Source organism: Brucella pseudogrignonensis (assembly GCF_032190615.1).
Classification (GTDB): domain Bacteria; phylum Pseudomonadota; class Alphaproteobacteria; order Rhizobiales; family Rhizobiaceae; genus Brucella; species Brucella pseudogrignonensis_B.
Window position 1 is genome coordinate 984,165 of the sequence record NZ_JAVLAT010000001.1, and the last position, 57,671, is coordinate 1,041,835.

Here is a 57,671-nt window from a genome sequence, read left to right on the forward strand (position 1 = left end):
CCAAACACCCGCCCCCTATGGCGCAGGCAAAGGAGGCGATGAGGGAAATATGTCGACGGCAATTTTCTCCCGGGGGTAATCGGGGAAGCAGGCGACGGGGGAAATGGAGGAGGATCAAATGGCGGCGACGGCGGATTACGCGGACGACTAATCAACGAATCCGGGCCACTTGATGATAACGTGATCGGCGGCGAAGGCCTTTCAGGAACAATCAATGCAATAAGTGATAGAGCAACCAGCGGAGGAGGTGGTGGAGGCGGTACGGGAATTATTATCGGCGATGAAGACAGCGGGGACTATTTAGAGGTCGATATCAATACAACCATTAAAGGAGGAAACGGAGGAAACGGAGGCAATGCTGCCCTCGCACTTGGAGCAGGCGGAAGTGGGGGCAATGGTGGAGCAGGTGTCTATATCTATAAATCGCTGGTAATAAACAACGGCACCATAATTGGCGGCAATGGCGGCAGCGGCGGCAACAGCGTCGGTGAAACCGCCATCGTAGGCAAAGGCGGCGATGGCGGCGTTGGCGTATTAATAGGCAAAGATTCGCAGCTAATTAACAACAAATACATAAAAGGCGGAATGGGCGGACTTCAAGGCATATCTACCGATGATTCATCGCATCCCTCCATCAATAAAGGCGGAAATGGCGTCGAATTGCTTGGCAATAATCATCTTGAAAATACAATCAGTGGAGAAATATATGGGGGATTAAATCAAAACGCAAATCAGGAATTAGGGGGCTACGCCATTGCTGTATATGGAAAAAATAATATAATTTCCAACAATGGTATTATTAAGAGTGCTTACGAAGGCGAAGATCAAAAAGCAATACTTATAGATGGCGAAAATAACAAACTAGTTATACTGAAAAACTCCCGCATTTTTGGAATTGTAAAATCTACCGCGCGCGGAAATACATTAGAGCTCGCTGGAGAAGAAACAGCCTCCTTCGAGGTTGTAAACATAGGTGACGATAAACAGTATCAAGGGTTCGATTATTTTTCTAAAACTGGCGAAAGCACATGGTATTTAGTGGGCGAAACAAATGCTTTGACCCCATGGATCGTAAAACATGGGTTTTTGTCTATCGACAAAGACGAGAATCTCGGTTCATTCAATGGAACACTAACGCTTGACGGAGGCACATTAGAGCTTAGGGCATGGGATGAAGAACCTGGGGGTTCCGATACTCCTCTTCAAATAAACCGCTCAATAATTTTAACTGAAAATGATGGTGTCATCTATACCAATACATCTGACGGCATAATCTATTCCGAAATCCAAGGCGAAGGCGAATTGCAGAAATCAGGTGAACACCGCCTGACACTTGTAGCAGAGAACACATATACGGGTCACACCTATATTGAAGACGGCGAGTTGGAAATTGGAAACGGCGGCAACAACGGAAGCATAATAGGCAATATCGAAATTCATAAAGATGCGGCGCTGAGCTTCAATAGATCGGATACGTTCTGGATCGAGCACATGGTTGCTGGACAAGGCAACATAGCTTTCGATGGAACAGGAAATGCTGTTTGGTCGACGCAAAGTGAAGGCTTTACAGGCATAACACGAGTTTCCTCTGGTATACTGTCCCTATACGGCAGCTTGGGAGGTCTCATGTCAGTTGGTTCATACGCTATGCTGTCAGGGTCCGCTGAAATCAACAGCCTCATAACCGCCGGTAAAATCGCGCCAGGCGATTCTGTGAATTACGGCGAAATCACAATAACTAAAGGTTACCTGGGCCTCAACGGGAGCAGTGTTTTACTAAAAGCCGCCCTGGGAGACGACAATTCAACAACTGACCGCTTGATCGTGCTTGGTGATACCGTTGGGGAAAGCAAACTATTAATCTGGAATATGTCTGGCTCAGGCGGCGACACGGTAAAAGGCATCGAAGTTATTCGAGTTGAAGGAGAATCTGATGCAAGATTTAACCTTGTAGGTGATTATAATCTTCCTTCTGGGACGCCCGCGGTTGTCGCCGGCGCTCATTCATATGTACTTCAAAAAGGAAGCGTTACAGATCCTGCGGATGGCAATTGGTACCTGCGAAGTAATTTTTCTCAGGAGGTCTGCCCAACTCCAGAGCCAGGCCAACCTTCAAAACCTTGCCAGCCATGCGTGACGCCAAGCAATCCTTCCCGACAGCCTTGCCGACCTTGCCCTTCACCAAACACTCCGACAGAACAGCCTGGCTCTTGCTCAACCAACTCGGACATCTATCAACCCGGTGTCCCACTATACTCGTCCTACGCTCATATAATTCATAGCCTCAATACACTCCCTACAATGCGGGAGCGCGTTGGAAATCGGTATTGGACAGGCATTTCAGCGCATAAAATCTCCCAAGGCGATGGGCTGGGTACAGATACAGAATCAGCTCCAGATCCTGCACTGAAAGAAGTGCTGACGGATGCAGGCCTCATATGGGCGCGCGTCGAGGCCGCTCACACCCGCAACCAACTTCAAAACTCAACGACGAACAACAAATATAGGTCAGATCAGTGGAGTTTACGCGCTGGCATTGATAACCAAGTCCTGGAGAGTACTTATGGTAAAGTGATTGCAGGCGTCTGGCTTCAATATGATACTGCCAAGGCGGGTGTCACATCATATTTTGGCAATGGCACAGTCGACATCAACTCCTACGGTGTCGGCGCAGCCCTTACCTGGCTTTCCAACGACGGCTTTTATGTTGATGGCCAAGCCCGGCATTCTTGGTCGAAAAGCGATATTTCATCTGAAACTCTCAATCGCTCTTTGATAACCGATACGAAGGGAAAAGCATTGGCGTTAAGCCTCGAAGCTGGCCAAAGAATAGTGATCGATGATCGCTGGTCATGGACTCCGCAAGCGCAGCTAACATGGGCTCAAACAAGCCTTGATGATTTTACCGACCCTTATAATGCAGATGTTTCTTTTGAAAAACTAACGTCCTTAACCGCTCGTATTGGACTATCCGCTCAATATTCAGCCAGTTGGCAAGATAAAAATGGATACACGTCGCGCACCAACGCTTACAGTATCACAAATATTTATCGCGAGCTTTTAGACCGCTCAACGAAAATGAATATATCGGATGAACTGATTTATATAGGAAATGAAGACAAGACCTGGGGCGAATTAGGCTTTGGCGGAACTTACGCATTTTTTGACGATAAATACGCGTTGTTTGGCGAAGCAGCAATCGCTAGTCCGTTCAAACAGATCGATGCCAACTACTCTCTTCGTGGAAATGTGGGCTTTCGCGTGAACTGGTAATTCGATTTAATATCTAAATGAAGGGATGGTTAAATTTTTGACCATCCCTTTTTTCATAAACGAGGATCCTCGTCTCAGCATCCCATTGTTTTTTCAAAAATTCCGTTCAAATCTCCAGTACATCCCGTTAATGAAAACTGATTTCTCCACGCACATTTTTCCAGTCTGATGGCCCCAGCAGTTTGCAATGCGCATAGACAACCGAATGCAGCGGGCCATCAATCTTTTCTTTCCAGAATTCTATGAAATGATGCAGCACCGGAAATTCCGGTGCGAGATCATAATCCTGCCAGACAAAAAGCTGCAGCAAATGCGGATGATCAGGCATATGGTAGAAAAGCTTTGCCGTTGTCAGACCGTAACCGGCAAGCTGTAATTCAAAAGCAGACTTCGCAACAAAAGCGGATGTCGTCATGGCGATTTCCCCTTTTTATAGGAATCTCATTGTGAACATTCAGCGAACCCCACAGAAATTATAATTGCAGAAATTAGTTTTTAAAAAGTAAAAACAATATGTTAGCATCGTCTAGGTATGAGTGCTGCCACGCTGATCATATTTTCGTGCTGCGTCACTGTGGACCATAGTCGATCCGAATGTCTAATTTACGTTGAGCCAGACGGAATGTAGATGAGTCTGGCGATAGCTTCGCCCCGATGCGAGCTATCGATTACGGCGGGAGGATCGCCGGACAGCAAGGAGGACGACATGTCGGAAAAGCTTTACCCTGTACTGCCGGGGGCAAAGAAAAACACGCTCATCGACAACGAGAAATATCTCGAATGGTATAATGAGAGCGTGACCGACCCGGATGGATTCTGGGCCAAGCACGGCCGACGGATTGATTGGTTCAAACCCTTCACCAAAGTCAAGAATACCGATTTCAACGGCGACGTTTCGATCAAGTGGTATGAGGACGGTGTCACCAACATCTCCTACAACTGTATCGACCGTCATCTGAAAAGCCGTGGCGATCAGGTTGCGATTATCTGGGAAGGCGACAATCCCTATATCGACAAAAAGATCACCTATCGCGAGCTGCATGAAAATGTCTGCCGCCTTGCCAATGTGCTCAAAAAGCACGGCGTCAAGAAAGGCGATCGCGTTACCATCTATCTACCGATGATCCCGGAAGCCGCCTATGCGATGCTGGCCTGCGCCCGTATCGGTGCAGTGCATTCCGTTGTTTTCGCTGGTTTCTCGCCAGAAGCGCTGGCAGGTCGTATCGTTGACTGCGAATCCACTTTCGTTATCACAGCCGATGAAGGCGTGCGTGGCGGCAAGCCAGTCCCGCTGAAAGAGAACACCGACACGGCTATCGACATTGCCGCCAAGCAGTATGTGTTCGTCAACAAGGTTCTGACTGTACGCCGCACCGGCGGCAAGGTCAGCTGGGGCCCGGGCCGCGATCTCTGGTATCATCAGGAAGTCGCAAGCGTCGAACCGACCTGCGAGCCGGAACCAATGAACGCGGAAGATCCGCTGTTCATTCTTTATACGTCCGGCTCAACCGGCAAGCCTAAGGGTGTGCTGCACACCACCGGCGGCTATCTCGTCTATGCATCGATGACACACCAATATGTCTTCGACTATCATGACGGCGACATCTACTGGTGTACCGCGGATGTGGGCTGGGTCACAGGCCATTCCTATATCGTCTACGGACCGCTGGCCAATGGCGCAACAACACTGATGTTTGAAGGCGTCCCCAATTTCCCTGATCAGGGACGTTTCTGGGAAGTGATTGACAAGCATCATGTCAACATCTTCTACACTGCACCAACGGCGATCCGCGCGCTGATGGGCGCAGGCGATGACTTTGTTACCCGCTCGTCGCGTTCCACGCTGCGCCTTCTCGGCTCAGTCGGCGAGCCGATCAACCCGGAAGCATGGGAATGGTATTACAACGTAGTCGGCGATCAGCATTCGCCAATCGTTGATACATGGTGGCAGACAGAAACCGGCGGTATTCTGATTACACCATTGCCGGGCGCAACCGATCTCAAGCCGGGTTCTGCAACCCGCCCATTCTTTGGTGTAAAGCCACAGTTGGTTGATAATGAAGGCGCAGTCGTTGAAGGCGCAGTCGATGGCAACCTCTGCATTATCGACAGCTGGCCGGGCCAAATGCGCACACTTTACGGCGATCACAAGCGCTTCATCGAGGCTTACTTCTCCACCTATAAGGGCAAGTATTTTACGGGTGACGGTTGCCGTCGCGATGAGGACGGCTACTACTGGATCACCGGCCGCGTCGATGACGTGCTCAACATTTCCGGCCATCGCCTCGGCACGGCGGAAATTGAGTCGGCACTCGTCTCGCACCATTCGGTATCGGAAGCCGCCGTTGTCGGCTATCCGCACCCAATCAAGGGACAGGGCATTTATTGCTATGTTACGCTGATGACCGGCGAAAGCGTGCAGGACGAAGAAGCCCTGCGCAAAGAGCTGACACAGCATGTGCGCAAGGAAATCGGGCCTATCGCAACGCCGGATAAGATTCAGTTTTCACCCGGCCTGCCGAAAACCCGTTCGGGCAAGATCATGCGCCGTATCCTGCGCAAGATTGCTGAAGATGAGTTCGGCTCGCTTGGCGATACGTCGACACTCGCCGATCCGGGCGTCGTGGATGATCTGATCGAAAACCGCCAGAACAAGAAATAAAAACAGGCCGGGATTTCCCGGCCTTTTTCTTTATTAACGGAGCCTGTAAATGCGCCCTAGTTTGATGAGATTTTCGTTCCTGCATGCCGAAAATCGTGGTCTTCGAGAACCGGAGCGGAGTGTACTTTTGGGTACATGAGCACCGGAAGCGCAGAAGAACGCGATTTGCAGGCCGCAGAAACGGAAATATCCCAAACTTAGAAGTCGATGGTCCGCCCCTTAATCTCCCAGTCGCCAAAGCGCGCTGGATCTTTACCGCCGCGCCCGCCAATCTCGCGCGGAAGCTTTTCAGCGCTTTCGGCGGCGCGGCGTTCTTCTGCTTCCTTTAACGCGCGCTGAGCTGCTGGCGGCAGCGTGTCGATTTTGCGCCGATCAGCGTTGTCATTCAATTCTGTTTCGTTGAATTTATCGGTCATAAGCGGCAAATCCATTATTGAAGCGGTAACGTTCCATACCCATCATATAGTTAAACTTCGTGGGTAAGCAAAACCCCGATTGATGTAAACTGTTGCTGAACTGGAGATCTCGACACATGAATATGACGAAAACTGCCATGCTGATTGCTCTCATGACAGTCATGTTCATGAGCATCGGCTATTTGCTGGGCGGCGGCGGCGGTATGATGATCGCGCTGGTGGTCGCTGTTGCGATGAACCTGTTTGGCTACTGGAATTCCGACAAAATGGTGCTGCGCATGTATAATGCGCAGGAAGTGGATGAGCGTTCCGGCTCCGATTATTATCGCATGGTCAGGGGGCTTGCTGCCAATGCGGGCCTGCCAATGCCGAAGGTCTATATCATCCATGAAGACCAGCCCAACGCCTTTGCCACAGGTCGCAACCCTGAAAATGCAGCCGTTGCAGCCACGACTGGCCTACTGAACCGGCTGACGCCCGAAGAAGTCGCAGGCGTGATGGCGCATGAGCTGGCGCACGTTCAAAACCGCGATACGCTGACCATGACAATCGTGGCAACGCTTGCCGGTGCGATTTCCATGCTCGGCAATTTCGCTTTCTTCCTTGGTGGAAACCGCGAAAACGGCAATGGCATCATCGGCGTGATCGGCACGATCCTCGCGATGATCGTAGCGCCTTTTGCAGCAATGATTGTGCAGATGGCCGTCAGCCGCACCCGCGAATATGCAGCCGATCGTCGTGGTGCCGAGATTTGCGGCAACCCGCTCTGGCTTTCCTCAGCTCTTGGCAAGATTGCGCGTGGCGCCAAGTCTGTTGTCAATGAAGAAGCCGAACATAACCCCGCGACAGCGCATATGTTCATCATCAATCCGCTAAGCGGACGTGGTGCAGACAATCTGTTCTCGACCCACCCTGATACCGACAATCGTATTCAGGCACTCGAACAGATGGCAGCTGAAATGGGTATTCGCTCAGCGGGAATAACGCAGCGAAACGCGGCCCCTGCACAAAACAGTGGTCCTTGGGGGCAAACTAGTGGTAATGCAGACAAAAATAACAGCGGTGGTTCCAATTCTGGCTACCGAGGCCCGTGGTCGTAAAAACGCATCCCAAGCGTTAGATAAAGTAGAACAGCGTGAACGATAAGAAACCTGCGCCAAAGCGTGGAAATAACAAGTCGCAGACACATGATTACGTCGCAGACCGTGCTGAACAGCAAAGGCCCGGTCTTGCTGCACGTCTGACTGCGGCCCGCCTGCTTGGTGCGGTGATTGAAAAGAACACATCGCTTGACGGTCTGACTGACAACAGTCATGGCCATCCACAATATCTCGCACTTGAGCCACGCGACCGTTCGCTCGTTCGCGCTATTTTGGGCTCTGCACTGCGCAATCGCGGCACCATCGAACGCGCCATCAACAAACGCCTCGACCGGCCATTGCCGGAAAATGCCCACGCGCTCAAGCATCTTTTGCATGTTGCTGTCGCGCAGATTTTCTATCTCAACCTGCCCGATCATTCAGCGGTTGATCTGGCCGTTGAAGCGGCAAATTATGACCCGCGCAATCGCAAATATGCAGGTCTGGTGAACGCTCTTCTGCGTCGTCTGTCGCGTAACAAAGAACGCGCGCTCGAGCACACATTGCAGCCTGAAAAAAATGTGCCGGAATGGTTTTCAAGAAGCCTAATCGATTCCTATGGCCCGAAGAAAACCGAAGCTATTTTGACCATGCATGGTTACGAGCCGCCAATCGATTTCACCGTTAAAGGTGATCCGAAGGAATGGGCAGAGAAGCTCGGCGGTGTAGCCTTGCCTAACGGTTCTGTCCGTCTTGAAACGGTTGCGGGCAACCTCACCGACCTGCCCGGCTTTGCCGAGGGTGACTGGTGGGTGCAAGATGCCGCCGCAAGCTTGCCAGCGCGCCTGATGGGCGACATCAAAGGCAAGCGCGTGGCCGATCTTTGTGCAGCCCCCGGCGGTAAGACAGCACAGCTTGTGCTTCAGGGTGCTGATGTGACAGCGCTTGATATGTCAGAGAACCGCCTCAAGCGCCTAGACGGCAATCTGGAACGTCTGGGCCTTAAAGCCCGCACGGTTGCAAGCAATATGATGGATTTCAAGCCGGATACATTGTTTGATGCCGTATTGCTGGATGCGCCTTGCTCATCCACTGGCACCGTGCGCCGTCACCCGGATGTGCCATGGACCAAAACACCGCAGGATATTAAGAAGCTCGCGAACCTTCAGGCCAAAATGCTTGAGAAGGCCATCACGCTTGTGAAACCCGGCGGCACGATATTGTTCTCCAATTGCTCGCTGCATCCGCAGGAGGGCGAGGACATGGCCCGCAATGCGCTCAAAAATCCGGCCATTGAAGCCTATCCCATCACGCTTGACGATTGCCCCGGCCTTGAAGGCTTGGTCACCAAAGAAGGCTTCCTGCGCTCAACCCCTGCCGATCTGCCTGCGGAAAATTTCGATGGCAATCCGAATATGGCTGGCATGGACGGCTTTTTCGCCGCTCGTTTCAGACGTAAGGCCTAAAGCATGTCGCGGAAAAGTGGGAATCGCCTGCGCGGGGAAATTAGTCCACTGGACTAATTTCTGATACCGCTTCAATCCGATAACGACATGCGTGAAAACAACGACTTAAAGCGCGTCTCTTGAATACGATAAATTGCGACGCGCTTTAATCAGTTAGCAATTGCTGATTAAAATCGATGGATTTGGCATAATGGGTGCTTTGCACCCATTATGGTTAACACTCGATTCACCATTATAGACGATTCTAAGAATGCATGATTCCGAAGTCCGGAAACCGGCATTTCGATACATCATGACGTGAAAGGACGGACCTGCCTTATCGGGTCCATTGCGAATGAATTTGAATACGGAGAACGAGAGGGTGGCAGTCGCGTTGAGCGAAACCCCGCATCTTTGGGGACTGGCTGTTGCACAGGCTTGGCGCAAGTTTAGCCGTCGCCTGCGCATGGGCCCGCTTTACCGCTGGCGTTTCACCGGCTTCACGCCGGAACGCATCCTGATTGCTCCCCCCGATCTCCGCGTTGCCGATCCACAATTGGCACAGGAATTCTACCACGGTCGTTTCGCGCTGGCTGGTCGGCTTGTCGAAACCGGCGGCATGTCGCCTTTCGCAGTCGAACCACCAACACCGGAATGGGAAGCCGCCCTTCAGGGCTTTGGCTGGCTCAGGCATCTCAAAAGTGCCAACAGCGAACTTGCCACCGCAAACGCGCGCGCACTGGTCGATGACTGGATGCGTTTTTATGGCAAACGCATCGGCGGTCTTGCCTGGTCGCCGGAAGTAACGGCGCAGCGCATCATCGCCTGGCTGCAGCATTCCAATCTAATTTTGTCTGGCGCAGAACTACCTGCTTATCGCAAGTTTATGCGTTCGCTTGCCATGCAAGTGCGTTATCTGCGCACAGTCGCCTCCGCCATGGATGACGGCGAAGAACGTCTGCGTGCGCGCATTGCGCTTGCCTTTGCAGCACTTGCCCTACCCGTTTCGCCGCCGACCGCGCGCGCCGCACGCCGCAATCTCGAATATGAATTGAAACGGCAAATCCTTCCTGATGGCGGGCATATCTCGCGCAATCCGGTGACGATCCTTGAATTGCTGGCCGATCTTCTGCCGCTGCGTCAGACCTATGCCAATGGCACTGAAGCGCCACCAAAAGCTCTGATTGAAGCTGTCGAACGCATGTTACCTGCATTGCGTTTCTTCCGGCATCAGGATGGTAGCCTTGCGCTGTTTAATGGTGTTGGCCCGACCTTGTCTGAGCGCATCATTTCAGTGTTGCGCCACGATGAAACCGCAGGCTCACCGCTGACACACGCGCCCTATTCCGGTTATGAACGCCTTTCGATGGGGGCGACCACGATTATCGCCGATACGGGTCTGCCGCCGCCGGTGACGGCCTCGCGCGATGCCCATGCCGGTTGCCTCGCCTTTGAAATGTCCTCAGGGCGTCAGCGCTATATTGTGAATTCCGGCATCGACCGTTACGGCCCGCCGGAATTTCGTCCCCTAGGCCGCTCAACTGCAGCACACTCGACCGCCACCATCAATGATACGTCATCATGCCGTTTCAGTAATAATACCGGCCTGTCCAGCATGATTGGCACACCAATCGTTGCCGGCCCGACCCGCGTTCAACGCGACCGTGTGGAAGATCAGGGGCGGCAAGGTTTTGTCGCGAACCATGATGGCTATGTTCGCTTGTTCGGTATTTTTCATGAACGCCGTGTTGTGCTTTCACATAATGGGAGTGTCATTCAGGGTGCCGACCGTTTCTATCGTGGCGATGCCAAAGCGTTGAAAGCCAATGGCCGCGATAATGTTGCCGTGCGTTTTCATATCCATCCGTCGGTGGAAATCTCGTTTGATGAAAACGGGCTGATAAATCTAAGTGCTCCGCACGACGACACATGGGCTTTCTCTTGCTTTGAAGTGGCTCCGCAGCTGGAGGACAGCATCTTCTTTGCTGGTTTCCGCGGACCTGTGACATCAAAGCAAATCGTACTCTCGTTCCCGGCACACGAACTGCCGGAAGTGAACTGGCAATTCAGCCGTGTTGCCATCGGAAGCTATACCTAGCTCATAAAGCTTCGATCTCTGGCTTTTAGGGTATGATTCACGTCTCAGCTGTGCTAACTCGCCATCGTCCCACCCTTCCTGAACGCAAAACGCTTCAGCAACGAAGAGACCGTTTCCTATGGCTGTCAGCTCCAAGCATATTCCCGCTCCCGATCTTCATCGGGTGCGCCGCGCCCTTCTTTCCGTGTCCGACAAGACCGGTCTCATCGATTTCGCTAAGGCACTTCATGCCCACGGCGTTGAAATTCTCTCGACCGGCGGCACCGCCAAGTCGATTGCCGCCGAAGGCATTCCTGTAAAAGACGTTTCGGAAGTTACCGGCTTCCCGGAAATCATGGACGGGCGCGTAAAAACTCTGCATCCATCGGTTCACGGCGGCCTGCTTGCAGTGCGCAACGACCCTGAACATGTTGCGGCGATGGAAGCCCACGGTATTGGCGGCATCGATCTGGCCGTCATTAATCTCTACCCATTTGAAGAAGTCCGCTTCAAGGGCGGCGACTACGACACCACTGTCGAAAACATCGACATTGGTGGACCGGCCATGATCCGCGCCTCGGCAAAGAACCACGCCTATGTCGCAACCGTTGTCGATCCGGCTGACTATGCAGACGTTGTAACTGAACTCGAAAAGAACGAAGGCTCGCTGCCGATCTCTTTCCGCAAAAAGCTCGCAGCCAAGGCATTTTCACGCACAGCCGCTTATGATGCTGCTATTTCCAACTGGTTTGCCGAAGCAATCAATGATGAAACCCCAACCTATCGCTCGGTTGCAGGCAAGCTGCACTCCGTCATGCGCTATGGTGAAAACCCACATCAGACCGCGGGCTTTTATCTGACGGGCGAACAGCGTCCGGGCGTGGCCACAGCAACCCAGCTTCAGGGCAAGCAACTTTCCTATAACAACATCAACGACACCGATGCAGCTTTTGAGCTCGTAGCCGAGTTTGACCCAGCCCGCACCGCAGCCGTTGCCATCATCAAGCACGCCAATCCATGCGGTGTTGCGGAAGCCGCCACCATCAAGGAAGCCTATCTCAAGGCGCTCGCTTGCGATCCAGTTTCGGCCTTTGGTGGTATTGTTGCGCTCAACAAGACACTTGATGAAGCCGCCGCTGAAGAAATCGTCAAAATCTTCACCGAAGTCATCATCGCACCGGACGCGACCGAAGGCGCACAGGCGATCGTTGCAGCCAAGAAGAACCTGCGTCTGCTGGTAACGGGCGGTCTGCCTGATCCGCGCGCCAAGGGCATTGCAGCGAAAACCGTTGCAGGCGGCCTGCTGGTGCAGTCACGCGACAACGGCAATGTCGATGACCTTGATCTCAAGGTCGTCACCAAGCGGAGCCCGAGCGAAGCCGAACTCAACGACATGAAGTTCGCTTTCCGCGTTGGCAAGCATGTGAAGTCGAACGCCATTGTTTACGTCAAGGATGGCGCAACAGTCGGCATCGGCGCAGGCCAGATGAGCCGCGTGGACTCGGCCCGTATCGCAGCGCGTAAGGCAGAAGATGCAGCAGAAGCAGCCGGTCTTGCTGAGCCGCTGACCAAGGGCTGCGTTGTTGCATCCGACGCGTTCTTCCCGTTTGCTGACGGTTTGCTGTCTGCTGTTCAGGCAGGCGCCACTGCGGTTATCCAGCCGGGCGGCTCGATGCGTGACGATGAAGTGATTGCAGCTGCTGACGAGCATGGCATTGCCATGGTGATGACTGGTATGCGTCACTTCCGCCATTAATTTCAGCAACTGCTGAAACAATTTTTAGCCCCCACAACTTCGGTGTTGCGGGGGCTATTTCTTTGCATTCATATCACTTTCGTTTAAGTTCAGTTTAGACTGCAATGAAACGCGGAGGAGCATTTTTAATGACACAGTTCGTCGGTTCTATCGATCAGGGAACCACCAGTTCGCGTTTCATTATTTTTGATAGAAACGGCAATATTGTCGCCATGGATCAGCGCGAACATGAGCAGATCTATCCCAAGGCTGGCTGGGTTGAGCACAATGCCAATGAAATCTGGCGCAACACGCAGCATGTCATCGGCGAAACACTGAAGAAAGCGAAGCTCGAGGCTTCCGATATTGCATCCGTAGGCATTACCAATCAACGCGAAACAACGCTGCTGTGGGACAGGAAGACCGGCGCGCCGCTTTACAATGCCATTGTCTGGATGGACACCCGCACGGACGAACTGGTCGATCATTTTGTCAAAGATGGTGGCGCAGATCGCCTGCGCGATAAGACCGGACTGCCAATTTCGACTTATTTCTCCGGCCTTAAACTGCGCTGGATACTTGATAATATTCCGGGAGCGCGTGAAAAGGCAGAAGCAGGCGATGCGCTGTTCGGCACGATGGATAGCTGGCTTGTCTGGAATCTCACCGGCGGCACAAATGGCGGCATTCACATCACTGATGTAACCAATGCGTCACGCACGCAGTTGATGGACTTGTCTACGCTCAAATGGGACGGTGAAATCTTGCAGCTGTTCGGTATTCCCGCGGCTTGTCTGCCGGAAATTCGTTCGTCCAGCGAAGTCTATGGCGAGATTACCCTGCCCGCGCTTGTCAGTGTGAAGCTTGCAGGCATTCTGGGCGATCAGCAGGCAGCCCTTTTCGGTCAGGCCTGCCTTGAGCCGGGCGAAGCCAAGAACACCTATGGCACCGGCTGCTTCATGTTGATGAATACAGGGGAGAAGCTGGTTCCATCCACCTATGGACTTCTCACGACTGTTGCATATCAGCTTGGTGAACAAAAGCCAGTCTATGCGCTGGAAGGCTCGATTGCCATCACCGGCGCACTGGTGCAATGGCTGCGCGATAATCTTGGCATTATCAAAGCCAGCGCTGACATTGAAACACTGGCGCGCACAGTCGAAGACAATGGCGATGTCTATTTCGTCCCGGCCTTCTCCGGCCTTTATGCACCGCATTGGGAAGATTCCGCACGCGGCGTCATTGCTGGCCTGACACGCTTTGCAAATAAAGGTCACATCGCCCGCGCCGCCCTTGAAGCAAGTGCCTATCAGGTGCGCGAAGTGCTGGAAGCCATGGCCAAGGATTCAGGTGTAGAGATCACTGAACTGCGCGCTGATGGCGGCATGACCATCAACGAACTGCTTATGCAGTTTCAGTCTGATATTCTGAATGTTCCGGTCGTGCGTCCGAAGATCATCGAAACCACTTCCCTGGGTGCAGCTTATGCGGCTGGGCTTGCGGTCGGCTATTGGAAGTCGACCAACGACATTATTGAGAACTGGCAGGTCGGCCAGCGCTGGCATCCAAAGATGACGGCAAAGGAACGCACCAGTCTGTTCAACGCGTGGGAGAAGGCCGTGCAGCGGTCTCTCAACTGGGTCGATTAGAACATAATCCGACCGGAGTGGAACGAGGATCGATAAGATTATGCTTAAAGTAAAAGGTTTTAGAGCGCCGATCTGATTCAATCAGATCGAAACGGGCTCTAAAACGAAGGCTCTCGTAACAAACCAAACTTGAAAACGATTAATGATTATCGACAGCCGGTGAGTAAATCCGCTCACCGGGCGGCTTTTTAGTACCTAAATTATTTTCTCGGAGTAGATGATGAGTAATGGTTTTATCGGCGAATTTCTTGGCACAATGGTACTTATCCTGTTGGGCGATGGCGTGGTTGCAAACGTGCTTCTTGCAAAATCCAAAGGCCAGAATTCCGGCTGGATCGTCATTACCGCAGGCTGGGGCTTTGCGGTTCTCTGCGGTGTGATGGTTGGAGTTGCAGCTGGCAGTGCAGGTCATCTAAACCCTGCAGTGACGCTTGCCTTTTTTGCGGCCGGTAGTTTTCCGGCGGCTAACGTAGCGCCCTATATTGCGGCGCAGATGCTTGGTGCTTTCGCAGGTGCCGTGCTCGTCTATCTCGCTTATCTGCCCCACTGGAAACCAACGGAAGACAAAGGCCTCAAGCTCGGCGTCTTCTGCACCGGACCTGCCATCCGCAATCTTCCGGCCAATTGCCTCGCAGAGATCATTGGCACTTTCGTGTTGGTATTCGTTGTCATTGCCATTGGGGCAAAGGCCGTCGGTGCAACAGGCGTCCTTGGACCACTGATGGTCGGCCTGCTTGTATGGGCACTTGGTGTTTCACTGGGCGGCCCCACCGGCTATGCGATCAATCCGGCACGCGATCTCGGACCACGCATCGCCCACGCATTGCTGCCCATTCCGGGAAAAGGCAGCTCGGACTGGTCCTATGCATGGATTCCAGTTGCAGCGCCGATCATCGGCGGCCTTCTCGCGATTACATGCGCCAAAGCTGCAGGCATGATGTGAACTATAGGGCGCAGCGTCATCGCTGCGCCCCATATTCAAACATGCTCAGCCGGATAGGGCGTGGCTTTGGCCAGCAGAAAACCTGCACCAAATAACACGACCAACACCGACATGCCGAGCGCTGCCGATCCGCTAAGCGCTGTAACAGTCGCCACCAGAAATGGTCCAATAAAGCTGGTGGCGCGCCCTGCCAGCGCATAAATGCCAAAATAACGGCCTGACTCTTCAGGCTTAATGCTGCGCGCAAACCACGACCGCGATGATGCCTGCACAGGCCCGAATGCGGCTCCAATCATCAACCCGTAGATCAGATAAGCGTGCTCGGCAGGTGTTGCGAACAAGCCTTTCGCATCAGTCGGCGCGAATGAAATTAAGCCAAACATCGTATAGTCATGGCCCGTCGATACAATCCCAAGAGACGCTATAAATAGCAGGACAATCGATCCTAGAACCACAACCTTTGATCCCACCCGCGTATCCAGTTTGCTTGCAATCAGACAGCTAAAAATAGCCATCACGTTCAGGATCATGCCAAACAGACCAATTTCGGTGATAGACCAGCTGAATAGCACTGCCGCATAACCAGCTCCGAGCGCCAGCAGCGCATTGACGCCATCCTGATAAACCATACGTGCAATCAGGAAGCGGACGATACCCGGACGTCTGCGAACTTCACCAAGCGTCTTCTTCAATTCACTCAAACCTGAGCGCAAAGCTGGTGCGAGTTTTTCACCCTTTGCCACATCAGGCGTGAAGAAAAACATCGGAAGAATAAATACAAAATACCAGAGAGCAGAAATCGGTCCGGCTATGCGTCCGTCTTCGCCTTTCACTGGATCAAGCCCAAACAGCGGATTAATGCCAATGATTGTTTTTCCTGTTTCAGGTGACGCAGCCAGACAGAAAACGATGAAAATCAGCACCGTCATGCCACCAAGATAGCCAAGCCCCCAAGCAATATTCGACACCCGGCCAATATCTTTTTGCGGAACAAGCCGCGGCATCATGGAATCATTAAAGACAATCGAGAACTCTGCCGCAATCATCGCCAACGCAAATGCAAACAGCACCCAATAAATATTTGCACCCGGAACAGCGAACCACAGCGTAGCAAGCGCTGTAATCTTGATAATCGCAAAGAACGCTATCCATGGTTTTCGCGGTCCTGTTCTGTCAGACACAGCTCCGAGGATTGGCGACAGGATCGCAACCGCAAGCCCTGCTGCTGCAAAGCCATAGCCCCATGCGATCTGCCCAGCCTCTGGGCTCTCTGCCATGCGGGAAATGAAATAAGGACCAAAAATAAACGTCGTGACGACTGTAAAAAACGGCTGCGCCGCCCAGTCAAAAAATATCCAACCCCACACACCGCGGCGCGAAGAATAGCTGTCTTTCGGCATTGCATGTTCCGTCATTTTCGCGCCCATCCCCCGTGAAGCGCTGCGAACTTACACCGCTCGCTTTCACACCACAACAATGCAAAAAGGGCAGCCGAAGCTGCCCTTTTCATTTCCAATGGAATGCATTCTATTGTGCCAAATCTGACATCAACCCCGCTGCAACCGCGAGACGCGAGACGGTGAGATCACCGCCCTCGGTCAATGCGACCATACGATTTCGGATCTGATCGATACGGACAGCATCTTCTGCAAACCATGCAGCCGCTGCGTCTTTGTCCTTGCCGTATTTCTTGAGTGCCGCAATTGTAATGCCACGAGCAGCCTGCGTGATCGTATCGCTCGCACGCGACAAGGCCAGACCATCATAATAATCGGTGACTGGAATGGTGCGTGCTGCTTCTTCAATACGGCCAATACGGAACGCTTGCGACACACCAAAATAGGCCTTTGCGGTTGCAACAAGATCGGCAGAAGCCAAATGTGCAATCAGCGCAATGTCCGGCATGATGCCTGCAAGCTGAAGATTGGCCAGACGCTGAGCAAGCTTCTCTGGCGCACCCTTTTCAACAAAGGCCGCCTTGTCAGACTGAACCGCCTCAATGAGGTAATCAGGCATCAAACCATCAAAGCGTGGCTCAAGCGCTGCGCGAGCAGTGGTGATCGTGCTCACCAGTTCGGTCAAGTTTGCACGCGTTGTGTCATTGCGCAGCACCCATGCTGTCGTTGCAAGCAGCATTTCGCCAACCAGATGATAGAACTGGTTCTGCACATCACCCGCCACCTTGTTATCGAGCGCATCAATGGCGTCATAGATCGCGTCGATCTCAAAGCCATCACGCACTGCAACATAGGCGCGAACAATATCGGCAGGCGCCTTGCCTGTCGTATCGGCCAGACGGCTGATGAAGGTGATGCCGCCGCGATTGATCACATCATTAGCCAGCAAAGTAGCCACGATTTCGCGCTTCAAACGGTGGTTTGAAATTTCCTCCGCATATGTTTTGACCATGCGCTTCGGGAAATAACCAAACAGCAACTGCTCGAAATATGGCTCATCAGGCAACTTGCTTGCAACCAGATCATCCGACAACGACAACTTGGCATAAGCGAGCAGAACGGCGAGTTCTGGACGCGTCAGCGGCTGGCCTGATTTCTGACGATCATTGAGCACCGCATCCGAAGGCAGATATTCGACCTTACGATCCAAAAGTTTGCGGGCTTCGAGCTCAGCCATGAAACGTGCCTGATAAGGCAGCTCCGTGAGCCCCTGACGTTCACTCAGAGACAAAGCGAGCGGCTGGAGATAGTTGTTGCGCAGCACCAGTTCCGACACATCGTCAGTCATGCTCACCAGCAGCTTGTCGCGTGCTGGACGCTTTAGCTTGCCCGAACGCATAGCAGCAGCCAGTGCAATCTTGATGTTAACCTCAACGTCGGAGCAATTGACGCCTGCAGAATTGTCGATAGCATCAGTATTGTTGCGACCACCTGTGAGCGCATATTCAATACGCCCGCGCTGCGTCAGCCCAAGATTTGCACCTTCACCAATTACCCGTGCGCGCACTTCCGAACCCGTGATGCGGATCGCATCATTGGCACGATCACCGACCTGTGCATCGGTCTCAGCGGTTGAGCGAATATAAGTGCCGATACCACCGAACCACAGAAGATCAACCTGCGCTTTCAGGATCGCCGTCATGATTTCTTGTGGTGAAGCAGTGGTTTTTCCAAGGCCGATGGCCTTTGCTGCTTCCGCTGAAAGCGTAATTGTCTTCTGACTACGGCTATAGACGCCACCACCTTCCGACAGCTTCGAGCGATCATAATCCTGCCAGCTCGAACGCGGCAGATCAAACAGACGCTTGCGCTCTGCAAAACCGTGAGCAGGAACCGGATTTGGATCGATGAAGATGTCACGATGATCGAAGGCTGCAACCAGCCTGATCTGCTCCGACAACAACATACCATTGCCGAAGACATCGCCCGACATATCACCAACACCAGCAACCGTAAAAGGCTCGGTCTGGATGTCTGTGTTGAGTTCACGGAAATGCCGCTTCACAGCCTCCCACGCACCGCGCGCGGTAATGCCCATGCCCTTGTGATCATAACCGGCAGAACCGCCCGATGCGAAAGCATCATCAAGCCAGAAGTCATGCGCCTGGCTGATCGCATTCGCCGTATCGGAGAATGTCGCAGTGCCCTTGTCGGCAGCCACCACGAAATATGGGTCATCCTTATCGTGACGAACAACATCAACAGGCGGCACAACATCATTGTCGTGAATATTGTCGGTGACGGAAAGAAGCGTCGAGATGAAAACCTTGTAAGCATCACGACCGGCTTCAAACACCGCATTGCGATCGCCGCCAACCGGCAAACGCTTCGGATAGAAGCCACCCTTGGCACCAACCGGCACAATCACCGCATTCTTGACCTGTTGCGCCTTGACCAGTCCCAGAACTTCTGTGCGGTAATCCTGTGCGCGGTCCGACCAGCGCAGGCCACCACGTGCAACAGCGCCAAAGCGTAAGTGCACGCCTTCCACTTCAGGCCCATAGACGAAGATTTCGCGATAAGGGCGTGGATCTGGCAGACCCTCCACAAGCCGCGGATTGAGCTTAAACGCGAATGTTACGCGTGGATTGCCGTCTGCGTCAGGCTGATAGGCATTGGTACGCAGCGTTGCTTCGATCAGATTGCGGAAACGACGCAAAATCTGATCGTCATCAATGCTGGGTACGCCAAGAAGAGCGGTTTCAATCCCGTCCACCAGCTTGGTTTCCGCCGCTTCACGACGCTTAGCCGATGGGTTGAAGCGCAGATCAAACAGCGAATAGAGGTCGTTCGCAATTTCTGGATAGCGATTGAGCGCCGCCGCAATGAAACCCTGCGAGTAAGCAATACCCGCCTGTTGCAGATAACGACCATAGGCACGCAAGATCATGATCTGACGTGCGTTGAGACGTGCAGTCTGCACCAGCGCATTATAAGCATCATTGTCAGCCAGACCGTCCCATACAGTGCGGAACACATCTTCCAGCATTTCGCCATCGTCGGACAAATCGACCGGCGCGCCATAAGCGTTTACGAGCTGCATGTCATGCACGTAAACAGCTGCACCATCTTTGCCGGCTAACGGCAGGTCAATGGTCTGCTCGCTGACAACACGGAAGCCCATATTTTCAAGAAGCGGAACACGCTGCGACAGCACAACCGGCGCACCGTGATGATAGATCTTCAGCGAAACGGCATCCGGTCCATCAGTACGATAGCGATAAAAGTCTACGAAAAGCGGGGCTTCTGTACTCAAGCCAGCGATACGCTGCGCATCGACCAGTGCTTCCGGCGCCGTGAAAATTTCACGATAGGATTGCGGGAAGCTTGACGCCAGAGCAATAGTCTTCGCGTCAGCACTATCCGCGCTTTCACGCACAGCATCGTCCCATGTGCGAACGATTGAACGCACTTCTTCTTCCAGCGCATCGCGATCCACATGCGGCGTTGAACGCTCATGGCGACGGATGACGAACTGTACACGCGTCAGGCCGTTCTGCAAGAACACCGGATGGAATTCAAAGCTGTCGCCGCTATAAATATCGACCAGATAGCGACCGATTTTTTCACGCACAACAGAATCGTAGCGGTCACGCGGAATATAGACCAGCACAGTGGCAAAACGGCCAAAGCGATCAAGACGCGGGATCGCACGCACGCGCGGACGCTCACCCAATGCCAGAATAAATTCGGCATTGGCCGTAAGGCTTTCCGTATCGATCTGGAAAAGCTCATCGCGGGGATATTCTTCCAGCACATTGATAAGCGCCTTGCCGGAATGATCTTCACGATTAAAGCCAAGATGCTTGATAACCGTATCCGCCTTAGAGCGGATGAACGGAATACCTGCAACCGAGCTTGTGTAGGCAACTGACGTAAACAGGCCGACAACACGAAGCTCACCAATAGCTTCACCATTTGGGCCGAAAATCTTCACGCCGACATAATCAAGATAGGATCGGCGATGCACCAGTGAAAGCGAATTCGCCTTCGTCACGATTAGCGGTTCATTGCCGTCGAGAAAGTCTGTGATTTCACGTGGCGTCGCTTTATCGTCATCGTCCTTACGCAGAACGCGGACTTCGCCGTCATTGAGAATGCCAAGCGTTTCTTTGTCCGCAACAAGATCTCGCTTATCACCCTTCCCCTTGAAGGTCAGCTCACGCATACCAAGGAAGATGAAACGATCATCACGCAGCCATTCAAGGAAGGCGATTGCTTCGGGCATAGCCGGATCAAGGGTGAGCTTCTGAACGCGCTTGTAATCATCAATCGCCACATCAAGGCGCTTGATCATTGGCTTCCAGTCACTGACCGCAGAGCGAACCTGTCCAAGAACACGCTTGAGAGCGGCAGTCAGATCGGACTTAGCCTGCTTATCGAGCAGAGGCAGATGGATCTGCACAAGGCTAACGCGCTCAATGCCCTTAACAGGTGCGAGCTGCGATGCTTCGCCCAAAATAGTCAGGCCGTCTTTTTCCCGCTCAATATCGAGAACCGGATGAACAACCATGAAAATCTGGCTGACATGATCGTTCAGCTCACCCATGATCGAATCGAGCAGGAACGGCATATTATCGTTGACGATGGTAATGACGCTGACAGGGCGACCATGGCGTTCGACACTGTTATCGACGCTAATGATACTCTTACCCTTGCGATAGGACTCAAGCGCTTCATAGCCATACTGGGCAGATTTATCGAGCGCTGCGGCATCGTATGCCGCGAGATCTTCGGGCGGCGCCCATTCAAAGAGAAGCTGCGAAAAGGCGGTTAGCGTCTTCGACTTTCCTCCCTTTTTTTCCTCCTTGGCTGCCTTGGAACCCTTAACTTTGCTCGACCGATCCTGCTTTGCAGTCACGTCGGATACTCCTGTCATGATGGCAATGCGCGCCAAACTAGCAGATTGCCGGCTCGTTTCGATGACAAATCGTTGAAAACAACCAAATATTTCCGTGAAAGTCAGAAAATTTGCATCTAATCCATTTAAATTGGAACAAAACTTCGGAAAGCTTTTGAAAAATTTCAGAATGTGCCGACGAGGCTGTACGGAAATGACACAGCGTATTTACGTAAGCGTCACAAAAGCTAAATTTCGCCACAAATCACCACCGAATCTTGTGCTGTTAATGGCACTTAAAGTTCGATGAGATGGTCATCCAATTCATTGGCATTATGCGCGCCTGCCGGAAAATGTTTCTCCAGCAATTGGCCTGCCTGACCAATGGCCAGGACAAAGCCTTCGGCCACTTCCGAGCGTGATGCATGGTGCGTCAGCGTGGCAACGATCCCGTTCCACTCTTCCTGTTCCACCCGCGCATGAATGCCTGCATCGGCAATCACTTCCGCATAATGTTCAGCCATAGAAACAAACAGCAAAATGCCAGTTCGGTGTTCGGTGATATGAACATTGCGTGCCAGAAACTGCTGCAAAGCATTGAGATGCGCACGCTTGTAACGAATATGGCGCGGCACCAGCAACATGCGAATGGATGGCACCAACCACAAAAGCAGCATCGCTGTGGCAAAAGCCGCAAGTATAGCAAGGCCAAACATCGGCAGGCTGATATCAAACCAATACCAATGTGCGAGAAAAGCCATGATGACCGAAACAATCAGAATGCCGCAGGTGGCAACAAAACCCGCCGCGAAGAAATAATCATCACTGGTACGGGCCAGAACTGCGTAAATTTCACCGCTCGTATTGGCTTCCGCATCCCGGATAGAAACAGCAATGCGCTCGTGATCCTGTTCGCTGATAAGGTTTTTAGAACTCACAGACGTCTCCCTTACCAGCTACCCGAAGCGCCGCCGCCACCGGACGATCCACCGCCGCCGGAGAAGCCGCCGCCACCTCTGCCGCCTGATGACCAACCGCCACCACCGCCAGAAAATCCGCCGCCGCCGGAACCGCCACGGGAATTAAAATCCACAACCATGCCAAGCCAGCGATATTTTCCAGGCCCAATCTTGCGTCCAAAAATCGGTGTCAAGATCGCCATGCCGAAGCCGCCAAAGAAGATCACCGCCCAGAAGATGATAAAGATAACAAAAACCCAGTCGATGTCATCGGAACCAGAACTGGTCTGAACATTCCGCTTGGCACGGGCTGCCAGTTCGGCGGCGTCACCGGAAAGAACCGACAAAATGCCATCAACACCTTGCACGATACCTTCAGAGTAATTGCCGCTACGAAATTCTGGAATGATCGTGCCATTAATGATGACGCTCGAAAGCGCATCGGTCATCGTACCTTCAAGCCCGTAACCGACCTCAATACGCACCTTGCGATCATTGGGTGCCACAACCAGCAGGACACCATTGTTCTCCTGCTTTTGCCCTAAGGCCCAAGCCCGGAACAGACGATTGGAATAGCTTTCAATATCCTCGCCATTGAGGCTGGGAACAGTCACCACGACCACCTGATCGGATGACTTTGCTTCAAAATCAGCCAACTTCTGGGTGAGCTGTTGTAACTGCGACGGATCGATAATCCCGGCCGCATCAACCACTCGACCTGTCAGTGACTGTGTCGGCTTTGCCGCATCCTGCGCGTTGGCACCAACTGCAACAAAGCTTGCAAACAGGAAAAGCAAAAAGGCCGCAAGCGATCGTGGCCCATTCAGGTCACGAACCACCGCATCACGCATTGGGAGCAAAGCTGCCACGGGCGCAGGCTCCGTTGTTAAAACTTGACCTGTGGAGCGCTCTGGCTTGACGCATCGGCACTAAATGTCTGCATTGGTGCAGCATCACGATACCAGATCCATGTCCAGATCATCGTCGGCATAGTGCGGATCGATGTATTATAGACGCGGACCGCTTCAATATAATCACGGCGCGCCACAGCGATACGGTTTTCCGTACCTTCCAGCTGCGATTGCAGCGCAAGGAAGTTCTGATTGGCCTTCAGATCAGGATAACGCTCCACGACCACCATCAGGCGTGAAAGCGCGCTGGTAAGATTCGCCTGATTTTCCTGAAACTGCTTGAAGAGTTCCGGATCGTTGAGCGTTTCTGGGGTAATCTGCACCTGTGTCGCCTTGGCGCGCGCATCAATCACCGCTTGCAAGGTGTCTTTTTCGTGTGCGGCGTAGCCCTTCACGGTTTCTACCAGATTGGGCACCAGATCAGCGCGGCGCTGGTATTGGTTCTGCACTTCGCTCCAAGCGGCTTTGGCTTTTTCATCATTGGTGGGGATTGTATTGAAGCCGCAAGCTGAAAGCAGCGGAACCAAAACAGCCAAACCCAAGACAACGAAAATGCGACGGAATGAAAACGCACGAATAGCCGTTACAGCCGACATGGTATTCTCCTGAACAGGGCGCCTTTTCAGCGCTGTAAAACTCTATGCTCGCATATGCGCGTTCACGAAAATGCGAGCCGTCAAATCAATAAGATAGACGAAATTCCGGCATTTTCCAGTCGATTTGCTCGAAGTCGAAAACCAAATAAAAAAGGCAGCGGATTGCTCTGCTGCCTTTTCGTTCGCAAGTTGCGAAAAATTATTCGCTTGCAGCTTCTTCAGCTGGTGCAGCTGCGGCAGCAGCAGCTTCAGCGGCCTTTGCAGCAGCTTCTTCTTCAGCCTGCTTAGCCATAGCAAGACGTTCCTGAGCCTTCTTGCCTGGCAGACCCTTGGTCAGGTTGCTGCGTTCTTCACGCTTTGCAATACCGGCCTGATCGAGGAAGCGAAGAACGCGATCGGTTGGCTGTGCGCCCTGTGCAATCCAATGCTGAATGCGGTCAGCGTCGAGCTTTACGCGCTCTGCGTCTTTGGCAAGCATTGGGTTCCATGCACCAACGGTTTCGATGAAACGGCCATCGCGAGGGCTGCGAGCGTCAGCAACAACAACGTGGTAGTAAGGACGCTTCTTGGAGCCAGCGCGGGCGAGACGGATCTTAAGAGCCATTTTTTCTTTCCTTTAGTCAATTATCCTGCCCTGTCGGGCAATCGGTTAAGCCAGTTTGGCTATTCAGTTTCCGCTGTGATTTGCAGCGGCATGCTCATGGTGCCGAATAACTTCCTTCACGATGAAGTTCAGGAATTTTTCAGCAAAATCGGGATCGAGATGCGCATCAACAGCCAGCGCACGCAGACGCTCGACCTGACGCTTCTCGCGTGCTGGGTCAGCAGCAGCAAGGCCGCGCTCGGCTTTCAACACACCCACAGCCTTTGTGCAGCGAAAACGCTCAGCAAGCATGTGGATGAGTGCAGCATCGATATTATCGATGGAAGCACGCAGAGAGAGAAGTTCAGCGGGTACGGTGTTCTTTTCGTCAGCCATCTTACTCACTTCTTCTTTGGCAGGCCGGGAAGACCGCCACCAAAACCGGGAAGTTTAGGACCGCCCAAGCCCGGCAGACCTCCACCGGGAAGGCCAGGCATTCCGCCACCTTTGGTCAGACCAGCGGCTTCTGCCTGTTTGGCCAGCGCTTCAAGCTGCTTAGGATCCATCTTGGACAGATCAGGCATACCGCCCATACCGCCACCAAGACCACCAAGGCCCATCTTGCCAGCAAGACCGCCCATCATCTGCTTCATCATTCCGCCCTTGCCCTTGCCCATGACTTTCATCATGTCGGCCATCTGGCGGTGCATCTTGAGAAGCTTGTTAATGTCGGCAGAACTGGTGCCAGAACCCTTAGCAATGCGCTGCTTGCGGCTGTGCTTGAGAAGATCAGGATTGGCGCGCTCGGCTTTGGTCATCGAACCGATGATGGCGAGCTGACGATCAAATACCTTGTCATCAAGACCGGCTGCTGCTGCCTTATCCTTCATGCCACCCATGCCGGGCATCATACCCATGATGCTACCCATACCGCCGAGCTTTTTCATCTGGCCAAGCTGATCGGCAAGATCATTGAGATCGAACTTGCCCGACTGCATCTTCTTGGCCATCGCTGCGGCTTTTTCCGCATCAATGTTTTCGGCAGCCTTTTCGACGAGCGAAACAATGTCGCCCATGCCAAGAATACGGTCGGCAATACGCTTTGGATAAAACTCCTCAAGCGCATCCATCTTTTCGCCAGTGGCAATCAGTTTGATCGGCTTGCCGGTGATGGCGCGCATCGAAAGCGCTGCACCACCACGGCCATCACCATCCATACGGGTGAGAACGATGCCGGTAATGCCAACGCGCTCATCGAAGTTGCGCGCAAGATTAACCGCGTCCTGACCAGTCAGACTGTCTGCCACAAGCAGAATTTCATGCGGATTGGCGGCTTTGCGGATATCCGCCATTTCCACCATCAACGGCTCGTCGATATGCGTGCGACCAGCGGTATCGAGGATCACCACATCATGACCGCCAAGCTTTGCAGCCTGAACGGCACGCTTGGCGATTTCGACCGGCGACTGGCCGGCGATGATTGGCAATGTATCAACAGAGGTCTGGATACCAAGCTGACGAAGCTGTTCCTGCGCTGCCGGACGACGCGTATCAAGCGACGCCATCAACACCTTTTTGCGGTTACGCTCGGTCAGGCGCTTCGACAGCTTGCCCGTCGTCGTTGTCTTACCCGACCCCTGCAAACCAACCATCATAATGACGACAGGTGCTGGTGCGTTCAGATCAACTGTAACGCCCTCGGTGCCAAGCATTTCGACAAGTTCGTCATGGACGATCTTAACGACCATCTGGCCGGGCTTGATGCTTTTAAGAATCTCTGCGCCGACAGCCTTCTCGCGAACGCGGTCAGTGAAAGAACGAACCACTTCCAGCGAAACGTCGGCTTCGATCAGCGCACGACGCACTTCGCGCAGCGCAGCCGCCACGTCGCTTTCAGAGAGAGCGCCGCGTCCGGTCAGGCCGTTCAGAATGGAGCCAAGACGCTCCTGAAGTGATTCAAACATCTAATTTCCTTTTAATCCGCGAGGACGCTCAGGGCTTCATCGGGATAGATCGTTCTTTGACCAAACCAGTTCAAGAACCAACCAAAGCGGTACAACACCCGAGGGCGCATCGCGCTGTCGGATGTGGACCTCCGGGATCTTTTTATACCAAATGGGTCCCGGTCGGTGGCTCGCGTTCTAAAGATCGCGGATAGATTGGCTGTCGCTTTAAAGTGGGGAGCCTGTCATGTCAAGCAAAAACCAGAAAACAGCACTTTTAAACGGCTGCTTGGCCCATAAAAGCAGGTAAGTTGGCGCCAGTTTACGAAAACTTGAAGATTACGTGGAAAAAGGATTATAAGCGCGCCGCTGTTCTTTGGGCTTAGGGGCCCATTGCAACATGACATCCGGTGTAAAGAATGGCAAATTCGCGCCGAGGTAGAATCAACTCCGAAGGAGAAACGAATGGCATTGTTTGCCAAGGGCCGGACATGGACGGCAGCAGCAGTTCTTGCAGTGAGCATGATGGCTGGTACAAGCATCGTCGAAGCAGCCCAGTGTGGCAACAATGGCGCTGGCTATAATGCCTGGCTCCAGCAAACAATCAAGGAAGCGCAGTCGCGCGGCATTGGCAATCGCGCCATCAACGCTCTGAAGAACACAAAATATGCCCAGGCAACCATCAATGCCGACCGCAATCAGAAAAGCTTTAAGCTGACGTTTGAGCAGTTCATGCAGAAGCGTGGCGCGAACACCATCATTCAGCGTGGCAAATCGATCAAGAAGCAGAATGCAGCGCTCTTCGCAGCAATTGAAAAGCGTTATGGCGTTCCTGCTGGTCCACTGATTGCAATCTGGGGCATGGAAACCGGCTTCGGCGCTTATCTCGGCAAGCAGCACACGCTATCAGCAGTTGCTACGCTGGCTTATGACTGCCGCCGCAGCGACTACTTCACACAGCAGCTTTACGCTGCACTCAAGCTGATCGACAATCAGGACCTCGATCCGAATGCGGTTGGCGCAATGCACGGTGAAATCGGCCAGACGCAGTTTCTGCCAGTCAACGTTCTGAAATACGGCGTCGATGGTGATGGCAGCGGCCATATCGACATGGCACGTTCAAAGGCTGACGCCCTTTATTCCACCGCCAACTTCCTCGTCGGTCATGGCTGGAAACGTGGCGCTGGCTATCAGCCAGGTGAACCGAACTATTCTGCTATTCAGGGCTGGAACGCTGCGCAGGTTTACCAGCGTGCTATTGCTGAAATGGGCAAGGCAATCGACCAATAATCATTGGTATGGCTTAACAGTTTGCTGTTTCGCAATAATCTAAACAGAGAAAAGCCCCGATTTTCGGGGCTTTTTTTCGTCTTATGCTGGTGTTTCCGGTGCATTTTCCACTGAAACTTCCGGCCTTTTGAAGTCTCCGGTCTGTTGATCCATCACCCAAAGTTCGCCGGTCGAAATATCGAACCAGGCGCCAAAAAGGGTGAGCTTACCCTTCTTCTCAAGAATATCGACGCATGGAAATGTGCGCAGATTGTTGAGCGAATAGCGGATCGAAATACGCTCAAGCGCCGTTTGACGCTCAGTTGGCGTCATTAGACTATTGCCATTGACCGTTTCTGCGGCCGGCGCAATCAGGCTCATCCACTTGCCGATGAAATCACCCGGCGAAAGCGGCGCAAATTGTGTATCAAGAGCCGCCTTGATACCACCGCATCGGCCATGGCCCATGACGACGATATTCTTCACCTTAAGGCTCTGCACAGCAAACTCCAGTGCCGCCGAAGCCGCATGAAATTCGCCATCCGGCTCATAAGGCGGGATGAGATTTGCAACGTTACGAAGAACGAAAATCTCACCGGGAGCGGTATTGAAAATTGTTTCTGGAGCGGCGCGGGAATCGCAGCAGGCAATGACCAGTGTTTGTGGTGCCTGACCTTTTTCAGCGAGTTCCTTATAACGTGCCGTTTCAGACGCGAAATGCTCGCTCATAAAGGTTTGGTAACCGGCGAGGAGTGTATCTGGAATATCAGCCATGACTTTCCATTATCCCTATCGAAAACGCAGAGCAATCAAAAAACATCGGGCCATAATCCTTGCGACCCGTTGCCGCTTATAAATGCACTATGCACGCAAGCCTTTGGTCGGATGAACGAGCCGTCTTGTTTGCACCATGGCCATAGGCTTGGCCAAACTCGATGCATCGGCTTCCAGCATCAACTCATCAGCCCCACGCTTTGCCGAACGCGCCATGATTTCAAAGACGGCAGCTGTCGTGCTTTGGAGAGATTTTTCCTCCGAGAAGCCCGCAAGTCTTCGCGCGAGAAACACAGCAGAGGTGAGATCGCCAAGACCATTGGTCGGCCCGTGAACGCAACGATGCTCCGCCATAAGTGCTGAGGTCGGCGTCAGCAAAATATTACCGATGCTTCCAGTCATCAACGGAAAAGCCGATGTTACCAGCATCGTTGCTGGTCCTGTATCAAGGGCTGCTTCCATCAATGCCTTGTTGTCTTCAAGCTCAACACCCGTCAGCCAAGAAAGCTCAAAGCGATTGGGTGTTGCAATATCGGCAAGCGGCATCAGATGATCACGAATACCGATCGCTGTCGCTTCCGGCACGTAAAGCCCCTTCTGATCACCAATCACCGGATCGCAAAGGTAAAGCGCTTTGGGATTGTGCTCTTTCACCTTTTTAACCAGCCCCGCCACGGCTGCTGCCTGTTCAGAATTGCCAAGATAACCTGTCAGAATAGCACCCACCTCCCCAAGCCAGGGTGCGCGCTCAAGATCCTGCATCAGTGTCGCAAACTCTTGTGGAGGTGGCACAATGCGCCCTGCAGGACCATGGCCCGGATGCCATGGCAATACCACGGTCGGCACAGCCCAAACTGGGAAACCGAGTGTTTCCAGAGCGAAAACAGCGGCACGATTTCCAACGGAACCGCGCACGACATGGCTTGAGATGACAATAACGGTTGTCGCGTCCGAAGGCGCAGAAAGCGTCATGTTAAACCTGGCTTTGCATGAGATAGGAAATCAGCCAGACGATAATCGCCAGCGTGATGATGAGACCAAGCCAGCGCCCGACGCGCGTGGCCCAGAGTTCGATAGGATCGTTTTCGGGCGCATCATCGGCAGACAGATGTTTGCTGGTACGAGAAAGCCCACGCCGAACCATCGCTTGCGGGCCTGTTTGCTCGCGCGCCAGACGCTCAAGAATACGCTCAGCCTCATCCTGACGCTCGCGTCCCGGATTTCCGCCCTCGCCTATGCCCGCCTGATGGCGTTCTCCCATATTCTGCCTGCCTTCAAGAAAGACTCGTGCTCCGGATTAGACGATACAGCATTATGCCCGAACGGCAGTTCTGCAAGCAGAATATTGTCTGCTTATGTCAGTTTCACGATGAGCTTGCCGAAATTGCCGCCTTCGAGCATTGAAATGAAAGCTTTTGGCGCGTTTTCAAGCCCCTCTACAATGTCTTCGCGGTAGCGGACATGACCATCAGCAATCCATTTCGCCATATCATGCTGAAAAGCCCGCGCCTGATCTGCAAAATCACGCTGGATGAAACCACGAATTGTCAGGCTCTTGGTCAGAATATCACGCATTAGCATCGGCATCCGATCCGGTCCATCGAAAGCGCCCTTCTGATTATATTGCGCAATCAGACCGCACACCGGAACACGTGCAAACGGATTGAGAAGTGGCAGAACTGCATCGAAAACCTTACCGCCGACATTTTCAAAGTAGACATCAATGCCTTTGGGACAAGCCAGCGCCAGTTCCTGAGCAAAATTCTCACTACGATGATCAAGTGTTTCATCAAAGCCAAACTCATCAATCAGTGCTTTGCATTTGTCTGGACCACCGGCAATTCCGACCGCTCGCGCACCTTTAAGCTTGGCAATCTGGCCAACAGCAGAGCCAACTGGACCGGTTGCTGCTGCAACGACAACAGTTTCACCATCTTTGGGCTGACCGATTGTCAGAAGTCCTGAATAAGCGGTGAAGCCCGGCATCCCCATGACGCCAAGTGCAGTTGTAACCGGCGCCTGCTTCGGATCAAGCTTGCGCAGCGTCGATGCATCGGCAACCGCAAAGCTCTGCCAGCCTGAATGCGAGAGAACAAAGTCACCCGGAAGAAAGCCCGCACTGTTGCTTTTTACAACTTCGCCAACTGTACCCCCCTCCATTGGAGAACCAATCTCAGTCGGAGCAGCATAGGATTTGGCTGCACTCATGCGCCCGCGCATATAGGGATCAAGCGAGAGATAGCGGATTTTAAGCAGAACCTCGCCTTCACCGGGCTCAGGGATTGCAGCTTCATCAAGACGAAAATTCTCGGCACTTGGCTTTCCATCCGGGCGTGATGCAAGGACGATCTGCTGATTGATTTTTCCGCTCATAAATCCGTCTCCTGATATTCTCAATAAGACGTAATCTAGTGTGCACTGAGGAAAAGTGCACCTGTTTCATCGCAAAGATTACATAAAGAAAACCTCGCCTATGGCGGGGGTACCATGTGCGAGGTCTCTCACTTGGAGGAAGAAGTAAGGTGGCGCGCACTGCTTTCGGGAACGCGCAACCTCATGAAAAGGAGGTTACTTCATCGTTGGGATGACGAATTCTGCACCATCCTTAACGCCAGACGGCCAACGCGAGGTAACAGTCTTGGTCTTGGTGTAGAAGCGGAATGCATCCGGACCGTGCTGGTTGAGATCACCGAAGCCCGAAGCTTTCCAGCCGCCAAACGTGTAGTAAGCAATCGGAACCGGGATTGGCACATTGATACCAACCATGCCGACCTGAACGCGGCTTGCGAAATCGCGTGCTGCATCGCCATCACGGGTGAAGATAGCAACGCCATTGCCGTATTCATGTTCGTTTGGCAGAGCGAGCGCCTCTTCATAGGTCTTGGCGCGAACTACCGAGAGAACGGGGCCGAAGATTTCTTCCTTATAGATGCGCATGTCGGATGTCACATGATCAAACAGACAGCCACCCATATAGAAGCCGTTTTCATAACCCTGCATCTTGAACCCACGGCCATCAACGACAAGCTTTGCGCCTTCCTCAACACCGAGATCGACATACCCACGAATGCGGTCGAGAGCGGCCTTGGTGACAACCGGGCCATAATCGGCTGAATTATCAGTCGAAGGGCCAATCTTCAGAGATTCAACCCTTGGAATCAGCTTTTCCATCAGACGGTTTGCAGTATCTTCACCAACAGGGACAGCAACCGAAATCGCCATGCAGCGTTCGCCAGCCGAACCGTAACCAGCACCGATCAGCGCATCCACGGTCTGATCCATATCGGCATCGGGCATGATCAGCATGTGGTTCTTGGCACCACCGAAACACTGGACGCGCTTGCCGTTCGAGCAACCGCGACCATAGATATATTGTGCAATTGGTGTCGAACCGACGAAGCCGATTGCCTGCACATCCTTATCGTCGAGCAGCGCGTCGACCGCATCCTTGTCGCCGTTAACGACGTTGAAAATGCCAGCTGGAAGACCGGCTTCCATGAACAGTTCGGCCAGACGCATTGGCACGCCAGGATCGCGTTCGGATGGCTTCAATACGAAGGCATTGCCGCAGGCAATCGCCGGGCCAGCCTTCCAAAGCGGGATCATGGCAGGGAAATTGAACGGCGTTATACCAGCAACAACACCGAGCGGTTGACGCATCGAATAGGTGTCGATGCCCGTACCTGCATTGTCGGTGAATTCGCCCTTGAGCATATGAGCGGAACCGAGGCAGACTTCCACCACTTCCAGACCGCGCTGAATGTCGCCCTTGGCGTCAGCGATCGTCTTTCCGTGCTCGCGGGCCAGCAGCTCTGCAAGGCTGTCATATTCAGCTTCAACCAGTTCAAGGAATTTGCGCAGAATGCGAACGCGGCGCTGCGGATTGGTCGCCGCCCATGCTGGCTGCGCTGCCTTTGCGTTTTCGACCGCTGCACGGACTTCATCTTTTGTGGCGAGAGCCACCGTACCCTGAACTGTGCCATCAAGAGGCTGAAAAATATCAGCCGTACGGCCGCTTTTTCCGGCAACATGCTTGCCGCCGATAAAATGTCCTACAGTGCGCATCAAAACGCCTCCCTTATGTTGTTCCTTAAGGCGGCGTCAAAAGCCGTCTTCTTGTAGCCCATCCTGACTCTGCAAATTCGTTATTGCAAGGCGCTGAAAAGCGTATCTGTTGTGCATTTTTTATAGTACGGTTTCCGAAAACTTATATGAGCAGAGAATGCCATGAACTGGGATGATATTCGGATATTTCTGGCTGTTGCACGCTCTGGGCAGATTCTCGGCGCCGCAAAACGACTTGGCATCAACCACACCACCGTTGCGCGTCGTCTGACTGCACTTGAAGCGGCTCTGTCGACCACGCTTTTGACGCGCCGCACAAACGGTTCGACACTTACCCATGCGGGCGAGGAATTTCTGCTTGCTGCTGAACGTATGGAAGCAGAGATGCTGTCCGCACGTTCAAATATCGGTAACGCCGATGTGGCCGTTTCCGGCACAGTTCGCATCGGCGCACCCGATGGCTTCGGTGTAAATTTTCTCACACCCCGGCTTGCACGTCTCACACAACAATATCCTGACCTGACCATACAGCTGGTTCCCGTCCCCCGCTCGTTTTCGCTGTCGCGGCGCGAGGCGGATATCGCCATTACCGTGGAACGACCCGAACAAGGACGGCTGATTGCCCGCAGGCTCGTGGATTATACACTCGGCCTATATGCGCACCGCAGCTATCTTGAAGAACACGGCACACCGCAAAACACGGAAGAGCTGAGTAATCACAGGCTAATTGGCTATGTCGAAGATCTTGTGGTCAACCCATCACTGGCCTATGCCCCAGAAATAAGCCGCGACTGGAAGCCCGATTTTGAAGTTTCCAGTGCGCTTGGTCAGGTGGAAGCGGTTCGAGCAGGTGCTGGTATTGGCATTCTTCACGCGTTTATTGCGAGGGCTGATCCCGATCTTGTACCGCTGTTTACAGATCGCACAATCCGGCGCGCCTATTGGCTGACTTATCACGAATCCGCACGCACCTTGCGGCGTGTCACGGCAGTTTCAGCGCTGATTTCAGAGCTGGTCGAGAACGAGAAATCGCTGTTTAGCTAACCAATACGCGCGTAAATCGCCATGACGGCAGCGATAATCACGACCGGAATATAGAGCGCATACAGTCCGATAAAATAATGCCCCAAGCCGCCACAAACCGCTCCGATCATCAGTGAAAGCCAGACGGAAAAATGTTGCAACCAGCGCCAGCGCGGAACCTCTCCGCGTATATACCCAGCAAGGTCTGCAGCTGAATTAAACAATGTTCCGGTTACATACGTAACGCCCAAACGCGCAGAACCAATCGGTTGTACGGCGGCATTTTGTGCGCCCATCGCAGCCGCAAGCATCAACACCGGATGGATCAAATCCAGTCCAAAATGGCGCAAGACGCAGACCAGAACGAGTGTCAGCGCCACGATTGCCATGACGGCGATGCTACCATTTCGGCCATAAGCGCGGACGGCAAGCGTACCGAAAAGGGCGCCAGCAAAGAACAGGCCGACCAGCGCGACCGGAAGCCAGACAATTATCCGGCCCATAATATCCGGCTGTCTGGCGATGGCGAGACCAAGCTGTGTCGTGTTGCCACTCATAAAAGAAGCAAAAAAGCCTCCCAATTCCAGAAAGGCTATTCCATCAACAAAACCAGCGGCAGCCGTTAAAGCCAAACCAAGCGACAGCTTTGAATTCGGTGTCATTTTTCCAAGCTTTAAAAGAAAGTCGCCCGATTGTTACAACCGGGCAAAATTTCGTCAGACGCGTTTGACGATACGCAGAATAATCAAAAGGATTGCTGCACCGATAAACGCATTGACGATGGAAGCGATCACACCTCCGCCCACCGAAAAGCCGAGACGCGGCAACAACCATCCTGCAAAGAAGGCCCCAATCACACCGACAATAATATTGCCGATGAGGCCAAAGCCACCGCCCTGCACGACTTTGCCAGCCAGCCAGCCCGCAATCAGACCAACGAACAGAAATATAAGAAGACTCATACCATCCATAAGCATCTCTCCCTATCACAGCACATCTCCGACGCGCCTGTGGCGAGTTGACAATGAGTCGGCTTAGCAAACAAGAGGGCTTACAAATTATGGTGCGAGATGCCGGAAAGCGCTCACGACCTCTTCATAGACCTTGCGCTTGAAAGGCACGATCAGCTCAGGCAATTCCTGCATAGGCTTCCATGCCCATTCCTCAAACTCAGCCGTGTGTCCACCGGGCGGCGGGTTGATCGCGATTTCGCTCTCATCACCTTCAAAGCGATAGGCAAACCACTTTTGGGTTTGGCCACGATATTTGCCTTTAAGCGCCTGTCCGACGAGATGCGGGGGCAGATCATAATTGATCCAGTTCGGTGCTTCTTCAAGCAAAGAGACCGACTTCATGCCGGTTTCTTCATAAAGCTCGCGCAACGAGGCAACTGCTGGATCTTCGCCCTTGTCGATACCGCCCTGTGGCATCTGCCAAAGCTGTGTTGCACCATCCATTTCATCACCCGGAATGACAATGCGGCGACCCGACCAGACGAGACCAGCCTTATTGAGTACCATCAGCCCGACGCAGGGGCGATAGGGTAGGCTTTCAGGATCGACAAGGCCTTTGTGCTTCGACATGGTATCTCCGTATGCGGGTGTTTGAATAAGTCTTATGCGGCAGTTTGTAGTGTTTCAATGTTATTGACGTGCGACAAAAAGAAAACGCGGAAGCCTGAACTCCCGCGTCTATAATTGTCACATCGAAAACCAGTTAGTTCAAAACGGCTTTCTTAGGGTCTGGTGGGAATGACGCATTGGCGACTTCACCACGCAGGAGCTTCAATGCTTCATTGAGCTGCACGTCATCCTTGGCTTCAAGCGGTACATAGGCAGCCGATCCCGATCCCTGATCGTCTTCAGCATTGCCCTTGATATGGCCCTTAAGCTCGGACTCACCACGAACAACATCCTGACCCAGCATTTCTGGTGGCAGCGGCTGCTCAACTTTGATGTCCGGTGTAATACCCTTACCCTGAATCGACTTGCCCGATGGCGTGTAATAAAGCGCGGTCGTCAGACGCAGCGATCCATTTTCGCCAAGCGGGATAATCGTCTGAACGGAGCCTTTGCCGAAGGACTGCGTGCCAAGCACCGTCGCACGGCGATGATCCTGCAATGCACCAGCAACAATTTCAGACGCACTGGCCGAACCGCCATTGATCAGCACGATCACCGGCTTGCCATCAACAAGATCGCCCTTGCGTGCATCAAAACGGGTTACGTCCTGCGGATCGCGACCACGGGTCGAAACAATTTCACCCTTGTCGAGGAAAGTGTCCGAAACGGCGACAGCCTGATCAAGCAAACCACCCGGATTCAGACGAAGATCAAGCACATAGCCCTTGAGCTTATCGCCTGGAATCTTTTCCTGAATATCCTTGATTGCCTTACGCAGATCATCAGAAGTCTGTTCCGTGAAGGAAATCACACGCAGATAGCCAACGTCATTCTCAACACGCGAACGAACGGCCTTGACCTTGATCACAGCGCGGTCGATCTTAAGCGTAATCGGCTTTTCCGCGCCTTCGCGAATAAGGGTCAGTTCAATCGGCGAACCGACTTCACCGCGCATCTTTTCCACTGCATCGCTGAGGCTCAGACCACGCACTTCCGTGCCGTCAATCTTGCTAATCAGATCGCCCGCAAGGACACCAGCTTTTGACGCAGGCGTGTCGTCAATCGGTGCAATGACCTTTACAAGATCGTTGTCCATCGTGACTTCAATGCCAAGACCGCCAAACTCACCCTTGGTCTGCACGCGCATATCCTGCGCGGCTTCCGGGTTAAGGTAAGAAGAGTGCGGATCAAGCGAGGTCAACATGCCGTTGATCGCACTTTCCGTCAGCTTCTTATCATCGGGCGGCGTCACATATTGCTGGCGCACACGCTCAAAAATATCACCGAAAAGAGCCAGGTCCTTATAGACATCGCTGTCTTTTCCCGCTGCTGCAAAAGCAGTGGAAGCAGGCGCGCCCTGAACCATCACCATGGCTGACGCGCCCAACAGGGCTCCGGCGAACAGCAGCGACAGTTTACGTATCATTTTGTGTCCTTCCAGAAAGCCGCTCGGACCACCATGGGGCCGGATCAACGGGTTTTCCATCTTTTCGAAACTCAATGTAGAGCAATGGAGCGCCATTGCCCACCTCAATTGGTGCAACACTCGCGAGAAGTTTTTCCCCCATCGCGCCAACAGGCTCACCCGCCAAAACGAACTGACCCTGAGCAACGTCGATTCGACCCATGCCAGCCATGACAATATGATATCCATTGCCCGCATCGAGGATCAAGAGCTGTCCATAAGATCTGAATGTTCCTGCATATAATACAACGCCATCGGAAGGTGACGTAATCGTGGCAGCGGGCAAGGTTTCAACCACCTGCCCCATCATGTTGCCGCCGACACCATCCTTCTCCGCAAAATGCTTGATCGTCTTTCCAGTGGCAGGCAGTGCCAGCCTTCCCTGTAACGATGCAAAGTCAATCTGCGCATGAAGACGGTTCGCATCAGGCGTTGATTCTCCGGCTTTTTCCTGTGCTTTTGCAAGACGTTCCGCTTCGGCCTTACGCGCTGCATCAGCGGCATCACGCACGCCCGCCATTTGCTTATCAAGCCCGTCAATCAGCTCTTTCAGGCTGCCTGCCCGATCTGCAAGCTCTTCAGAGCGCTTGCGCTGGGCTTCAATTTCCTGCTCGGATTGTGACTGCAACTTCTTCTTTTCTTCAAGAAGAAGTGATTGACGCTTCTGCTCTTCTGCCTGTTGCGTGCGCGTTTCTTTGAGCCTCTCCTGCTCCTGTGCTATGGAAGCAGTCACACGCTGCATATCGGCAAGATCACCCGTCAGCTCTTCGACCTGACCACGCATTTCCGGTACGACAGCACCCAGCAATACTGCACTACGTACCGATGCGAGCGCATCGTCTGGGCGCACGAGGATCGCAGGTGGAGGGTTCAAACCCATGCGCTGCAAGGCAGCCAAAACCTCAGCCAGAACCCCGCGTCGCGCACGCAAAGACGTGCGAATGCCATCTTCCTGCTCGCGCAGGGATTCAAGCTTATCGGCACTATCAGCAATATCCTGCTGCAACTTCTTATCGGTCTTTGCCGACTGAATAAGTGCCGCCGTAATCGTCGCCTGATCTTTTTTGAGGTTCGCCACCTCGCCTTCAAGCTGTTTGAGCTTGTCGCCTGTCACCGACAATTCGGTGGTTAGCTGCTCATATTCGCTTGCCGCCTGATCGCGCTGCTGCTGAATAGCCTGTTGCGCATAGGCCTGAGACGCACCTGCCAAAAGCGCAGTCGCAGCAAAGCCGGCCCGCAAAAGAGCAAGCAAAGGCAGCTTTGAGAAAGAGCAAACAGAATTCATGGCGCGCTATATCTGAAAGAAACAAGGCCAAAACTAGCCCGAGAGCATTAAGGAATTGTTAGCCATAGATAGCAAGCGCGTAATATTACGGCAAAAGATCGGGATAGCTCTGCGCGTATTCATGCATCTCGCGACGATAACGCCAAACTGCGCGGGCGCGATGCCTCCAAAGATCAAGTCGTGGCCGCTTCCATGGTTTTTCAGGACCGTGAAAATGGACGATAATTTCAGGGCTAACTCTGCTTTCCTCAGCATCTCCGCCCAGTCGTGCAATATGTCGCCGCTGCCGCGCCACTTGGCTCCATGACGAGTTATAGGCCGGGTTAATTAGATGCACCCGCCCGCGAAAAACATTGTTGAGATGGTCCTGATCGCCCAAAGGACAGGCCGACGCGCGAGCCAGATCATGCATGGCCTGATGCAGTTCGGGTTCTGCGTGAATGGCATCGGTATCCAACAAAAGAACACCTGAATTGAAATAGCGCGAGATATCGCTTTGCTGCATCAACTCTTGCAATTCACGCACACGCGGCATCGACTTCTCGCGCACCTTGAGACTGCGAGCCGACCATTTCGCCACGACACTATCGCGCACCGCACCAACCGGACAACCGTTGAGATCAAGCGCAAAAAGAGGCGAGACATCACCCACCACTTGCGTATCGCCATCAATGTAGAGAACGCGGCCAGAAATACGCGACGGTATGTGCAGCCGACCCATCGATGCCGCCGAAATATGCGAGGTTGGCCCTTTGGCGCCTTCCAGATCATCAGCAGTCAAACGCAAGCAATTGACTGTCACGGCTGGATTTGTGGCTGCCACGCGATGCACCGCCTTCCAATCCTGCTCTTCAAGACCATCGCCCCAGAAATGCACGATACCGGGCTGCGTTAAGTGACGCAGCATGCCCCACATTGCAACGAACGTGGGTTTGAGAAAGCCGCGATCGGTTACGAATGCAATCTGCGGCAACGTTGTGTTCGTCGATGAAGGCGACATGTGATTCTTCAAATAGTGCACGAGGCAGTTATGAAACCCGACCCGTTGCATCGATTATGAGAAGAACATGAAAGAATTAGGATCGGTGATACGGATGCCCTGCAAGAATTGTTGCGGCCCGATATAATTGCTCAGCAACCAAAATGCGGGCAATCTGATGCGGCCACGTTAAAGCACCCAGAGCTAAAACCAGATCAGCACGCGAGCGCAATGCCGGATCGTGTCCATCCGGACCGCCAATGGCGACAATCAACTGACGCTTGCCATCGTCGCGCATACGCCCAATCCGCTCGGCAAAATCTTCCGATCCAAGCGTTTTCCCGCGCTCATCGAGCAAAATCAACGCGGCACCATTATCCAGTGCCTCATTGATGCGCTGTGCCTCTTCGGTCTTGCGTAATTCTGCCGTCTGTCCACGGCTTTCTGGGATTTCGCTCACACCGGCGAACTCAAGACCAAGTGGCGGTCCAGACTTGGAAAAGCGGTCAAAATAGCGCTCGACCAGCTCCCGCTCGGGGCCGGCTTTCATCCGGCCCACGGCAAACACACTCACACGCATAGCGCCCTCACTCAGACTGGATTAGTGCACAGTTCCCGATGCACGTTTGTCTTCGAGGTCATTGTCGATCCAGATCTTTTCCAGATTGTAGAAATCACGGATTTCCGGACGGAAAATATGGACGACAATATCGCCTGTATCGATAAGAACCCAATCACCAGCTTCGAGCCCTTCGACCCGAATGTCCTTACAGCCCATCTCACGAAGCGCCTGCAAAAGATGATCCGCGACAGCCGAAACATGGCGATGCGAACGACCCGACGCGATGATCATAAAATCACCGATCGAAGATCGTGAGCGAATGTCGATAGGAGTGATAGATTCTGCTTTGGAGTTTTCGAGACTGGCCAAAGCCGCATCGAAGGCCTGGGACACGAAAGTGGTTTCGTTCATCCCGACCGATGAAGGCGCGTGGTGAGCCTTCTTCTCAATTGCTGTTCTCAGTGTATTTCCTTTCAGCAAGAACAACGCAATACGGCAGTTATAAGCACCGTACATGCCTAAGATAGGCAGAGTCCCTGCATTCTTTCAAGAGTTTAATCCTTTTTGCCGCGCATCTTTTCCGAAAACCGCTTCACACTTTTCGGGATACGCTAATAGCACCCATTCACTTTTTTGATTTCTGCTTGCGAAGCGCGCTTGATGACAGTGTCGAGCGCGGCCCATGGATAAAGGTCCATGCCGGAGGCGCGCGACGTGCCAGCAATGGCGCATAGTGCTCGTCAATGCGACTGGTAGAAAACGTCTGCGCCATCCGTGACGACAAATAGGCAAGCGTTGAGCCCGGGCGATCAATCACGGCAATAGGAAAATTCTTTGCAATTTCGCGCCAGCGCTGCCAGTGATGGAACGATGCAAGATTGTCCGCTCCCATCACCCAGACGAAATGCACGCCCGGATTGGCTTTTTGTATCAGGGCCAGAGTATCGGCAGTGTAGCGCGTATGGAAAGCCGCTTCGAGTGCCGTCACCTTGATGCGAGGATCAGTCGATATATCTTCGCTCAGCTTTAAACGCTCTGCAAGTAATGCCAGTTCGCGCGTATCCTTTAACGGATTACCGGGTGTCACCATCCACCAGAGCTGATCAAGCTTCAACCGCCGGATAGCGATTTCGGCAACCAGCGCATGTCCCCCATGTGGAGGGTTGAACGAGCCGCCAAACAAGCCGACTGTCATGCCCCTCTCAACATGAGGCATACGCAGATAATGCGCATCAACATCTGGATAGTTGGCTTTTAACGCGGATAGCCCGAAGCCGAATTTCATCAGCCCCGAACCTGACCATTGCCACGAACTCGATATTTGAACGATGTCAGCTGTTCGACACCGACCGGACCACGCGCATGCATCTTGCCGGTAGCAATGCCGATTTCCGCACCCATGCCAAACTCGCCACCGTCTGCAAATTGGGTCGAGGCGTTGTGCAAAAGAATAGCCGAGTCGATCTCGTTGAAGAAGTGCGCCACAACCTCTGCATCTTCCGCAATAACCGCTTCGGTATGATGCGATGAATATTGCCCAATATGCGCAATTGCATCTGAAACGCCGTCAACCAGCTTCACGGATATAATCGCGTCGAGATATTCAGTCGACCAGTCTTGTTCCGTTGCAGGCACAGCATCGGGATAAAGTGCCAACACCTCTTGGCTAGCGCGAATTTCACAGCCCTTGGCAGCCAAATCTTGCAAAATCGGCACAAGATGAGTGTTCGCCACTGCACGATCAACCAACAACGTTTCGGCAGAACCACAAATTCCAGTGCGGCGCATCTTGGAATTGAGCGCAATCGCACGCGCCATATCAAGATCGGCAGACTTATCGATATAGAGGTGGCAGATGCCTTCAAGATGCGCAAAAACCGGCACACGCGCTTCAGACTGCACGCGCGCGACAAGGCTTTTTCCGCCGCGTGGTACGATCACATCAATCGCACCATTCAGTCCTTTGAGCATCTCACCAACCGCTGCACGATCTGTCACAGGCACGATCTGGATGGCATCCGCAGGCAAATTGCCCACTTCCAATCCTGCAACCAGCGCCTTGTGAATGGCTGCCGACGAATGTGCGGAATCTGAACCGCCACGCAGGATGACCGCATTACCAGCCTTGAGGCACAAGGCTCCAGCGTCCGCCGTTACATTGGGGCGGCTTTCATAGATGACGCCAATCACGCCAAGCGGCGTGCGCACGCGCTCAATGTGCAGGCCATTCGGGCGATCCCATTCGGCAATCACTTCGCCAACCGGATCAGGCAAAGCAGCTATCGCACGAATACCATCGGCGATAGCCTGAATACGACTATCATCCAGCGTCAGGCGATCCACAAACGAAGCCGCCATGCCACTTTGCGCAGCATTGGCAAGGTCAAGCTTATTGGCTTCAAGGATTGCATCTTTGCTTGACAGAATGCTATCTGCAGCAGCAAGCAAGGCTTGGTTTTTCTGTTGAGGCGAAGCAATGGAAAGCGGAGCCGCTGCCTGTCTGGCTTTACGACCAACCTCAGCCATAATGGCCGCGATATCAGTACCGGCATCCACTTTGTTCAACATCTCTTCCCTCTTATACAACTTCCGCATTATTGGCCGTGCGCACAACAAGATCATTTCGATGGATCATCGCGCTACGTGCATCATATCCAAGAATTTCACTGATCTCATCGCTTTTATGACCAGCAATTTTGCGTGCATCTCCCGCATCATAAGCGATCAAACCGCGTGCAATTTCACGACCATCTTCGTTAAGAACGGCAACCGTGTCACCGCGCTCGAACTGACCTTCGATGTCTTTGACACCGGCAGATAACAGCGACTTGCCAGATTTAAGCGCCTTGGCAGCACCCGCATCAACCGTCAAACGACCAGCGGGTTCCAGATTTCCGGAAATCCATGTTTTCCATGCATTGACCGGCGCATTGGACGGCTCAAATAAAGTTGCGCGCTCGCCGCGATCAATCGCCGAAAGTGGCGCCATACGCGTACCAGAAGTAATGATCATGGCCGTACCAGCCGCATTGGCAATCTTGCCTGCATCAAGCTTAGTCTTCATACCACCACGCGAAAGCTCGGAAGCAGCCGCACCCGCCATAGCTTCAATCTGTGGCGTAATGGTTGCTACAAGTGGCAAAAACTGCGCGTTAGGGTCTTTATGTGGCGGCGCCGTGTAAAGCCCGTCAATGTCGGACAGCAAAATGAGAAGATCAGCGCCCATCATAGTGGCTACGCGTGCTGCCAGACGATCATTATCGCCATAGCGAATTTCAGTGGTCGCAACCGTATCATTCTCATTGATGATCGGGACCGCACCGAGCTTCAGCAATGTCTCGATTGTTGCGCGTGCATTGAGATAGCGACGACGCTCTTCTGTATCATCCAGCGTGAGCAAAATCTGACCCGACTTCACGCCATGACCGCCCAACACATCGGCGTAAGCTTTTGCGAGTGCAATCTGACCGGCAGCAGCCGCAGCCTGACTTTCCTCAAGCTTGAGCGATTTCTTCGGCAGTCCAAGCACCGTGCGCCCCAATGCGATAGCGCCGGATGATACAACCAACACTTCAACACCGGCGCGCGAAAGGTTTGCGATGTCCTGTCCAAGGCTTTCAAGCCAGCTCTGCTTGAGACCGGTTGAACGATCCACGAGAAGCGCAGATCCAATTTTGATAATAATGCGGCGATAGTCTTTGAGTTGTTTTAACATGTTTTCAGTTCCTGCGCCGCATTTTCAACTGTTATTCTTCTTCGGCTGTTCCAGCTTCCGCTGCACGGCTTTTATCAATCACGCTCGCAAGCTGGCGCAAAACATCGTTCAAGCCTTCATGGCTGACCGCGGAAAGCATCATCGGATCGCGCCCACATGCCTTTTTAAGCGCCTTAATCTTTTCCTTACGCGTCTCAGGATCAATCGTATCGATTTGCGACAAGGCTACGATTTCCGTCTTTTCAGACAGGCCATGTTCATAGGCTTCAAGCTCGCCACGAATAACTGTGTAAGCTTTCGCCACATCGTCTTCCTGTGCAGAAACCAGATGCAACAGCACACGCGTACGCTCGACATGGCCGAGGAAGCGATCACCAAGGCCTACGCCTTCGCTTGCACCTTCAATCAGCCCCGGAATATCCGCGATCACGAACTCGCGGCCATCGACGCGCGAAACGCCAAGGTTCGGATGCAATGTGGTGAACGGGTAATCGGCAATCTTCGGCTTTGCAGCCGTTACACTTGCGAGGAATGTGGACTTGCCCGCATTCGGCAATCCAACAAGACCTGCATCAGCAATCAGTTTCAGACGTAACCAGATTGTGCGCTCAATTCCATCCTGACCGGGATTGGCATGACGCGGCGCGCGGTTTCTCGACGTTGTGAAATGCAGATTGCCAAACCCGCCATTGCCGCCCTTAGCCAGACGATAACGCTGGCCAAGTTCAGTAATGTCGCAAATCAGTGTTTCATTATCTTCTTCAAAAATCTGCGTTCCTACTGGTACTTTGAGAACAACATCATTGCCCTTGCCGCCGGTCATGTTACGACCCATGCCGTGCATGCCGATCTGAGCCTTGAAATGCTGCTGGTAACGATAATCGATCAGCGTATTCAGACCGTCAACGGCCTCAACCCAAACGTCACCACCGCGACCACCATCGCCGCCATCAGGGCCACCAAATTCAAGAAATTTCTCGCGCCGGAACGAAACAGCGCCCGCACCGCCCGCGCCGGAGCGAATGTAAATCTTGGCCTGATCGAGAAACTTCATTGAACTTACCTCTTGTGACGCACCGTATTTGTATCGGAGCGCGTCTTAAACTTTGGGATTGCGCAAAGTCTCGCGCAATCCGATTTGCAATTACAGCAAAACCCGCGTCCTGCAAACAGCAGAAACGGAGGGATTTCAGCCTAAATTCAGTTTCCATGCCGGATTACTGAAATCGATGTAAAGCAGTTCCTGATCCAGATACTGCCCTTGCACGTAGAGTGACTTTAACTCAACACCATAGGATCTGAAGCCGAGTTCGTCATAAATGCGCTTGGCGGGCTCATTTGTTGCCACAACCTTCGCATCCAATATCACCACATGCTTTGCTGCATGTTCGATAACACGCTGAACAAGCGCCTTGCCAAGATGCAGCCCACGCGCTTCGGGCGCAACATAGACACTCACCAAAGTGCCACGGTGCCGCTCCGACTTGCGCTCATGTCGAAACATCCCGGCGATTCCTACCAAGCTTTCACCATGAAAAGCACCGAAAATGACATTGCCATTGACGTGCTCAAGACGACGCGCGAACACGCTCTCGGAATAGGCATTTTCTTCTTCAAAGGTTGAACCAAAGGCTTGTGGCGCAAGCTGCAAAGCCGAAAGGCGTATCGCACGAAACCGGTGCAAGTCGCCCTTATCCAGTGCCCGAACCTCAACCCTTTGGCGGGTGATTGCGTAAATATCGTTCATTATATTCCCCGATGATTATCGGCCCTGCGCTCTAACTATTTATTTTAACGCGTATCTTATCCGAAAACCGTTTCACACTTTTCGGGATGCGCTCTAAACGCAGGGCCATTCATTATGATTATGACTGCCAGCTTCTCAGGCCGATCCATGTCCGCCGATCGAGAACATAGCGCTCGACGGGAACATTTCCGGCAGCAAGTGAATCCGCCATACCCATACTGCTGAACTGAAAACCGCACTTATGAATCACCCGACGCGAACCGCCATTGCTGGCGTGGCAGGAAACATGCAACCGCTGGATTGGCGTGGCGCGAAAGGCCAGATCAATCAATGCGTGGGCAGCTTCCGTAGCAAAACCATGCCCCCAATAGGGCTCGCCCAGCCAGTAACCAATCTCCAGACCTTCGCTGTGGCTGTGCGGATGGATGCCACAACAGCCCATAAAAATACCGGTTTCAGCTTGGGTAATTGCGTAAATGCAATTGCCCATCTCGCCTTTTCGCACGCGCTCGACAAAGTCCACGGCATTTTCGCGGGTGTATGGATGAGGCATACGGGCGAGCATAGTGGAGACGCGGGCATTATTGGCAAGATAGGAAATTGCATCCACGTCTTCGACATGCGGCGGGCGCAGAACCAGCCTGTCAGTCACAAGGACGGGGCAATTCAACTGATCTGCTAATCCCGGCGAGAGATCAGCATAGCTGGCCTCCCGCTCACTACAGCTCTCGTAATAATCTTCTTCTAAAACTTCGACGACCATTGTTCTGTCCTCCAGACGAAAAAAGGGAAGATGGTTGTCCCATCTTCCCTTTGATCTTCTGGCAGGTCGCCATATGTACCGGGTCCATGGGACGCCGGTACTTTATAGAGGTCCGGCTTACTCTGCTGCTTCCGCGATCGGGGTGACCGACACGTAAGTACGACCGTTGGCTTTCGTGCGGAAAGCAACGGAACCATTGGTGGTAGCAAAAATGGTATGGTCTTTACCGAGGCCAACATTGGCGCCCGGATGCCACTTGGTGCCGCGCTGGCGCACGATGATGTTGCCAGAAACGACAGCTTCGCCACCGAACTTCTTCACGCCAAGGCGCTTCGACTCTGAATCGCGACCGTTACGCGACGAACCACCAGCTTTTTTGTGTGCCATTGGATTTCTCCTTTAATCTCTTCTACTTACTCAGCCGAATCGGCCTTGGCTGCAGCCTTCTTAGGCGCTGCCTTCTTTGGCTTTGCGACTTCGCCTTCAGCGGCGTCTGCCTTTGGAGCCTTTTTCTCAGCGGCCTTCTTGGAAGGCTTTGCGCCGTCGGTGAGGATCTCCGAGATACGGATGGTCGTCAGTTCCTGACGATGACCGCGGGTGCGCTTCGAGTTCTGACGACGACGCTTCTTGAACGCGATAACCTTGCGTGCACGGCCCTGTTCAACGACTTCTGCCGTTACGAGAGCGCCTGCAACGACTGGCGCACCAATGGTCGAACCAACCATCAGAACTTCTGCAAATTCTACGATGTCGCCAGCTTCGCCAGCAACCTTTTCAACCTTGATCAGGTCGTTTGCGGCAACGCGGTACTGCTTGCCACCAGTCTTAATGACTGCGAACATTTGTTTTCCTTTCGGGTCGTTCGGTCCAGCTCTCATACCCTGCAACGCAAGCGCCATGGGCACGGGCCGTCTTTTTATCAGTCGGTTGATTTTGAAAGCTTTTCAGCCTCCAGATCAGAGCCCGGTAAACCGAAAATCTCCAATCAAAACAATAGGCGCGGATAGATCTGCGCTTAAAGTCTGGTGCTTATAGGTGTGAGACAGCGGAAAAGTCAAGAATTTTCGCACTCTTGTGCAAATTAGGTCTTGTCTAATTGCATTTGGCCCGTTATTGAGCCGCTACACACTTAGCATTCGCTTTAGATGCTTACCAACGGCACGGTTATTATAAATCGTTCTACCGTAGTGCACCATGCGGAGAGGTGGCTGAGTGGTCGAAAGTACCGCACTCGAAATGCGGCGTGGGGGTAACTCCACCGTGGGTTCGAATCCCACCCTCTCCGCCATAATCAACTAAAAATCCCAAATACACAGGGTTTTGACCCGTCAACCATTTCTTTTGTCGCCAACTGCTACACAAAACTGCTACACAACGCAGCATGGACGATATGGCAAAACCTCGTGGACTGGTCCTTCGCGGACGCATTTACTACTTTCGGAAGCGTATTCCGAAAGACCTCGTCCAACGTTATGGGAAGAAAGAGTATCCAATTTCGCTGGAAACTGATGACTACCAAACAGCGGTAGGTAGGTGCCATGAGGAAGCAGCGAAGCTTGAAGCTGAGTTTTCCGCTATCCGAGCGCGGCGTGCTCTGTTCAAAACGCCGGTCCCTCGAAATGTGCCCCCCGGTATCATTGAAGTAAGCGAGAAAGAAGCGATTGCTATAGCGCGCGCTATCGTGACACAGCGACTAGCTGGCTACGATGCCGCAACCGCTAATGAGAAAAAAGCTCCGACGACCGCTGAGCTTTCAGACCTGCGTGTAGAATTAAGCGGCGATATCGGTGGACTGTTGGATCTGGAAAATGAGGAAAGCAATCAGCAAGTCCAGCTTTCCGCCAAGCGAGCCTTAGAGCAGTCCGGTCGCGACGTTGATAAAGGCGACCGACTAGACAAGCGTATCCTTGATTTAACACGACGTGCATTGATCGCCGCTAGCCGTATTGAACTCTCTCGCCTCTCGGACGACTTCCGCGATGATCCAAAGGATGCAGTTTTTGCCGACCTTGGAAGCGATGATACATTCGAGATGGTTAGGGTTCGGCGATCTCCAGAAACTGTTGGGTCCGCCATGGAAAAGTTTTGGCACCTGGTAATCTCTCTTGAACCAAAAGCTTCCAAAACAATTACAAAATACACGGCTTATTCGGCAGTTGTTGTTAAGTTCTTCGGAGCGGATACACCAATGTCTAGCATCACACGTGACAGGTGCCATGCGTTTCGTGATTTGGTTGCGCGGCTGCCTCCAAACTACACGAAAACTAAGGACGCTCCGCCTCCTGATGCGTCGTTAGAAGACATCGTTGCTTACGCTGATCAGAAGGGCTTGAAAAGAATAGCCTACGCTACACAAGAACTTTACCTTGCGCGCATGACAACATTTTTCAATTGGGCGCGCAAAGAGCGTATAACGCCCGATCTCGATGTTTCAGATATCCGGCCAAGAGGCAAGGCCCCTGAGAAACATGCGCTTCGATCATCATTTGACGCTGAACAACTAACAGCAATTTTCACTGCTCCGATATTCAGCGGATGCAAGGATGATGGACGCGGCTTTAGAACGCCGGGACCCCGCGTGATAAAGCGCAGCAGATATTGGCTCCCCTTAATAGGGCTCTTCACCGGAATGCGTGAGAGCGAAATTCTGAGGCTGCGTGCGTCACAGATCAAGAGGACAAGAAGGGGCATAGACTTCGTAGATTTGTCTAAAGAGGTCGGCAAAAACAAGTTTAGCCGGAGGGAGGTTCCTATTCATTCCCTTTTGATAGAGGCAGGCTTTATCGAATTTGTCGAAAGTAAGCGGCTCTTGAAAGACGATGCTCTATTCCCTGACGTTCCCACGGGCTCGGACAACACCCAAACCTCAATCTTCTCGAAGCGTTTTGCTACCTTTCTAAAGGGGTGCGGAATTAAGGATGTTGACACCGAGACCTGCTTCCACATGTTCCGGCATACATTGAAAGACGCGCTTGATCGTGGACAGGTCCCTGAAAGCATAAGCGAAGCCATTCAAGGCTGGTCTCGAGAGATGAAAACGAGCCGTTCTTATGGAAGTGGAAGAGAGGCAGAAACACTCAAGCCGTGGATAGAGAAAGCCGAATTTCCAGATTTCGATAAGAAATACTTGCTGAAGGTGAAGATCTAATTGCAAAATGAATAGATACTGCGTTCCGAATGAAATGTCGAAGCGGGCAGTCCATTGCATCCATATTGTGCTTAACAGTTCGACATAAGCCCTTGATATACAGATCACTCAAATTGAGCTCGTAGTTGATTTCGTCACCGCCCCCGCGAAATAGGGTTCGCCTCTTTCTTGCCTGAACCAAAGCAGGGAATATAGTCGTCCGTTCGCAGCTTGCGTGCGCCAGACCGAAGTTTACCGTCTTGACCCACTTCGCGATTTTTATGGCGGTGCATGCCTTGGTTGCAGAAGGCTTATTCAGTGAAGTGGTTTGAAATACAACTGGACTGGGATGTGTCTCACATAGTAGTCAGTTCCGCTACTTGCGATGACGTCTTTAGTCGTAAATACCGTACCCGTTGCATTGCTCTGGTGCAAAGACACGCTCGACTGCTTGTTAAAAAGATACTTTTGCCAAGTCGCCATCATATTTACGGTATTTTCAATATAACTGTAGATTATCATCCCACCGTGGGCTTGATCGAGCCTCCCATTTGTATAGCGAGTGGTCAATTGGAGATAGCCTTGGAAAAGCCAATTGCTGTCCGTCTCATCAACCTTCTTAGCTTCGCCGAGCCACTTCAGATCACCGTGTTCTTCGATGACAATATCGCAATGCCCGCCGGTTTTCGTGTCGTGGGTTGCGTTGAAGCCCATGCTTTTAAGGCCAAGCCGTAGAAATTCGGTAAGCTCGTCTTCACTCATGTCCTGTTTCGAACTAGGATCGGAGGTTATCTCACCAACGACAAACGTAACCGCGCGATCAACCAATCCAATGAATGCTTCATAGGGGTTGGGGCCTAAATGTAGCATCATGCGACCGAGAGAGATCTTCTCCTGTTCTGTACGCGCTAGCAGTTCTAAATCCCTCAAGCTAAATGAACTGTTGGAAGTCAAGAACGAACCTCCAGAAATTCGGCGGTCGCCCTGAAATATGGAAGTATGTTATTTTCGTAATGTTCGTCTTTGAAGCCCGTTCCGGGATCGTAAAACACACCTGTCGCGCGCGCTTCTGCGACTTCTTTGTCTGTAACTTCGTGCTCTTCATCTCCATTGGAATAGAGAAAGCACATTTTCATTAACGGCAATGATGGCGAAGACAGGATTGAAATCAGGCGAATGAGCTGACCATCATCTTTGGAAATGCCGCTTATACTTGAGATTTGATTGATCGTGACAAGCCGCAACTCATCTCGGCTCGCCTCGGTGAAGAAAGCGACCATTCGCTGCAAAGGTTCGAAAAGAGGATCATTGCCGTAGCTACCCCCAATCTCGTCCTTTATCTGGTTCAAGTCAGGTGGCATCTGCCTTTAGGTGCTCATCAATCTTTGCTCTGATGAAGTTGTAATCCAATTCACCAGTGCAGTTACGGATAATTGCCGTTTCTAAAGGATAATCTCTACTATGCAACATCTTGAAGCTGCCATTTAAAAAAAGCTCTGGGCTGGTGTAGTCGTCCTCACCATAGTCAACCGTCCACCTGACACCTAGTTTGAACAGTTCAATTTCGCCTCGGAGCGCATTTTTTCCGCCAAGATGATAACGTTCCTCTCGCAGGCAGGTATCCCCTAGACGCATTTTCTCATGCTTGAAAGAGCCAGTTGAAGTATGAAGCGCGAATTCGACTACTCTTCCCTCATTGGCGGCTTCGTATATGCGCTTGATTATGGGAAATAGATTGACAGGCGTCTCATCAATTGCGGAGGAGCTATCTGATTTGAACGCCTCCAAGGTTTGGCTGATCGCGATCTCTGAGGCGTCAGCATTAGCGCCATTGGGGAAGTCGACGCGTAATTCGACTACCGCACCATCATACGGCAGCCAAATAACATCAAATGCGCGAAATTTGTTTTGCTTAACCCCAATGATTTCTTTGTATTCAGAAAAAGCTGGGCGTGCATCTGCTGGTATCGCTGCCATAGAGACAGCCTCTCTTTTTTCTACCGCACGAATGGACTTGTAGACTAGAGTTACGCCGTCCTCACTTTCATGGATGAAGCAGAGCTTGGGCTTAGAAGTCGGAAGTGCCTCTACCTCGTCTGACAGTTCTGCAAAAGGAAACTCCGAAAATTCTTTTCGAGCCAAAAAGGACGAACGCGCCTTCTCTAAAATGTCTTCGTTGACAGTGTAAAATCGAGAAGCTTTCTCGCCATACAATATGTGTTCTAGGAATGCATTCGACAGACCTTCCACATCGATGTCGGTTTTTTGTTTAGACAACTTTTCTCTGAACGGCTCCCAACTGCGGGCTTTCGGCCCACCGTGGGCAGTAAGCACTTTTGCAGCAACGCGCCATGGCATGCGGCTTTCCATTCCATTGATAATGTCTTCGAGCGAAAATGATCTTGTTGGAACAGAAATGATAATCTCCATCGACGCTTTGAACGAAGCTAATGAACGCTATGATTGAATTATAGACTTCGCGATGTCCACACTGTTATGCAAGAATTAGCATATTTATTTTCACTTTCTAATTAGCAACAATAACGCCGCCCTTAAAATTGAAAATGGTGGATGATCTCGTTCTGAAACGTTCACTTTACCGCCAATCCGAGTTGGCTTGTATCTATAAGCCTTGCTCATGTGAGACTGCCGCTGTGCATTTAAAATTGTCTCACATGAATTAGGTCTTGCATTTTTGAGACAGTTTCTCATTGTGTCTAAACGCATATGAGAAACAGAGGCTTAGATGATCGTCGGTTATGCCCGAACTTCGACTGCAGAGCAGAATGCTGGATTAGAGGCGCAGCTACGAGATTTGCGTGCAACGGGTTGCACAAAGATCTTTAGCGAGCAGATTTCTTCAGTCGCCGACAGAAGCCAACTAGAGCAGGCGCTCGAGTTTGTTCGTGAGGGCGACAGCCTAGTTATTACCAAATTGGACCGGCTAGCCCGCTCAACCAGTCACCTGCTTTCTATCGTGGAAGCGTTAGACCATAAAGACGTCGGCCTTCGCATACTTGATTTTGGCGGCGGCGTTGTCGATACGAAATCGCCCTCCGGTAAAATGCTCATCACAGTCTTCGGTGCGATGGCTGAGTTTGAACGCAGCATAATGTTGGTCCGACAGCGAGAAGGTATAGCCGCAGCCAAAGCGGCAGGTAGATACAGAGGTCGTGCCCCTACAGCTCGAAACAAGGCTAACGAGGTACGCTCCCTGAATAAAAAAGGAACTGGTGCATCGGAAATCGCCCGGCTCCTTAATATCAGCCGGGCATCTGTTTATAGAATACTTAGGTCAGTATGTGATTAGACAATTAGTTTTGAACTCAGAATACACGCTCTGCATTAAACACCATTCCCGCGGCTCTCAACTCTCGTGCAAGGTCAGCCTTCCAATTCGTACTGTCACCATAGGGGACGTACACAACGGACCCATAGTCCGACGGCTTTTCAACATCGCCGTCAACCAGAACGCAGACATTTTCAGGGCCGAGCTTGGCAATGAAAAAACCAAGTTCAAATATAACATTTTGCCGTGCACGCCCACGCGGTTCTTCACCTTCAAGCCCACCGATGTCATCTGGCGTCATAATAACTACCGCGAAATTGGACGATGCAGCGACGTCTTGAAACTTTTGGAATAAGGTTTGTCCACGACTAGGTTCTTCATGAAGTATAAGTGGCGTTAATCCAATGTGAGCCAGAAAACGCGCAACGGCATCTTTGGGACCTTGCTTCCTTCCGTGAACGATGAATACTTTTCTCGGATCAACTTTGGTCATCATCTTCTCCGAGCTTTCTTTTACCCGACTGACATTTTTAACTTCTGACGGTAGATCGGGAGCATCTCGCTCTCCAGATGTTGAAGTGATCTCACCTTTATCGAAAAGATAGCCGTCAGCCTCAAGACTTTGCCAGAACTTATTTCTTTGATTGTCCGAAACGTCATGCAAATACCCGTTGGGATATTTATTATCAAGTAGGGCCGCTCGTTTCACGACGGCAGAAGATAAGTATTCACCTTCAGGTGTTTGCGCATCGGGATTATCGACTGTGAACCTACCAATTTCTGTTGCACGAGCTTGCCTACCGCCGATTGATTTTGGCGCATTTAACCCTTCAACACCAACCTCAAGAATGAACTCGTCTAATTCTGAATGCGAAAGGCTTTTGAGTAGGTTTGAAGCTGAGACGATGGTTGTTCTACTGAATTTCAAGTCAATTGCTTCCTGATAATTCACTCGATTGAGTAAGCCGGATTTCGTCAAAATGTTTATCAGATCGACGTCTTTTATTGCCCAGTGGGTCGTGTATATTTCGTGGTCGTTTTCTATTCCCAACTCACGGGAAAGCGATATTAGGCGCGTTGGCTCTATGGGGTGAAATGCACGGTCAATCCGAAAATTAATATTTATTGCCCCAAAATCTTTTTCGATATTCGTGATCCAACCCACACGAGCAGCGCGTTCACACCGGTTCTCATAGCCAAAAATGACTGGGAAACTTTTGATCCGGCTGATATTTCGATAATTCAGTTCCTTAAACTCATTCACTAATCGGTTTTCGCTGAATTGCAAAAATCGACTATATTTCACAGTGGCATAACCTGTGTCCCATTTCTGGTCATCTCCCGACAATAAAAGATTGTACATTCAATCCCCCAGATACGACGTACGACTTGGCAAACAACAGGTTCTTAAAGTTCTAATTATTGAAATCTACTTTTCGAAGCTTCCTGACAAATCTGTCATGAGCATCGGGCCGCATCAATCCAAACCCTTTGACAATTAACAGGAACTGCGGGAAATAGGCAGTGAAGTCGTACGTGCGGCTTTGGGGCTTCGAAACCTCACATGACTAAGCTGGTGCCTCTGAATAGGCACCACTCTTCGACCTATGGTCGGGGAGCCTGCGGCGTATGCAACAGGTTCTCCGAACTAAAGGCCGTGGGGCTGTGTCATGCAGTTTCGAACTCCCCGATCACCAGAGGGTTGAAGGGATACTTCGCGGGGGACGAACCCGCGACGATTACCCTTCGGGGGTAACATGGTTTCTACATTAAGCTGTCATCGGCATTCGGGCTCATTAAAAACTGCCTTATTCGGCTTTTCGTTGTTGCTCCTAACGGCATGTGAGCCGACGAGCGCAACAAACGCCGAAATTTTGCCACCCGCAGGCCCCGACATCGGAAAATGGAAAGTATCTGTCAGCACCGACGCAATGACAGACAAGAAGAAAACTGTCATCACGCTTCAGGCTGATGACAGCGACATCAGTCTTAAATTGTTTTGCGATGGAAAAGACGCAGCGGCACTTGTTAATTGGAACGATTACCTTGGTGTAGAAGATTGGGCTTCAACAGATGTCACCCAGCGCATTGGTGAAGGAAGGCCAAGAAAAGAGGGTTGGTATGCCGATCCAAACGGTGAAGTCACTCATGCCGGTTACGCACGAGGCTTTATCGAAGAAGTCCGCGAAGCCAATCGCCTCGTAATGCGAGTAACACCTTACAAAGCCAACCCCAAAACTACCACGTTCGACACGTCTGGCTTAACAGAGGCGCTGAAGGCAAATCGCCCCGATTGCAATCCGTTTATTCGTGACGTTCTCCGTGACGAAGATGTGCAGCGCGTCCTGAAGGAAAAGGCAGCAAAAGCTGCTGCTTCACAAAGTGGAGCAGCGCAATGAGCGAAACCCTGTTTGCGCATCTTGCAACCCGTTTCAGTCAATCGCCCGAGAATATAGCCATTGAGGCACTCGGCTTTATTCTGCAAAAGTCAGCGGCGGCACGAGCAGCGTTTACCGCAATTGCAGGTGCAGGCGGCTTCAACTTACCAGACGATTTGTCTTTCGCCACGCAAGCGGTTGCGGAAGACGATGGACGCCCCGACCTTGAAGGTTATGGAAGCGATTTGCAGCGCTATGTGGTTGCGGAAACCAAGTTTCACGCCGGGCTCACACAGCACCAGCCCCTCACTTATGCAGCCCGCCTTCCAGTGGGTGTGCCAGCATCTTTGCTATTCATCATTCCGTCGGGCCGGATGACATCGCTCTGGCAGGAACTCACGCGCAGACTGAACGGCGGAAATTATGCTGTAAGCGCCCGACGAGAGCTTAAACCCGAACTCTGGCAAGCAACTATTGATGACAGACACAATTTTGTTCTGGTGAGTTGGCGTGCATTGCTCGCGACAGTTCTGCGAGAGATGGAAATCCGCGACGAAACAGAACGCTTAGATGATGTCCGGCAGCTAATCGGTCTGTGTGAACGCATGGATACGGAAGCCTTTCTTCCTTTGCGCAGCGAAGAGCTAACCAGCATCGAGACCGCCCGCCGCTATTTCCAGTATGGGCAAATCGTCTACGACGTCGGGGAAGCTTTGCTGAACTTCGAAGGTTTTGATCGGAAAGGACTAACCCCGTCCGGCGGTCTCGGCTTCTATGGCCGCTTTCTACGCGGACATGAAACAGTGTTTTTCATCACCTTCGACAGCCTTGCATGGGCTGCACACAAATTCTCACCTCTTTGGCTTCGCTTTGATAGCAATTCTTCACCGGAAGCACTGGATCGACTGCGTCGGGGCATTGATTTGCCAGACGATATTCAAATCATAGTCGAAAGCCCGAAACGCGTGTTTATTCCGCTGATTATGCAGCCGGGAATGGAGCGCCCTGAGATTATCCGCACGCTTGCAGCGCAGGTTCAGCGCGTTCTGCTTGCTCTTTCTTCGTCGCCGCGCTCAGCTGCTCAATTTGAGGCTACAGGAGGCCTTTCAGCATGAAGGGCTTGCGCAAGTGGCCTTGGAACCAACTGCCCGACTATAACGGCTTCACCCACATCGAAAGAGTGCGCGGCTGGCAACTGATAATGTGGCGTGAAGACAATGGCTGGTTCGAACGCGGTGCAACATGTTGCATCTCTGGTCAGACCCAACAGCTACGTTTGCATAGCGAAAACTATTACTCGTGGGAGCCGTTCACGCTCAATCATTCAATCCATATGGCTTTGCACCAGCGTTTCAACAAGCCGGATGCTTGGCGACGAATTGTCGAGCGTTACAGCAGCACAGGCGAAGAATGGTTTGCAACGCTGAAATTGCAGAGCATCGACCTTGCAGGGCAGCTAAGACGTGAAAATGGCGCGGAATATGCAGACATTTTCACGCGTTACGAAGCATCTGACGGCCTTAAAGTGCCGAGACAGCAGATTTATCGCATCAATGAAGTCGGCATGGTGGGGAATGAGGTATGAAGCGAGCGTTTATTCTGTTTTTGGGCGTGATTTTCCTTCCGGCAATCGCCCATGCCGACAAGAGCGATGATTATGTTGCGTGTCTGATCGGACGAGCCGCAACCGTTCTGCATAAGCAGAAGCGGCCTGATACGGGTAAAGCGCTCGCTGAAGCTTACAAGCGCTGCAAAGAGCCTAAAGGCCTGCCTGAAAATGAGCTTGAAGGCATCAGCGATTACGTAAACATGCAAGTTGAAGCAATGGCGGCGAAACGTTAGCCGTTTATGCAAAGGTGCGTAGCATGGGCATAAAGGTACTAGCCGGGGACTGGGCTCCCGGAACAGTTTGCATATTTGAACCAGCATTTCTTGGTAAACCGAACCGTATTCGTATGGCTCGTGTGTTTGGGCCGGAATATACTGACAGCGAAGTGGTGAGCATTGACCTTCTGACCGAACAAAATAGCACTTCTGTCCTCAAAAAGGCAGGCTGGGGCGCGATTGGCGGTTTGGCGCTGGGGCCGCTCGGAATGTTTGCCGGGCTCCTTGGTGGCGGGAATACGCACGAGAAGATTGTCGCTATCGAATTCACCGACGGCAAGCGAGCGCTGCTGGAGGTGGACGCTAAAAGCTATGGCGAAATCATGCGCCTTGCGTTCAAGCCGCGAAAAGAACCCGAGCGGCAGGATTTGGATCAACCATTGCCGGACAGCTTCCGGAAAGATGGCAAATTTGAAGAAAAGCCAGTCCGGGAAGACGCACCTCAACAAAGAGGCCCCGAATTTATGAGTGGCCTCACGATCTCATTTGGAAAGACAACGAAATGAAAGCTGCTCTGATTATACCAGCGCTCGCCCTTATCGCCGGTTGCGTCTCCATCAATGCCGTGGAACCGGGGCCGCAGGGATATGACGCTATCGAATTCACTCGCGCAACACTTGTGCAGGATCACGCATGGAACAAGTATCTGTTTCCAGCCGGACGCCGCTTTATTGCTGATCGTCGTGGATCAGACGGGCGCAAACTTTACTGTGGCCTCCTCACAATCAACGGAGACCAGCGCCCCTTCGATACCTGTATAGGTTTTGAGGCACCGAATACGCTTGTCCTAGCTCCCGGAGTACCACTGAAAGAAGTAAGAAGGCCTCAACCCGCAGGAACCATTAAGCAAATCAAATTCCGACCATGAGAAAGAGATGCTGCAACATGTTGCACTCGTTAACGTTACACGGAGGTTTATAACCATCCGTACATAGAACGTGCGGATGCCGCACCAACACATCCTATGTATACGTAATAGAAACCATCACCATACTACACATGAGGAATGTCAGTATATCCTCACCTCATCCCAGACTACTCAGATAGTGTTCAGCCTAATGCTCAGTCTGGAAGGCATGATAAAATACTGGTCGATGTTGAGGGGTGGATCGGGAGTGGCACGGACGAGGCATTCCGCGACTTCCGCAGCAATCTA

General features: G+C 52.3%; 54 protein-coding genes and 1 tRNA gene (1 of these 55 only partly in view). 20 read left to right on the forward strand and 35 right to left on the reverse strand.

The genetic code is table 11. The features are described 5' to 3' along the window. Window positions 1-79 carry the 3' portion of a hypothetical protein gene (locus RI570_RS04830; protein ID WP_313827251.1) on the forward strand. 119 nt of this gene lie to the left of the window's left edge, so 79 of the gene's 198 nt are visible here — the last part of the coding sequence; the start codon falls outside the window, past its left edge; the stop codon is at window positions 77-79. Between the two features lie 101 nt (window positions 80-180). Beyond that, entirely contained in the window at window positions 181-3,273 is a 3,093-nt protein-coding gene (locus tag RI570_RS04835; protein ID WP_313827252.1) for an autotransporter outer membrane beta-barrel domain-containing protein, read from the forward strand. 127 nt (window positions 3,274-3,400) lie between these two features. Here RI570_RS04835 and RI570_RS04840 read toward each other — a convergent pair whose 3' ends face one another. Then, entirely contained in the window at window positions 3,401-3,688 is a 288-nt protein-coding gene (locus RI570_RS04840; RefSeq protein WP_313827253.1) for a Usg family protein, read from the reverse strand. Window positions 3,689-3,979: 291 nt separating this feature from the next. On the opposite strand from RI570_RS04840, the gene acs reads away from it, so the two are divergent. Beyond that, the gene (acs, locus tag RI570_RS04845; RefSeq protein WP_313827254.1) at window positions 3,980-5,935 is read left to right on the forward strand and encodes an acetate--CoA ligase; all 1,956 of its coding nucleotides are present in this window, start codon (window positions 3,980-3,982) and stop codon (window positions 5,933-5,935) included. A gap of 197 nt (window positions 5,936-6,132) precedes the next feature. On the opposite strand, the gene RI570_RS04850 is transcribed toward acs, so the two are convergent. Further along, on the reverse strand, window positions 6,133-6,351 hold the full coding sequence (locus RI570_RS04850; protein WP_313827255.1) for a DUF1674 domain-containing protein: 219 nt from the start codon (window positions 6,349-6,351) through the stop codon (window positions 6,133-6,135). A gap of 116 nt (window positions 6,352-6,467) precedes the next feature. Between RI570_RS04850 and htpX the strand changes: the two genes are divergently transcribed. The 6 genes from htpX to RI570_RS04880 all read left to right on the forward strand — a co-directional run bounded on the left by htpX (window position 6,468) and on the right by RI570_RS04880 (window position 15,279). Continuing rightward, a complete protein-coding gene (gene htpX / locus RI570_RS04855) occupies window positions 6,468-7,451 on the forward strand; it encodes a zinc metalloprotease HtpX (RefSeq protein ID WP_313827256.1) in 984 nt (327 codons plus the stop codon). Between the two features lie 35 nt (window positions 7,452-7,486). Beyond that, the gene (locus tag RI570_RS04860; protein WP_313827257.1) at window positions 7,487-8,896 is read left to right on the forward strand and encodes an RsmB/NOP family class I SAM-dependent RNA methyltransferase; all 1,410 of its coding nucleotides are present in this window, start codon (window positions 7,487-7,489) and stop codon (window positions 8,894-8,896) included. Window positions 8,897-9,257: 361 nt separating this feature from the next. Next, window positions 9,258-10,973 (forward strand): heparinase II/III family protein, encoded by a 1,716-nt coding sequence (locus tag RI570_RS04865; protein ID WP_409558619.1) that lies wholly within the window; start codon window positions 9,258-9,260, stop codon window positions 10,971-10,973. 118 nt (window positions 10,974-11,091) lie between these two features. Further along, window positions 11,092-12,708 carry a bifunctional phosphoribosylaminoimidazolecarboxamide formyltransferase/IMP cyclohydrolase gene (purH, locus tag RI570_RS04870; protein WP_313827259.1) on the forward strand — a complete coding sequence of 539 codons (1,617 nt, stop codon included), beginning with the start codon at window positions 11,092-11,094 and terminating at the stop codon, window positions 12,706-12,708. A gap of 128 nt (window positions 12,709-12,836) precedes the next feature. Next, complete coding sequence (gene glpK, locus RI570_RS04875; RefSeq protein ID WP_313827260.1) at window positions 12,837-14,336, forward strand: glycerol kinase GlpK; 1,500 nt, start codon at window positions 12,837-12,839, stop codon at window positions 14,334-14,336. A 220-nt stretch (window positions 14,337-14,556) separates the two neighbouring features. Further along, window positions 14,557-15,279: an MIP/aquaporin family protein gene (locus RI570_RS04880; protein ID WP_313827261.1), complete on the forward strand. Its 723-nt coding sequence runs from the start codon at window positions 14,557-14,559 to the stop codon at window positions 15,277-15,279. Between the two features lie 35 nt (window positions 15,280-15,314). Here RI570_RS04880 and RI570_RS04885 read toward each other — a convergent pair whose 3' ends face one another. From RI570_RS04885 to ffh, 8 genes are all read right to left on the reverse strand, one after another. After that, window positions 15,315-16,694: an MFS transporter gene (locus RI570_RS04885; protein WP_313827262.1), complete on the reverse strand. Its 1,380-nt coding sequence runs from the start codon at window positions 16,692-16,694 to the stop codon at window positions 15,315-15,317. 112 nt (window positions 16,695-16,806) lie between these two features. Beyond that, the gene (locus RI570_RS04890; RefSeq protein WP_313828555.1) at window positions 16,807-21,597 is read right to left on the reverse strand and encodes an NAD-glutamate dehydrogenase; all 4,791 of its coding nucleotides are present in this window, start codon (window positions 21,595-21,597) and stop codon (window positions 16,807-16,809) included. Between the two features lie 275 nt (window positions 21,598-21,872). Next, window positions 21,873-22,514: a TPM domain-containing protein gene (locus RI570_RS04895; RefSeq protein ID WP_313827263.1), complete on the reverse strand. Its 642-nt coding sequence runs from the start codon at window positions 22,512-22,514 to the stop codon at window positions 21,873-21,875. 11 nt (window positions 22,515-22,525) lie between these two features. Then, window positions 22,526-23,332 carry a YgcG family protein gene (locus tag RI570_RS04900; protein ID WP_313828556.1) on the reverse strand — a complete coding sequence of 269 codons (807 nt, stop codon included), beginning with the start codon at window positions 23,330-23,332 and terminating at the stop codon, window positions 22,526-22,528. Between the two features lie 89 nt (window positions 23,333-23,421). Continuing rightward, the gene (locus RI570_RS04905; RefSeq protein ID WP_313827265.1) at window positions 23,422-24,042 is read right to left on the reverse strand and encodes a LemA family protein; all 621 of its coding nucleotides are present in this window, start codon (window positions 24,040-24,042) and stop codon (window positions 23,422-23,424) included. Between the two features lie 199 nt (window positions 24,043-24,241). Then, window positions 24,242-24,646, reverse strand: coding sequence for a 30S ribosomal protein S16 (gene rpsP, locus RI570_RS04910; protein WP_313827267.1), 405 nt, complete (start codon window positions 24,644-24,646; stop codon window positions 24,242-24,244). A gap of 63 nt (window positions 24,647-24,709) precedes the next feature. Further along, a complete protein-coding gene (locus RI570_RS04915) occupies window positions 24,710-25,021 on the reverse strand; it encodes a chorismate mutase (RefSeq protein ID WP_313827268.1) in 312 nt (103 codons plus the stop codon). A 5-nt stretch (window positions 25,022-25,026) separates the two neighbouring features. Further along, on the reverse strand, window positions 25,027-26,589 hold the full coding sequence (gene ffh, locus RI570_RS04920; protein ID WP_313827270.1) for a signal recognition particle protein: 1,563 nt from the start codon (window positions 26,587-26,589) through the stop codon (window positions 25,027-25,029). Window positions 26,590-27,033: 444 nt separating this feature from the next. On the opposite strand from ffh, the gene RI570_RS04925 reads away from it, so the two are divergent. Then, on the forward strand, window positions 27,034-27,858 hold the full coding sequence (locus RI570_RS04925; protein WP_313827271.1) for a lytic murein transglycosylase: 825 nt from the start codon (window positions 27,034-27,036) through the stop codon (window positions 27,856-27,858). An 81-nt stretch (window positions 27,859-27,939) separates the two neighbouring features. Here the strand turns inward: RI570_RS04925 and RI570_RS04930 are convergent, their stop codons facing one another. The 5 genes from RI570_RS04930 to RI570_RS04950 form a co-directional block, all read right to left on the reverse strand. Next, window positions 27,940-28,611 carry a carbonic anhydrase gene (locus RI570_RS04930; protein ID WP_313827272.1) on the reverse strand — a complete coding sequence of 224 codons (672 nt, stop codon included), beginning with the start codon at window positions 28,609-28,611 and terminating at the stop codon, window positions 27,940-27,942. An 87-nt stretch (window positions 28,612-28,698) separates the two neighbouring features. Next, the gene (gene pdxY, locus RI570_RS04935; RefSeq protein WP_313827274.1) at window positions 28,699-29,583 is read right to left on the reverse strand and encodes a pyridoxal kinase PdxY; all 885 of its coding nucleotides are present in this window, start codon (window positions 29,581-29,583) and stop codon (window positions 28,699-28,701) included. Between the two features lies 1 nt (window position 29,584). Continuing rightward, complete coding sequence (locus RI570_RS04940) at window positions 29,585-29,872, reverse strand: hypothetical protein (RefSeq protein ID WP_313827275.1); 288 nt, start codon at window positions 29,870-29,872, stop codon at window positions 29,585-29,587. 92 nt (window positions 29,873-29,964) lie between these two features. Then, a complete protein-coding gene (locus RI570_RS04945) occupies window positions 29,965-30,984 on the reverse strand; it encodes an NADP-dependent oxidoreductase (protein WP_313827276.1) in 1,020 nt (339 codons plus the stop codon). 195 nt (window positions 30,985-31,179) lie between these two features. After that, on the reverse strand, window positions 31,180-32,676 hold the full coding sequence (locus RI570_RS04950) for a CoA-acylating methylmalonate-semialdehyde dehydrogenase (protein ID WP_313827277.1): 1,497 nt from the start codon (window positions 32,674-32,676) through the stop codon (window positions 31,180-31,182). Window positions 32,677-32,838: 162 nt separating this feature from the next. Between RI570_RS04950 and RI570_RS04955 the strand changes: the two genes are divergently transcribed. Continuing rightward, window positions 32,839-33,720, forward strand: coding sequence for a LysR family transcriptional regulator (locus tag RI570_RS04955; protein WP_313827278.1), 882 nt, complete (start codon window positions 32,839-32,841; stop codon window positions 33,718-33,720). Here the strand turns inward: RI570_RS04955 and RI570_RS04960 are convergent. From RI570_RS04960 to rplU, 16 genes are all read right to left on the reverse strand, one after another. After that, window positions 33,717-34,361 carry a YoaK family protein gene (locus RI570_RS04960; RefSeq protein ID WP_313827279.1) on the reverse strand — a complete coding sequence of 215 codons (645 nt, stop codon included), beginning with the start codon at window positions 34,359-34,361 and terminating at the stop codon, window positions 33,717-33,719. The two genes, RI570_RS04955 and RI570_RS04960, sit on opposite strands and share 4 nt — an antisense overlap. A gap of 54 nt (window positions 34,362-34,415) precedes the next feature. After that, entirely contained in the window at window positions 34,416-34,670 is a 255-nt protein-coding gene (locus RI570_RS04965; RefSeq protein ID WP_313827280.1) for a GlsB/YeaQ/YmgE family stress response membrane protein, read from the reverse strand. Between the two features lie 87 nt (window positions 34,671-34,757). Continuing rightward, window positions 34,758-35,282: an RNA pyrophosphohydrolase gene (locus RI570_RS04970; protein WP_313827281.1), complete on the reverse strand. Its 525-nt coding sequence runs from the start codon at window positions 35,280-35,282 to the stop codon at window positions 34,758-34,760. Window positions 35,283-35,415: 133 nt separating this feature from the next. Next, on the reverse strand, window positions 35,416-36,747 hold the full coding sequence (locus tag RI570_RS04975) for a S41 family peptidase (RefSeq protein ID WP_250041288.1): 1,332 nt from the start codon (window positions 36,745-36,747) through the stop codon (window positions 35,416-35,418). After that, window positions 36,737-38,071 carry a murein hydrolase activator EnvC gene (locus RI570_RS04980; protein WP_313827282.1) on the reverse strand — a complete coding sequence of 445 codons (1,335 nt, stop codon included), beginning with the start codon at window positions 38,069-38,071 and terminating at the stop codon, window positions 36,737-36,739. Before RI570_RS04980 ends, RI570_RS04975 begins: the two co-directional genes overlap by 11 nt. Window positions 38,072-38,156: 85 nt before the next feature. Next, a complete protein-coding gene (locus tag RI570_RS04985) occupies window positions 38,157-39,071 on the reverse strand; it encodes a glycosyltransferase (protein ID WP_313827283.1) in 915 nt (304 codons plus the stop codon). A gap of 76 nt (window positions 39,072-39,147) precedes the next feature. Next, complete coding sequence (rlmH, locus tag RI570_RS04990) at window positions 39,148-39,630, reverse strand: 23S rRNA (pseudouridine(1915)-N(3))-methyltransferase RlmH (protein WP_313827284.1); 483 nt, start codon at window positions 39,628-39,630, stop codon at window positions 39,148-39,150. A 21-nt stretch (window positions 39,631-39,651) separates the two neighbouring features. Then, entirely contained in the window at window positions 39,652-40,023 is a 372-nt protein-coding gene (rsfS, locus tag RI570_RS04995) for a ribosome silencing factor (RefSeq protein WP_313828557.1), read from the reverse strand. Window positions 40,024-40,237: 214 nt separating this feature from the next. After that, on the reverse strand, window positions 40,238-40,897 hold the full coding sequence (locus RI570_RS05000; protein ID WP_313827285.1) for a nicotinate-nucleotide adenylyltransferase: 660 nt from the start codon (window positions 40,895-40,897) through the stop codon (window positions 40,238-40,240). Beyond that, entirely contained in the window at window positions 40,897-42,180 is a 1,284-nt protein-coding gene (locus tag RI570_RS05005; RefSeq protein ID WP_313827286.1) for a glutamate-5-semialdehyde dehydrogenase, read from the reverse strand. The genes RI570_RS05000 and RI570_RS05005 overlap by 1 nt, the downstream gene beginning before the upstream one ends. A 10-nt stretch (window positions 42,181-42,190) precedes the next feature. Continuing rightward, window positions 42,191-43,327 carry a glutamate 5-kinase gene (gene proB / locus RI570_RS05010; RefSeq protein WP_313827288.1) on the reverse strand — a complete coding sequence of 379 codons (1,137 nt, stop codon included), beginning with the start codon at window positions 43,325-43,327 and terminating at the stop codon, window positions 42,191-42,193. A 31-nt stretch (window positions 43,328-43,358) separates the two neighbouring features. Beyond that, entirely contained in the window at window positions 43,359-44,381 is a 1,023-nt protein-coding gene (gene obgE, locus RI570_RS05015) for a GTPase ObgE (protein WP_313827290.1), read from the reverse strand. 135 nt (window positions 44,382-44,516) lie between these two features. Continuing rightward, a complete protein-coding gene (locus RI570_RS05020) occupies window positions 44,517-45,074 on the reverse strand; it encodes a GNAT family N-acetyltransferase (protein ID WP_313827292.1) in 558 nt (185 codons plus the stop codon). Window positions 45,075-45,192: 118 nt separating this feature from the next. Next, window positions 45,193-45,837 carry a GNAT family N-acetyltransferase gene (locus RI570_RS05025; RefSeq protein WP_313827294.1) on the reverse strand — a complete coding sequence of 215 codons (645 nt, stop codon included), beginning with the start codon at window positions 45,835-45,837 and terminating at the stop codon, window positions 45,193-45,195. Between the two features lie 117 nt (window positions 45,838-45,954). Beyond that, the gene (gene rpmA, locus RI570_RS05030) at window positions 45,955-46,224 is read right to left on the reverse strand and encodes a 50S ribosomal protein L27 (protein WP_250041313.1); all 270 of its coding nucleotides are present in this window, start codon (window positions 46,222-46,224) and stop codon (window positions 45,955-45,957) included. Between the two features lie 26 nt (window positions 46,225-46,250). Then, window positions 46,251-46,679 carry a 50S ribosomal protein L21 gene (rplU, locus tag RI570_RS05035; protein ID WP_250041315.1) on the reverse strand — a complete coding sequence of 143 codons (429 nt, stop codon included), beginning with the start codon at window positions 46,677-46,679 and terminating at the stop codon, window positions 46,251-46,253. Window positions 46,680-47,035: 356 nt separating this feature from the next. Between rplU and RI570_RS05040 the strand changes: the two genes are divergently transcribed. Together RI570_RS05040 and RI570_RS05045 are read left to right on the forward strand one after the other, a co-directional pair. Beyond that, window positions 47,036-47,125 (forward strand) — tRNA-Ser (locus tag RI570_RS05040). 102 nt (window positions 47,126-47,227) lie between these two features. After that, window positions 47,228-48,985, forward strand: coding sequence for a site-specific integrase (locus tag RI570_RS05045; protein ID WP_313827297.1), 1,758 nt, complete (start codon window positions 47,228-47,230; stop codon window positions 48,983-48,985). 294 nt (window positions 48,986-49,279) lie between these two features. Here RI570_RS05045 and RI570_RS05050 read toward each other — a convergent pair whose 3' ends face one another. From RI570_RS05050 to RI570_RS05060, 3 genes are read right to left on the reverse strand one after another with little or no spacing between them, the layout of a single operon-like run. After that, window positions 49,280-49,918, reverse strand: coding sequence for a hypothetical protein (locus tag RI570_RS05050; RefSeq protein WP_313827299.1), 639 nt, complete (start codon window positions 49,916-49,918; stop codon window positions 49,280-49,282). After that, the gene (locus RI570_RS05055) at window positions 49,915-50,313 is read right to left on the reverse strand and encodes a hypothetical protein (protein ID WP_313827300.1); all 399 of its coding nucleotides are present in this window, start codon (window positions 50,311-50,313) and stop codon (window positions 49,915-49,917) included. Before RI570_RS05055 ends, RI570_RS05050 begins: the two co-directional genes overlap by 4 nt. 1 nt (window position 50,314) lies before the next feature. Then, window positions 50,315-51,394 (reverse strand): hypothetical protein, encoded by a 1,080-nt coding sequence (locus RI570_RS05060; protein ID WP_313827302.1) that lies wholly within the window; start codon window positions 51,392-51,394, stop codon window positions 50,315-50,317. A gap of 316 nt (window positions 51,395-51,710) precedes the next feature. Between RI570_RS05060 and RI570_RS05065 the strand changes: the two genes are divergently transcribed. After that, window positions 51,711-52,274, forward strand: a complete 564-nt coding sequence (locus tag RI570_RS05065; RefSeq protein WP_313827304.1) for a recombinase family protein — start codon at window positions 51,711-51,713, stop codon at window positions 52,272-52,274. Window positions 52,275-52,290: 16 nt separating this feature from the next. On the opposite strand, the gene RI570_RS21650 is transcribed toward RI570_RS05065, so the two are convergent. Beyond that, a complete protein-coding gene (locus tag RI570_RS21650; RefSeq protein WP_409558647.1) occupies window positions 52,291-52,749 on the reverse strand; it encodes a TIR domain-containing protein in 459 nt (152 codons plus the stop codon). A gap of 1,261 nt (window positions 52,750-54,010) precedes the next feature. On the opposite strand from RI570_RS21650, the gene RI570_RS05075 reads away from it, so the two are divergent. From RI570_RS05075 to RI570_RS05100, 6 genes are all read left to right on the forward strand, one after another. Then, a complete protein-coding gene (locus RI570_RS05075; protein ID WP_313827306.1) occupies window positions 54,011-54,652 on the forward strand; it encodes a hypothetical protein in 642 nt (213 codons plus the stop codon). Further along, complete coding sequence (locus RI570_RS05080) at window positions 54,649-55,746, forward strand: hypothetical protein (protein ID WP_313827308.1); 1,098 nt, start codon at window positions 54,649-54,651, stop codon at window positions 55,744-55,746. Before RI570_RS05075 ends, RI570_RS05080 begins: the two co-directional genes overlap by 4 nt. Continuing rightward, on the forward strand, window positions 55,743-56,216 hold the full coding sequence (locus RI570_RS05085) for a hypothetical protein (protein WP_313827310.1): 474 nt from the start codon (window positions 55,743-55,745) through the stop codon (window positions 56,214-56,216). The genes RI570_RS05080 and RI570_RS05085 overlap by 4 nt, the downstream gene beginning before the upstream one ends. Then, window positions 56,213-56,473: a hypothetical protein gene (locus RI570_RS05090; RefSeq protein WP_313827311.1), complete on the forward strand. Its 261-nt coding sequence runs from the start codon at window positions 56,213-56,215 to the stop codon at window positions 56,471-56,473. The genes RI570_RS05085 and RI570_RS05090 overlap by 4 nt, the downstream gene beginning before the upstream one ends. A gap of 152 nt (window positions 56,474-56,625) precedes the next feature. Further along, on the forward strand, window positions 56,626-57,021 hold the full coding sequence (locus tag RI570_RS05095) for a hypothetical protein (RefSeq protein WP_313827312.1): 396 nt from the start codon (window positions 56,626-56,628) through the stop codon (window positions 57,019-57,021). Then, window positions 57,018-57,383, forward strand: coding sequence for a hypothetical protein (locus RI570_RS05100; protein ID WP_313827313.1), 366 nt, complete (start codon window positions 57,018-57,020; stop codon window positions 57,381-57,383). The genes RI570_RS05095 and RI570_RS05100 overlap by 4 nt, the downstream gene beginning before the upstream one ends. Window positions 57,384-57,671: the final 288 nt, after the last annotated feature.

Bases quoted from the DNA above. Each gene is read 5' to 3' on its own strand.
- RI570_RS04840 (WP_313827253.1), bottom strand. From the start codon at position 3,688: ATGACGACATCCGCTTTTGTTGCGAAGTCTGCTTTTGAATTACAGCTT.
- acs (WP_313827254.1), top strand. From the start codon at position 3,980: ATGTCGGAAAAGCTTTACCCTGTACTGCCGGGGGCAAAGAAAAACACG.
- RI570_RS04850 (WP_313827255.1), bottom strand. From the start codon at position 6,351: ATGACCGATAAATTCAACGAAACAGAATTGAATGACAACGCTGATCGG.
- htpX (WP_313827256.1), top strand. From the start codon at position 6,468: ATGAATATGACGAAAACTGCCATGCTGATTGCTCTCATGACAGTCATG.
- purH (WP_313827259.1), top strand. From the start codon at position 11,092: ATGGCTGTCAGCTCCAAGCATATTCCCGCTCCCGATCTTCATCGGGTG.
- glpK (WP_313827260.1), top strand. From the start codon at position 12,837: ATGACACAGTTCGTCGGTTCTATCGATCAGGGAACCACCAGTTCGCGT.
- RI570_RS04880 (WP_313827261.1), top strand. From the start codon at position 14,557: ATGAGTAATGGTTTTATCGGCGAATTTCTTGGCACAATGGTACTTATC.
- RI570_RS04885 (WP_313827262.1), bottom strand. From the start codon at position 16,694: ATGACGGAACATGCAATGCCGAAAGACAGCTATTCTTCGCGCCGCGGT.
- RI570_RS04905 (WP_313827265.1), bottom strand. From the start codon at position 24,042: ATGTCGGCTGTAACGGCTATTCGTGCGTTTTCATTCCGTCGCATTTTC.
- rpsP (WP_313827267.1), bottom strand. From the start codon at position 24,646: ATGGCTCTTAAGATCCGTCTCGCCCGCGCTGGCTCCAAGAAGCGTCCT.
- RI570_RS04915 (WP_313827268.1), bottom strand. From the start codon at position 25,021: ATGGCTGACGAAAAGAACACCGTACCCGCTGAACTTCTCTCTCTGCGT.
- ffh (WP_313827270.1), bottom strand. From the start codon at position 26,589: ATGTTTGAATCACTTCAGGAGCGTCTTGGCTCCATTCTGAACGGCCTG.
- RI570_RS04925 (WP_313827271.1), top strand. From the start codon at position 27,034: ATGGCATTGTTTGCCAAGGGCCGGACATGGACGGCAGCAGCAGTTCTT.
- RI570_RS04930 (WP_313827272.1), bottom strand. From the start codon at position 28,611: ATGGCTGATATTCCAGATACACTCCTCGCCGGTTACCAAACCTTTATG.
- pdxY (WP_313827274.1), bottom strand. From the start codon at position 29,583: ATGACGCTTTCTGCGCCTTCGGACGCGACAACCGTTATTGTCATCTCA.
- RI570_RS04940 (WP_313827275.1), bottom strand. From the start codon at position 29,872: ATGGGAGAACGCCATCAGGCGGGCATAGGCGAGGGCGGAAATCCGGGA.
- RI570_RS04945 (WP_313827276.1), bottom strand. From the start codon at position 30,984: ATGAGCGGAAAAATCAATCAGCAGATCGTCCTTGCATCACGCCCGGAT.
- RI570_RS04950 (WP_313827277.1), bottom strand. From the start codon at position 32,676: ATGCGCACTGTAGGACATTTTATCGGCGGCAAGCATGTTGCCGGAAAA.
- RI570_RS04955 (WP_313827278.1), top strand. From the start codon at position 32,839: ATGAACTGGGATGATATTCGGATATTTCTGGCTGTTGCACGCTCTGGG.
- RI570_RS04960 (WP_313827279.1), bottom strand. From the start codon at position 34,361: ATGACACCGAATTCAAAGCTGTCGCTTGGTTTGGCTTTAACGGCTGCC.
- RI570_RS04965 (WP_313827280.1), bottom strand. From the start codon at position 34,670: ATGGATGGTATGAGTCTTCTTATATTTCTGTTCGTTGGTCTGATTGCG.
- RI570_RS04970 (WP_313827281.1), bottom strand. From the start codon at position 35,282: ATGTCGAAGCACAAAGGCCTTGTCGATCCTGAAAGCCTACCCTATCGC.
- RI570_RS04975 (WP_250041288.1), bottom strand. From the start codon at position 36,747: ATGATACGTAAACTGTCGCTGCTGTTCGCCGGAGCCCTGTTGGGCGCG.
- RI570_RS04980 (WP_313827282.1), bottom strand. From the start codon at position 38,071: ATGAATTCTGTTTGCTCTTTCTCAAAGCTGCCTTTGCTTGCTCTTTTG.
- RI570_RS04985 (WP_313827283.1), bottom strand. From the start codon at position 39,071: ATGTCGCCTTCATCGACGAACACAACGTTGCCGCAGATTGCATTCGTA.
- rlmH (WP_313827284.1), bottom strand. From the start codon at position 39,630: ATGCGTGTGAGTGTGTTTGCCGTGGGCCGGATGAAAGCCGGCCCCGAG.
- rsfS (WP_313828557.1), bottom strand. From the start codon at position 40,023: ATGAACGAAACCACTTTCGTGTCCCAGGCCTTCGATGCGGCTTTGGCC.
- RI570_RS05000 (WP_313827285.1), bottom strand. From the start codon at position 40,897: ATGAAATTCGGCTTCGGGCTATCCGCGTTAAAAGCCAACTATCCAGAT.
- RI570_RS05005 (WP_313827286.1), bottom strand. From the start codon at position 42,180: ATGTTGAACAAAGTGGATGCCGGTACTGATATCGCGGCCATTATGGCT.
- proB (WP_313827288.1), bottom strand. From the start codon at position 43,327: ATGTTAAAACAACTCAAAGACTATCGCCGCATTATTATCAAAATTGGA.
- obgE (WP_313827290.1), bottom strand. From the start codon at position 44,381: ATGAAGTTTCTCGATCAGGCCAAGATTTACATTCGCTCCGGCGCGGGC.
- RI570_RS05020 (WP_313827292.1), bottom strand. From the start codon at position 45,074: ATGAACGATATTTACGCAATCACCCGCCAAAGGGTTGAGGTTCGGGCA.
- RI570_RS05025 (WP_313827294.1), bottom strand. From the start codon at position 45,837: ATGGTCGTCGAAGTTTTAGAAGAAGATTATTACGAGAGCTGTAGTGAG.
- rpmA (WP_250041313.1), bottom strand. From the start codon at position 46,224: ATGGCACACAAAAAAGCTGGTGGTTCGTCGCGTAACGGTCGCGATTCA.
- rplU (WP_250041315.1), bottom strand. From the start codon at position 46,679: ATGTTCGCAGTCATTAAGACTGGTGGCAAGCAGTACCGCGTTGCCGCA.
- RI570_RS05045 (WP_313827297.1), top strand. From the start codon at position 47,228: ATGGCAAAACCTCGTGGACTGGTCCTTCGCGGACGCATTTACTACTTT.
- RI570_RS05060 (WP_313827302.1), bottom strand. From the start codon at position 51,394: ATGGAGATTATCATTTCTGTTCCAACAAGATCATTTTCGCTCGAAGAC.
- RI570_RS05065 (WP_313827304.1), top strand. From the start codon at position 51,711: ATGATCGTCGGTTATGCCCGAACTTCGACTGCAGAGCAGAATGCTGGA.
- RI570_RS21650 (WP_409558647.1), bottom strand. From the start codon at position 52,749: ATGATGACCAAAGTTGATCCGAGAAAAGTATTCATCGTTCACGGAAGG.
- RI570_RS05075 (WP_313827306.1), top strand. From the start codon at position 54,011: ATGGTTTCTACATTAAGCTGTCATCGGCATTCGGGCTCATTAAAAACT.
- RI570_RS05080 (WP_313827308.1), top strand. From the start codon at position 54,649: ATGAGCGAAACCCTGTTTGCGCATCTTGCAACCCGTTTCAGTCAATCG.
- RI570_RS05085 (WP_313827310.1), top strand. From the start codon at position 55,743: ATGAAGGGCTTGCGCAAGTGGCCTTGGAACCAACTGCCCGACTATAAC.
- RI570_RS05090 (WP_313827311.1), top strand. From the start codon at position 56,213: ATGAAGCGAGCGTTTATTCTGTTTTTGGGCGTGATTTTCCTTCCGGCA.
- RI570_RS05100 (WP_313827313.1), top strand. From the start codon at position 57,018: ATGAAAGCTGCTCTGATTATACCAGCGCTCGCCCTTATCGCCGGTTGC.